Annotated in this window: 52 protein-coding genes (2 of these 52 cut by a window edge); 28 read left to right on the top strand and 24 right to left on the bottom strand. The window is 58.4% G+C overall.

Annotated features, from left to right (window positions below; translation table 11 throughout):
* From lptA to ACX3YD_RS20440, 7 genes are all read left to right on the top strand, one after another.
* Positions 1-71, top strand: partial view of a lipopolysaccharide transport periplasmic protein LptA gene (gene lptA / locus ACX3YD_RS20470; protein ID WP_047537724.1) — the final stretch only. The gene continues 478 nt to the left of window position 1, outside the view; 71 of the gene's 549 nt are visible here — the last part of the coding sequence; the start codon falls outside the window, past its left edge; its stop codon occupies positions 69-71.
* Positions 71-796 (top strand): LPS export ABC transporter ATP-binding protein, encoded by a 726-nt coding sequence (gene lptB / locus ACX3YD_RS20465; protein WP_047537722.1) that lies wholly within the window; start codon positions 71-73, stop codon positions 794-796. Before lptA ends, lptB begins: the two co-directional genes overlap by 1 nt.
* 184 nt (positions 797-980) lie before the next feature.
* Positions 981-2,474, top strand: coding sequence for an RNA polymerase factor sigma-54 (locus tag ACX3YD_RS20460; protein ID WP_458960856.1), 1,494 nt, complete (start codon positions 981-983; stop codon positions 2,472-2,474).
* 74 nt (positions 2,475-2,548) lie between these two features.
* On the top strand, positions 2,549-2,857 hold the full coding sequence (hpf, locus tag ACX3YD_RS20455; RefSeq protein ID WP_047537716.1) for a ribosome hibernation-promoting factor, HPF/YfiA family: 309 nt from the start codon (positions 2,549-2,551) through the stop codon (positions 2,855-2,857).
* A 12-nt stretch (positions 2,858-2,869) separates the two neighbouring features.
* Complete coding sequence (gene ptsN, locus ACX3YD_RS20450) at positions 2,870-3,334, top strand: PTS IIA-like nitrogen regulatory protein PtsN (protein ID WP_047537713.1); 465 nt, start codon at positions 2,870-2,872, stop codon at positions 3,332-3,334.
* Positions 3,335-3,336: 2 nt separating this feature from the next.
* Positions 3,337-4,194, top strand: coding sequence for an RNase adapter RapZ (gene rapZ / locus ACX3YD_RS20445; protein ID WP_047537710.1), 858 nt, complete (start codon positions 3,337-3,339; stop codon positions 4,192-4,194).
* Between the two features lie 15 nt (positions 4,195-4,209).
* Positions 4,210-4,485, top strand: coding sequence for an HPr family phosphocarrier protein (locus ACX3YD_RS20440; protein WP_047537707.1), 276 nt, complete (start codon positions 4,210-4,212; stop codon positions 4,483-4,485).
* Between the two features lie 88 nt (positions 4,486-4,573).
* On the opposite strand, the gene pmbA is transcribed toward ACX3YD_RS20440, so the two are convergent.
* Complete coding sequence (gene pmbA, locus ACX3YD_RS20435) at positions 4,574-5,920, bottom strand: metalloprotease PmbA (protein WP_047537704.1); 1,347 nt, start codon at positions 5,918-5,920, stop codon at positions 4,574-4,576.
* A gap of 108 nt (positions 5,921-6,028) precedes the next feature.
* On the opposite strand from pmbA, the gene yjgA reads away from it, so the two are divergent.
* The gene (yjgA, locus tag ACX3YD_RS20430) at positions 6,029-6,553 is read left to right on the top strand and encodes a ribosome biogenesis factor YjgA (protein WP_047537701.1); all 525 of its coding nucleotides are present in this window, start codon (positions 6,029-6,031) and stop codon (positions 6,551-6,553) included.
* 48 nt (positions 6,554-6,601) lie between these two features.
* Here yjgA and tldD read toward each other — a convergent pair whose 3' ends face one another.
* From tldD to mreB, 8 genes are all read right to left on the bottom strand, one after another.
* Positions 6,602-8,044: a metalloprotease TldD gene (gene tldD / locus ACX3YD_RS20425; protein WP_047537698.1), complete on the bottom strand. Its 1,443-nt coding sequence runs from the start codon at positions 8,042-8,044 to the stop codon at positions 6,602-6,604.
* Positions 8,045-8,056: 12 nt separating this feature from the next.
* A complete protein-coding gene (locus tag ACX3YD_RS20420) occupies positions 8,057-8,911 on the bottom strand; it encodes a carbon-nitrogen hydrolase family protein (protein WP_458960855.1) in 855 nt (284 codons plus the stop codon).
* Positions 8,912-8,981: 70 nt separating this feature from the next.
* A complete protein-coding gene (locus tag ACX3YD_RS20415) occupies positions 8,982-12,785 on the bottom strand; it encodes a YhdP family protein (protein WP_458960854.1) in 3,804 nt (1,267 codons plus the stop codon).
* Between the two features lie 75 nt (positions 12,786-12,860).
* Entirely contained in the window at positions 12,861-14,318 is a 1,458-nt protein-coding gene (gene rng / locus ACX3YD_RS20410) for a ribonuclease G (protein ID WP_047537689.1), read from the bottom strand.
* Positions 14,319-14,375: 57 nt separating this feature from the next.
* Positions 14,376-14,972, bottom strand: coding sequence for a Maf family protein (locus ACX3YD_RS20405; protein WP_103403991.1), 597 nt, complete (start codon positions 14,970-14,972; stop codon positions 14,376-14,378).
* A 44-nt stretch (positions 14,973-15,016) separates the two neighbouring features.
* A complete protein-coding gene (gene mreD / locus ACX3YD_RS20400) occupies positions 15,017-15,508 on the bottom strand; it encodes a rod shape-determining protein MreD (protein WP_458960853.1) in 492 nt (163 codons plus the stop codon).
* Positions 15,508-16,638 (bottom strand): rod shape-determining protein MreC, encoded by a 1,131-nt coding sequence (mreC, locus tag ACX3YD_RS20395; RefSeq protein WP_458962066.1) that lies wholly within the window; start codon positions 16,636-16,638, stop codon positions 15,508-15,510. The genes mreD and mreC overlap by 1 nt, the downstream gene beginning before the upstream one ends.
* 142 nt (positions 16,639-16,780) lie before the next feature.
* Entirely contained in the window at positions 16,781-17,818 is a 1,038-nt protein-coding gene (gene mreB / locus ACX3YD_RS20390) for a rod shape-determining protein MreB (RefSeq protein WP_002555108.1), read from the bottom strand.
* A 211-nt stretch (positions 17,819-18,029) separates the two neighbouring features.
* Here mreB and gatC point away from each other — a divergent pair, with 211 nt between their 5' ends.
* The 6 genes from gatC to ACX3YD_RS20360 all read left to right on the top strand — a co-directional run bounded on the left by gatC (position 18,030) and on the right by ACX3YD_RS20360 (position 23,248).
* Positions 18,030-18,317: an Asp-tRNA(Asn)/Glu-tRNA(Gln) amidotransferase subunit GatC gene (gatC, locus tag ACX3YD_RS20385; protein ID WP_047537661.1), complete on the top strand. Its 288-nt coding sequence runs from the start codon at positions 18,030-18,032 to the stop codon at positions 18,315-18,317.
* A gap of 16 nt (positions 18,318-18,333) precedes the next feature.
* A complete protein-coding gene (gatA, locus tag ACX3YD_RS20380; RefSeq protein ID WP_458960852.1) occupies positions 18,334-19,785 on the top strand; it encodes an Asp-tRNA(Asn)/Glu-tRNA(Gln) amidotransferase subunit GatA in 1,452 nt (483 codons plus the stop codon).
* 10 nt (positions 19,786-19,795) lie between these two features.
* Positions 19,796-21,241: an Asp-tRNA(Asn)/Glu-tRNA(Gln) amidotransferase subunit GatB gene (gene gatB, locus ACX3YD_RS20375; protein WP_090467156.1), complete on the top strand. Its 1,446-nt coding sequence runs from the start codon at positions 19,796-19,798 to the stop codon at positions 21,239-21,241.
* 143 nt (positions 21,242-21,384) lie between these two features.
* Positions 21,385-21,759 (top strand): septal ring lytic transglycosylase RlpA family protein, encoded by a 375-nt coding sequence (locus ACX3YD_RS20370; RefSeq protein WP_090316063.1) that lies wholly within the window; start codon positions 21,385-21,387, stop codon positions 21,757-21,759.
* A gap of 50 nt (positions 21,760-21,809) precedes the next feature.
* Entirely contained in the window at positions 21,810-22,871 is a 1,062-nt protein-coding gene (locus ACX3YD_RS20365; protein ID WP_458960851.1) for a calcium/sodium antiporter, read from the top strand.
* Complete coding sequence (locus tag ACX3YD_RS20360) at positions 22,868-23,248, top strand: carboxymuconolactone decarboxylase family protein (protein ID WP_047537646.1); 381 nt, start codon at positions 22,868-22,870, stop codon at positions 23,246-23,248. Before ACX3YD_RS20365 ends, ACX3YD_RS20360 begins: the two co-directional genes overlap by 4 nt.
* Positions 23,249-23,345: 97 nt before the next feature.
* Here ACX3YD_RS20360 and ACX3YD_RS20355 read toward each other — a convergent pair whose 3' ends face one another.
* From ACX3YD_RS20355 to ACX3YD_RS20315, 9 genes are all read right to left on the bottom strand, one after another.
* Positions 23,346-24,287, bottom strand: a complete 942-nt coding sequence (locus tag ACX3YD_RS20355; protein ID WP_103403996.1) for an AEC family transporter — start codon at positions 24,285-24,287, stop codon at positions 23,346-23,348.
* 184 nt (positions 24,288-24,471) lie between these two features.
* Complete coding sequence (garD, locus tag ACX3YD_RS20350) at positions 24,472-26,025, bottom strand: galactarate dehydratase (protein ID WP_458960850.1); 1,554 nt, start codon at positions 26,023-26,025, stop codon at positions 24,472-24,474.
* 11 nt (positions 26,026-26,036) lie between these two features.
* Positions 26,037-27,404 carry an MFS transporter gene (locus tag ACX3YD_RS20345; protein ID WP_458960849.1) on the bottom strand — a complete coding sequence of 456 codons (1,368 nt, stop codon included), beginning with the start codon at positions 27,402-27,404 and terminating at the stop codon, positions 26,037-26,039.
* Positions 27,405-27,571: 167 nt separating this feature from the next.
* Positions 27,572-29,017 (bottom strand): aldehyde dehydrogenase family protein, encoded by a 1,446-nt coding sequence (locus tag ACX3YD_RS20340; protein WP_458960848.1) that lies wholly within the window; start codon positions 29,015-29,017, stop codon positions 27,572-27,574.
* 76 nt (positions 29,018-29,093) lie between these two features.
* Positions 29,094-30,005, bottom strand: coding sequence for a 5-dehydro-4-deoxyglucarate dehydratase (kdgD, locus tag ACX3YD_RS20335; protein ID WP_103403999.1), 912 nt, complete (start codon positions 30,003-30,005; stop codon positions 29,094-29,096).
* Between the two features lie 399 nt (positions 30,006-30,404).
* Positions 30,405-31,154, bottom strand: coding sequence for a FadR/GntR family transcriptional regulator (locus ACX3YD_RS20330; RefSeq protein WP_177329342.1), 750 nt, complete (start codon positions 31,152-31,154; stop codon positions 30,405-30,407).
* A 190-nt stretch (positions 31,155-31,344) separates the two neighbouring features.
* Entirely contained in the window at positions 31,345-33,072 is a 1,728-nt protein-coding gene (locus ACX3YD_RS20325; RefSeq protein ID WP_458960847.1) for an ABC transporter ATP-binding protein/permease, read from the bottom strand.
* 97 nt (positions 33,073-33,169) lie between these two features.
* A complete protein-coding gene (locus ACX3YD_RS20320) occupies positions 33,170-33,730 on the bottom strand; it encodes a response regulator transcription factor (RefSeq protein ID WP_047537624.1) in 561 nt (186 codons plus the stop codon).
* Positions 33,723-34,985, bottom strand: coding sequence for an ATP-binding protein (locus tag ACX3YD_RS20315; RefSeq protein ID WP_103404001.1), 1,263 nt, complete (start codon positions 34,983-34,985; stop codon positions 33,723-33,725). The genes ACX3YD_RS20320 and ACX3YD_RS20315 overlap by 8 nt, the downstream gene beginning before the upstream one ends.
* 258 nt (positions 34,986-35,243) lie before the next feature.
* Between ACX3YD_RS20315 and ACX3YD_RS20310 the strand changes: the two genes are divergently transcribed.
* From ACX3YD_RS20310 to ACX3YD_RS20270, 9 genes are all read left to right on the top strand, one after another.
* Positions 35,244-35,960, top strand: a complete 717-nt coding sequence (locus ACX3YD_RS20310; RefSeq protein WP_458960846.1) for an SIMPL domain-containing protein — start codon at positions 35,244-35,246, stop codon at positions 35,958-35,960.
* Between the two features lie 465 nt (positions 35,961-36,425).
* A complete protein-coding gene (locus ACX3YD_RS20305) occupies positions 36,426-38,051 on the top strand; it encodes an ABC transporter substrate-binding protein (RefSeq protein ID WP_090467142.1) in 1,626 nt (541 codons plus the stop codon).
* A 305-nt stretch (positions 38,052-38,356) separates the two neighbouring features.
* A complete protein-coding gene (locus ACX3YD_RS20300; RefSeq protein ID WP_103404003.1) occupies positions 38,357-39,958 on the top strand; it encodes an ABC transporter substrate-binding protein in 1,602 nt (533 codons plus the stop codon).
* A gap of 172 nt (positions 39,959-40,130) precedes the next feature.
* A complete protein-coding gene (locus ACX3YD_RS20295; RefSeq protein WP_458960845.1) occupies positions 40,131-41,546 on the top strand; it encodes an OprD family porin in 1,416 nt (471 codons plus the stop codon).
* A gap of 76 nt (positions 41,547-41,622) precedes the next feature.
* Positions 41,623-43,218 (top strand): ABC transporter substrate-binding protein, encoded by a 1,596-nt coding sequence (locus tag ACX3YD_RS20290; protein WP_458960844.1) that lies wholly within the window; start codon positions 41,623-41,625, stop codon positions 43,216-43,218.
* Between the two features lie 73 nt (positions 43,219-43,291).
* Positions 43,292-44,302 carry an ABC transporter permease subunit gene (locus ACX3YD_RS20285; protein ID WP_047537606.1) on the top strand — a complete coding sequence of 337 codons (1,011 nt, stop codon included), beginning with the start codon at positions 43,292-43,294 and terminating at the stop codon, positions 44,300-44,302.
* An 11-nt stretch (positions 44,303-44,313) separates the two neighbouring features.
* On the top strand, positions 44,314-45,240 hold the full coding sequence (locus ACX3YD_RS20280; protein ID WP_103404006.1) for an ABC transporter permease subunit: 927 nt from the start codon (positions 44,314-44,316) through the stop codon (positions 45,238-45,240).
* 10 nt (positions 45,241-45,250) lie between these two features.
* Entirely contained in the window at positions 45,251-46,219 is a 969-nt protein-coding gene (locus ACX3YD_RS20275) for an ABC transporter ATP-binding protein (protein WP_047537600.1), read from the top strand.
* Positions 46,219-47,199, top strand: a complete 981-nt coding sequence (locus ACX3YD_RS20270; RefSeq protein WP_047537597.1) for a peptide ABC transporter ATP-binding protein — start codon at positions 46,219-46,221, stop codon at positions 47,197-47,199. The genes ACX3YD_RS20275 and ACX3YD_RS20270 overlap by 1 nt, the downstream gene beginning before the upstream one ends.
* A 190-nt stretch (positions 47,200-47,389) precedes the next feature.
* Here ACX3YD_RS20270 and ACX3YD_RS20265 read toward each other — a convergent pair whose 3' ends face one another.
* Complete coding sequence (locus ACX3YD_RS20265; protein ID WP_458960843.1) at positions 47,390-47,644, bottom strand: hypothetical protein; 255 nt, start codon at positions 47,642-47,644, stop codon at positions 47,390-47,392.
* A gap of 228 nt (positions 47,645-47,872) precedes the next feature.
* On the opposite strand from ACX3YD_RS20265, the gene ACX3YD_RS20260 reads away from it, so the two are divergent.
* Positions 47,873-48,238 carry a nuclear transport factor 2 family protein gene (locus ACX3YD_RS20260; protein WP_458960842.1) on the top strand — a complete coding sequence of 122 codons (366 nt, stop codon included), beginning with the start codon at positions 47,873-47,875 and terminating at the stop codon, positions 48,236-48,238.
* 181 nt (positions 48,239-48,419) lie between these two features.
* Here the strand turns inward: ACX3YD_RS20260 and ACX3YD_RS20255 are convergent, their stop codons facing one another.
* On the bottom strand, positions 48,420-50,009 hold the full coding sequence (locus ACX3YD_RS20255; RefSeq protein ID WP_458946105.1) for a peptide chain release factor 3: 1,590 nt from the start codon (positions 50,007-50,009) through the stop codon (positions 48,420-48,422).
* Between the two features lie 314 nt (positions 50,010-50,323).
* Between ACX3YD_RS20255 and ACX3YD_RS20250 the strand changes: the two genes are divergently transcribed.
* The 3 genes from ACX3YD_RS20250 to ACX3YD_RS20240 all read left to right on the top strand — a co-directional run bounded on the left by ACX3YD_RS20250 (position 50,324) and on the right by ACX3YD_RS20240 (position 52,280).
* Positions 50,324-51,154, top strand: coding sequence for a TIR domain-containing protein (locus ACX3YD_RS20250; protein WP_057004223.1), 831 nt, complete (start codon positions 50,324-50,326; stop codon positions 51,152-51,154).
* Between the two features lie 27 nt (positions 51,155-51,181).
* Positions 51,182-51,667, top strand: a complete 486-nt coding sequence (locus ACX3YD_RS20245) for a hypothetical protein (RefSeq protein ID WP_057004222.1) — start codon at positions 51,182-51,184, stop codon at positions 51,665-51,667.
* A gap of 61 nt (positions 51,668-51,728) precedes the next feature.
* The gene (locus ACX3YD_RS20240; protein ID WP_057004221.1) at positions 51,729-52,280 is read left to right on the top strand and encodes a hypothetical protein; all 552 of its coding nucleotides are present in this window, start codon (positions 51,729-51,731) and stop codon (positions 52,278-52,280) included.
* A gap of 17 nt (positions 52,281-52,297) precedes the next feature.
* Here ACX3YD_RS20240 and ACX3YD_RS20235 read toward each other — a convergent pair whose 3' ends face one another.
* From ACX3YD_RS20235 to ACX3YD_RS20225, 3 genes are all read right to left on the bottom strand, one after another.
* The gene (locus ACX3YD_RS20235) at positions 52,298-53,890 is read right to left on the bottom strand and encodes a relaxase/mobilization nuclease domain-containing protein (protein WP_057004220.1); all 1,593 of its coding nucleotides are present in this window, start codon (positions 53,888-53,890) and stop codon (positions 52,298-52,300) included.
* Complete coding sequence (locus ACX3YD_RS20230) at positions 53,887-54,231, bottom strand: hypothetical protein (RefSeq protein ID WP_225441876.1); 345 nt, start codon at positions 54,229-54,231, stop codon at positions 53,887-53,889. The genes ACX3YD_RS20235 and ACX3YD_RS20230 overlap by 4 nt, the downstream gene beginning before the upstream one ends.
* Positions 54,232-54,891: 660 nt before the next feature.
* On the bottom strand, positions 54,892-55,101 hold the full coding sequence (locus ACX3YD_RS20225; RefSeq protein WP_057005186.1) for a hypothetical protein: 210 nt from the start codon (positions 55,099-55,101) through the stop codon (positions 54,892-54,894).
* A gap of 726 nt (positions 55,102-55,827) precedes the next feature.
* Here ACX3YD_RS20225 and ACX3YD_RS20220 point away from each other — a divergent pair.
* A complete protein-coding gene (locus ACX3YD_RS20220) occupies positions 55,828-56,838 on the top strand; it encodes a LysR family transcriptional regulator (protein WP_082643874.1) in 1,011 nt (336 codons plus the stop codon).
* A 50-nt stretch (positions 56,839-56,888) separates the two neighbouring features.
* Here the strand turns inward: ACX3YD_RS20220 and ACX3YD_RS20215 are convergent, their stop codons facing one another.
* A protein-coding gene (locus ACX3YD_RS20215) for a cupin domain-containing protein (protein WP_082643873.1) crosses the window boundary here: on the bottom strand, positions 56,889-57,671 show its 3' portion. Its footprint extends 159 nt past the window's final position; only the last 783 of its 942 coding nucleotides appear in the window; the start codon falls outside the window, past its right edge; the stop codon is at positions 56,889-56,891.

The raw sequence follows: 57,671 nt of genomic DNA, 5'->3' as shown, positions 1-57,671 counted from the left end.
CCGAAGCGCGTCCGCGCATCGACATGGTGATCCAGCCGAAGAAGAAAACCGACGAGCAAAAGGCCCAGTAATGGCAACTCTGAAAGCTCAGCATCTGGCCAAGAGCTACAAGAGCCGCCAGGTCGTCCGTGATGTCAGCCTGTCCATCGACAGCGGTCAGATCGTTGGCCTGCTAGGCCCTAACGGCGCCGGCAAGACCACCTGTTTCTACATGATCGTAGGCCTGGTACAGGCCGATCAGGGCCGCGTACTGATCGACGACCTGGACGTCAGCCACCAGCCAATGCACGGCCGCGCAAAGGCCGGTATCGGCTATCTGCCGCAAGAAGCGTCGATCTTCCGCAAACTCTCGGTCGCCGACAACATCATGGCGATCCTGGAGACCCGCAAGGAACTCGACAAGGCCGGTCGCCGCAAGGAGCTGGAAAGCCTGCTGCAGGAATTCCACATCAGCCACATCCGCGACAACCTCGGCATGAGCCTGTCCGGTGGCGAACGCCGCCGTGTGGAAATCGCCCGGGCATTGGCCACCAACCCGAAATTCATCCTCCTCGACGAGCCCTTCGCCGGCGTGGACCCGATTTCGGTAGGCGACATCAAACAGATCATCCATCACCTCAAGGCCAAGGGCATTGGCGTGCTGATCACCGACCACAACGTCCGTGACACCCTCGACATCTGTGAAACCGCCTACATCGTCAACGATGGCCAATTGATCGCCGAAGGCGACGCTGCAACCATCCTGGCCAACGATCTGGTCAAGGAAGTGTATTTGGGCCATGAGTTCCGCCTGTAAGCACCGAGGTGTCTGGCTAGTCGACCGAGCGCTTGTCTCGATAAAAAATCAACACTTTTTTATTGTTACAGCGCTCTAGGCAAACACTTCAGTTTCAGGCATATAATTTGCTTATGTTTGGCGCTCCGGCGCCCTGTAGTGGATGGCGCATGTGCGCCGGCGAATAAGGTGTTTAGCCCCTGCCATGAAACCATCGCTAGTCTTAAGAATGGGCCAGCAGCTGACGATGACACCGCAGCTGCAACAGGCCATCCGCCTGCTCCAATTGTCGACCCTGGACCTGCAACAGGAAATCCAGGAGGCCCTGGAGTCCAATCCGATGCTCGAACGCCAGGAAGAAGGCGACGACTTCGATAACAGCGACCCCTTGGCCGACAACGCCGAACAGAAACCCAACCCCGACATTCAGGAACCCTCCTACCAGGAAAGCGCACCGACGGTTGATAACCTCGAGGAAGGCGACTGGAACGAGCGTATCCCCAACGAACTGCCCGTCGATACCGCCTGGGAAGACGTTTACCAGACCAGCGCCAGCAGTCTGCCGAGCAACGATGACGACGAGTGGGATTTCACCACCCGCACATCGGCCGGTGAAAGCCTGCAAAGCCATTTGCTGTGGCAATTGAACCTGGCGCCCATGTCCGACACCGATCGCCTGATCGCCGTGACCCTGATCGATTGCATCAACAATCAGGGCTACCTGGACGAGACGCTCGAGGAGATACTCGAAGCCTTCGACCCGGAGCTGGACATCGAGCTGGACGAAATCGAAGCCGTCCTGCACCGCATCCAGCAATTCGAACCCGCCGGAATCGGCGCCCGCAACCTGGGCGAATGCCTGCTGCTGCAATTACGCCAGATGCCGGCCAAAACCCCTTGGCTCGCCGAAGCAAAGCGCCTGGTCATCGACTACATCGACTTGCTCGGCAGCCGCGATTACAGCCAGCTGATGCGCCGCATGAAGCTCAAGGAAGATGAGCTGCGCCAGGTGATCGAACTGGTTCAAAGCCTTAATCCGCGCCCGGGCTCTCAAATCGAATCCACTGAAGCCGAATACGTGGTTCCCGACGTGATCGTGCGCAAGGACAACGAACGCTGGCTGGTGGAACTCAACCAGGAATCGGTACCGCGTCTTCGGGTCAACGCCCAGTACGCCGGTTTCGTGCGTCGCGCCGACACCAGCGCCGACAACACGTTCATGCGCAATCAGTTGCAGGAAGCCCGCTGGTTCATCAAGAGCCTGCAAAGCCGCAATGAAACCCTGATGAAAGTTGCCACCCAGATTGTCGAGCATCAGCGCGGCTTCCTGGAGTACGGCGACGAAGCCATGAAACCGTTGGTCCTGCATGACATCGCCGAGGCGGTTGGCATGCACGAGTCGACAATTTCACGGGTGACCACACAGAAATTCATGCATACCCCTCGGGGCATATATGAACTGAAGTACTTTTTCTCCAGCCATGTCAGCACCTCCGAAGGCGGCGAATGCTCGTCCACGGCGATCCGCGCGATCATCAAAAAACTGGTTGCCGCGGAAAATCAGAAAAAGCCGTTGAGTGACAGCAAGATCGCTGGTTTACTGGAGGCACAAGGCATTCAGGTGGCTCGCCGCACCGTCGCCAAGTACCGCGAATCCCTTGGGATCGCGCCTTCGAGCGAACGCAAGCGGTTGATGTAGAGCCACGCCACAGCGTTCCAGTGGTAGGTCATTTGATCTACCGCTTTATGCACTGGCAACGAAGGAGAAGCTGTATGCAAGTCAACATCAGTGGACACCAACTGGAAGTGACCGAACCTCTTCGCACCTACATCGGCGAAAAACTCCAACGGTTAGAGAGGCACTTCGACAAGATCACCAACGTACAGGTCACGATGACCGTCGAAAAGTTGAAGCAGAAAATCGAAGCCACGCTGCATATTCCCGGCAATGAAGTGGTCGCGAACGCGGAACATACCGATATGTACGCGGCGATCGACGCACTGACCGACAAGCTGGATAAACAACTCAAAAAGCATAAGGAAAAGACCCAGAGCCTCCTCCAGGGCGCTACCGGTCGTTAACACCCCCAACCCATGATCCGACTTGAAAGCATCCTGACCCCCGGCCGTTCACTTGTGAACGTGCCGGGCGGCAGTAAAAAGAAAGCCCTCGAACAAATTGCCAACCTGATCGCCCGGGAAGTGCCGGATCTGGAGATGCAAGATGTCTTCGAGGCGTTGATTGCCCGTGAAAAACTCGGCTCGACGGGTTTTGGCAACGGCATCGCCATTCCCCACTGTCGCCTGAAGGGCTGCTCTTCACCCATCAGTGCCCTGATGCACCTCGATGCCCCCATAGATTTCGACGCCATCGACGGCGCACCGGTTGACCTGTTGTTCGTTCTACTGGTCCCGCAAGCCGCTACCGATGCGCACCTGGAACTTTTGCGCCAAATTGCCAGCATGCTCGACCGCAAGGAAGTGCGCGAAAAACTGCGCAGCGCCCCGAGCAATGAAGCCTTGTATCAGGTTGTCCTGGACGAGCAAAACGGTCAGTAATCATGCGCTTGATCATCGTCAGTGGCCGCTCCGGCTCAGGTAAAAGCACCGCCCTTGATGTACTCGAGGACAGTGGCTACTACTGCATCGACAACCTTCCCGCCGGGTTGCTGCCGGAACTCGCCGAACGCGCATTGATCCACACCGAACTGGCACAGCCGCTGGTGGCCGTGTCCATTGATGCACGCAACCTGCCAAGTCACTTGTCGCGATTCCCCGAATTGCTCGAAGAAGTCCGCAGCCGGCATATCCAGTGCGATGTTCTGTACCTGGATGCCGACGAAGAAACCTTGCTCAAGCGTTTTTCGGAAACCCGTCGTCGTCACCCGCTGAGCAGTGCCAATCGTTCGCTGGCTGAAGCGATCAACGATGAAACCAGCCTGCTCGGCCCCATAGCCGACCTTGCCGATCTCAAAGTCAACACCACCAACCTCAACCTGTATCAGCTACGGGATACGATCAAGCTGCGCCTGTTGAACCAGCCGGAACCCGGTACAGCCTTCCTGGTGGAGTCCTTTGGTTTCAAGCGTGGCATGCCCGTGGATGCCGACCTGGTATTCGACGTGCGCTGCCTGCCCAATCCCTACTGGAAACCCGAGCTTCGGGCGCAGTCCGGGCTTGATCAACCGGTTGCCGAGTACCTGGCAGCCCAGCCGGACGTGGAAGAGATGTTCCAGGACATTTCCACATATCTGCTCAAATGGTTGCCCCGCTTTGCCGCCAGCAACCGCGCCTATGTCACCATTGCCATCGGCTGCACGGGCGGACATCACCGCTCCGTCTACCTGACCGAACGCTTGGGCAAGACGCTGCAACAATCCCTGAAGAACGTCCAGGTCCGCCACCGCGACCTCAGCTAAAGGATTCACACCGCGATGCCTGCTCTGGAAATCGAAATCATCAACAAGCTGGGCCTGCACGCCCGTGCTTCTGCAAAATTCGTCGGAGTCGCCGGTGAATTCAAGGACTGCACGATCAGAGTCGGACGCACTCCGGAATCTACGGTCGACGGCAAAAGCATCATGGCAATGATGATGCTCGCGGCTGGCAAGGGCACCAAAATCTACATCAACACCGAAGGCGAAGACGCGCAAAAGGCGCTGGATGCGTTGAAAGACCTGATCAACCGCTATTTCGACGAAGGCGAGTAAACGCGTATCGAGGCCAAACCCGCTCGATAGCCCACAAAAAAAGGCGCACCACCCATCAGGTGGTGCGCCTTTTTTGTGACAGGGGAGTTTAGCTGCCCGCCACCGTCATCCGCTCGATCAGTACCGACCCCGTACGGATATTGCTGCGCAGTTCCAGGTCATTACCCACGGCAACGATCTGCTTGAACATGTCACGCATGTTACCGGCGATGGTCACTTCCTGGACCGCGAACTGGATTTCACCGTTCTCGACCCAATAACCCGCAGCGCCACGGGAGTAGTCGCCCGTGACCATATTCAGGCCCTGCCCCATCAATTCGGTCACCAGCAGGCCACGCCCCATGCGACGCAGCAAGGCCGCCTGATCTTCATCACCATGGGTGACGAACAGGTTATGCACGCCTCCGGCATTCGCGGTGCTCGGCATGCCGAGCTTGCGACCGGAGTAAGTACCGAGGATGTAGGACACCAGCTCGCCCTTTTCAACGAACGGCTTCGCGTAAGTCGCCAGACCATCGCCATCGAAGGCCGCGCTGCCCAAGGCACGCATCAAATGCGGACGCTCATCGATGGTCAGCCATTCAGGAAACAGCTTCTGACCCAGGGTGCCTTCAAGGAACGATGACTTGCGATACAGGCTGCCGCCGGAAATCGCCGACAGGAAGCTGCCGAACAAACCACCGGCCAACTCGGCGGAAAACAGCACCGGCACTTCGCAGGTTGGCACCGGACGCGCGCCGAGACGGCTTGCCGCCCGTTGTGCGGCACGCTGGCCAATGCTCACCGGATCAGCCAGCAAATTGCCCTGGCGATTCACGTCATACCAATAATCGCGCTGCATCTGACCATCGGCCTCGGCGATCATCACGCAGCTCAGGCTGTGCCGGGTCGACGCATAACCGCCGATAAAACCGTGGCTGTTGCCATAGACACGGCAGCCTTGATGAGTGCTCAGCGTAGTGCCATCGGCATTCTTGATCCGGCTGTCGGCAGCAAATGCGGCCGCTTCACAGGTCAGCGCCTGCTCGATTGCCTGCTCCGGCGTGATATCCCATGGGTGGAACAGGTCGAAATCCTGAACGTCACGCGCCATCAGAGCAGCATCCGCCAGACCCGACGCTTCGTCTTCCGAGGTGTGTTTGGCAATGGCCAAGGCGGCGGCTACGGTCTCACGAATCGCCTCTGGACCGCTGGCCGAGGTGCTGGCCGAACCCTTGCGCTGGCCAACGTACAAGGTGATACCGAATCCCTGATCACGATTGAATTCGACGGTTTCGACTTCGCGCTGGCGCACCGTGGTCGACAGGCCCTGCTCCAGGGACACCGCCACTTCACAGGCACTGGCCCCCTGGCGCCTGGCTTCAGCGATGATCTGCTCGACTTGTTCTTGCAGTGCCGGCAACGCTTGTGGGCCGACGCTTTCAACTGCACTCATGCTGTTCTCCACTCAAATTCTGCTTTCGGAATAGGTCATCGAGCGACCGGGCCGGACAAGCGGCCCCCGACTGGTTATCATGGCGGCGTTTCTTTGCGGACGGCCACCATGGTTGATTCTTACGACGACTCCCTCGATACGGGAGAAAAAAGCAAATCCCAGGTCAAACGCGAGCTGCATGCTCTGGTTGACCTTGGCGAACGCCTTACGACACTCAAGCCTGACTTGCTGGCAAAACTGCCCTTGACCGACGCTTTGCGCCGGGCCTTGGCCGATGCGCCCAAGCACACGGCGAACATCGCGCGTAAACGGCACCTCCAGTTCATCGGCAAACTGATGCGCGATCAGGACACTGACGCCATTCTGGTCTTGCTTGATCAACTCGATGCCTCCACTCGCCAATACAACGAACGCTTCCATAACCTGGAGCGCTGGCGTGATCGCCTGATCGCCGGCGACGATGCAGTCCTGGAAAAGTTCGTCATCGACTACCCGGAGGCTGATCGCCAGCAATTGCGCTCCCTGATCCGTCAGGCCCAGCACGAGCTGGCGACCAACAAGCCACCGGCATCGAGCCGTAAAATCTTCAAGTACATCCGTGAGCTGGACGAGACTCAACGCGGTCTGCGCTGAGACTCTGATCGGGTGAGTCGCCTGGCGGCTCACCCGCAGCTCCACGCCTTACGCGCCCGTGCCACCCACGGTGATCGCATCAATCTTCAGCGTTGGCTGGCCGACACCCACCGGCACCGACTGCCCATCCTTGCCACACGTCCCCACACCACTATCGAGCGACAGATCGTTGCCGACCATCGACACCTTGCTCATGGCTTCAGGCCCGTTGCCGATCAGGGTCGCGCCCTTGACCGGAGCGGTGATCTTGCCGTCTTCGATCAGATACGCCTCGCTGGTGGAGAACACGAACTTGCCGCTGGTGATGTCCACCTGGCCGCCGCCGAGGTTGGCGCAATAGATACCGCGCTTCACCGAGGCGATGATTTCGGCCGGATCGCTTTCACCGGCGAGCATGTAGGTGTTGGTCATGCGCGGCATTGGCAGGTGCGCGTAGGATTCGCGACGGCCGTTACCCGTACGGGCCACACCCATCAGGCGCGCGTTGAGTTTGTCCTGCATGTAGCCTTTGAGTACGCCGTTTTCGATCAGCGTCGTGCACTCGGTCGGCGTACCTTCGTCGTCAACGCTCAAGGAGCCACGACGCCCCGCCAGGGTGCCGTCATCGACGATGGTGCAAAGCTTGGACGCAACCATCTCGCCCATGCGTCCGCTGTAGGCAGAACTGCCCTTACGGTTGAAATCGCCCTCCAGACCGTGGCCGACCGCTTCGTGCAGCAACACACCCGACCAACCGGAGCCAAGCACCACCGGCAACGTACCGGCCGGCGCCGGAATGGCCTCCAGGTTGACCAGCGCCTGTCTCAACGCTTCGCGGGCATAGCCCATGGCGCGATCTTCGGCGAGGAAATAACGGTAGTCGGTGCGACCGCCACCGCCATGACCGCCGCGCTCACGACGGCCGTTCTGCTCGACGATCACGCTGACATTGAAACGCACCAGAGGTCGCACATCCGCCGCCAGCCCGCCGTCGGTGGAGGCCACCAGAATCCGTTCCCAGACACCCGCCATGCTGACGGTGACTTGCTGGATGCGCGGATCGAGCGCGCGAGTCGCGGCATCGATGCGTTTGAGCAGATCGACTTTCTCGGCACGGGTCAGCACTTCCAGAGGATTGTCTGCCCCATACAACTGCGCGACATCCTGAGTGGTGAACGCCTGCACGGTGCCGCTTTGCCCGGCCCGAGAGATCGAGCGGGCGGCACGGGCTGCCGCGCCCAAGGCTTCCAGAGTGATGGCGTTGCTGTAGGCAAAACCGGTCTTTTCACCCGACTGCGCCCGCACGCCCACGCCTTGGTCAAGATTGAAACTGCCTTCCTTGACGATGCCGTCTTCCAGCGCCCAGGACTCGGAGATCTGCCCCTGGAAATACAGGTCGGCGGCATCGATACCCGGGCCGGCCAGGTCGCCGAGCACACCCTGCAGGCTCTCGATCGTCACGCCACCGGGTGCCAGGAGATGATCACTGACTGAGGACAACAACTCGCTCATATGCTTTACGCCTTAAATTCGTCGTTCTGATGCAGGTCGCTGAGCGCCCTGCGAGAAAAAGCGCCGGTGACTGGACACCGGCATCCGCGCCCGGATGGACGCCTGTTCGCTGCTGTCTATCTCGGCCAGCAGCACGGCCTCGCCTTGATCCTGTTGTGCCAGCACGCGCCCCCATGGGTCGATGATGGCGGCATGTCCCCAGGTTTCTCGCGGCCCCGGATGCGTCCCACCCTGGGCGGCCGCGAGCACATAACACTGGGTTTCAATGGCCCGCGCGCGAATCAACACGTCCCAATGCGCCGCACCGGTCACGGCAGTAAAGGCCGATGGCGCGGTAATCAGCTCCGCGCCGGCAGCACGCAATTCGCTGTACAGCTCCGGGAATCGCAGGTCATAACAGACCGTCAGGCCGACTCGCCCTACCGGTGTGTCCGCGACCACGACACCACTGCCATAAGCATAGTCATCGGATTCGCGATAACGACCGCGATTGTCTGCCACGTCCACGTCGAACAAATGCAGCTTGTCGTAACGCGCCACCGTCTCACCCCGGTCATCGACCAGCAACGAGCAGGCGTGCACCTTGGCTGCTGGCTGGTCCACCGGCGGCAGCGGCAAGGTGCCGGCCACAATCCATAACTTGAGGTCGCGAGCGGTCTGTTTCAACCAGGGCAGGATCGGACCTTCGCCCAGTGCCTCGGCGCGACCAATGTCGGCAATGTCGCGCCGGCCCATGGCCGCGAAGTTTTCCGGCAGCACGGCAAGCGCCGCACCACCGGCTGCGGCCTGCTCGAGCAATTGACGGGCCCGGGCCAGGTTGGCCAGCACATCACTCTGGCTGACCATTTGAATCACCGCTACAGACATGGCGCGCTCCTGAATGGATAGACGTCCATGCTACTCCATGGGCCTGGCGTGTGCGCTCTGAAAAAGAGCGTCAAAAAGGCTTGTCGTAGGTGATTTTCGGTTCTTTCCATGGCCCCTTGACGGTGTATTTCACACTGGCAAAACGGGCCACGCGGTCACCGATCAGCTTGTCGATCAGGAACAGAGCACCGCCGACGGCAGGCGCGCCCACGATCAGGGCGGCAATTGGCAGGTTGTTGGACACCGGCAACGTCACCATCAGCTTGGCGTCGATCTGATCGCCGACCAGGTTCAGGGTGCCGTTGAGCTCAACATTACTCGACGGGCCGGTCATCTGGATGGGCTCACGGGTCACATAGACGCCATTGGTCGCCACCAGCAGCCCCTTGACCCGGTCATAGCTCAAACCTTTGCCGAACAGGTCGGAGAAGTCCAGGCGCAATCGCCGGCCGATGGAGTTGAAGTTGAGCAGGCCGAATACTCGCAACGCTTGGGCACCGCCTTCGACCTCCACAAACTGCCCCTCCCTCATTGAAGCGTCGAGAGTCCCGGAGAAACGCTTGCTGGCCAGCCAGGCCGGCGAGCCGGGCCAGCGACCGTCGACATCCATATGGAACTCCTGGCTGGTCACGCTCGGTGCGAAGCCCCATCCCTTGAGCACATCCGCCAGATTCTTGCCGCTGATCCGCCCCTTGTACCAACTTGTGCTGGAACCTGGCGCACCTTCCCAGCCACCGCTGCCTTGCAACAGGATGCCTTTGAGGCCCATATCCAGTGAGTTGAGGGCGATCCCCCTGGCCGTAGGACGAACCTTGAGCGACCACGCACCGACCAGATCATTGCCCTGGAAAAGCTGGTTGATCGTGATATCCAGCGCCGGGATTTTCGTCGGATCCACGGAGGCCAGCGGGTCCGGCGAGTTTTCGTCGGCAAGAACCTTCGGATCAGGTGCCGGCAATCGCACGTATTGCAGATTGATGACCACTGGCGAGGCTTTCGCATCGGGAATACTGGCGGCGCCCTTGACTTGCTGACTGTCGAGCTGCAAAGCCCAGGCGGCCGGTTTTCGCGTCAACTGCACCGATGCCTGATCCAGGGTTGTACCCAGTGCGCTGAGCTTGCCGACCTTGAAATCGGCACTGCTGAGCAACTGTTTTGCACTACCGCCCGGGTCTTGCCCGGCGTACTTGTTCACCAGGTCCTGCCAGGGGCCGACATCCAGCTGCGATAGCACGCCGCGCACCCGCAGGCCTTTGGCAGCGGGCAGCATGGCATTGCCATTACCCAGGAACAATTCACCGCGACCCTCGGCAAAATTTCCGGGAGGCGCGGCGAAGGTGAAGTTCGCCAATTCGCCGTAATTCACCCAATAGCGTCGTTCCGCTCCCTGCAACGTCATGCGGAACGTCGTATCACGCCCGGTTTCGGCAGGCATGCCGAAGGGTGCCGGCAAATCGACGGCGACACCTTTTAGATTGGAGTTGACCATCAACTGGCTATCACCGCCATTAAGGGTCAGTTGCAATTGATACGGAATCACGCCGCTCGCCGGCAGCGACTGGGTGACGCTGAGCCAGTTCGCGAGTTTCTTGACTTCGACCTGCCCCGAGGCCGTGACACGGGTATTGAGCTTGCCTTCACGACCATCGGCGAATATCTGCGCACTCACCGGTTTGTCGAAGGCTCGTGCCGTGATGTTCTGGCCGCTCAACCCTTTGCTGCTATCGAAACGAAAATCACCTTTGAGCTGAGTCAACTCAAGGGGGGGCTCGGGCAATTTCAGTCGAGCCTTTGCCGTTTTGAAGTCGACCACGATATTCGGCTGCTCGCCTTTGACCAGCGGGATATCCAGCTTGAGCTTGCCTTGCAGGTCGCCCTCACCTTCCCAACCGGCGAAAGTTTCGGCAGTACCGATCGGCGCTTCCTTGAGAATTTTCAGGCCGTCACCCAAGCCGCCGGCAAACCCGCCGTCAAGGAACAGATGAGTGCTCTGTCCTGCCGGAGCGTGAGGAATGTTGACGTAAATATCGCTGACCTGGGTGTCGAGCAACTGACCCTTGCTGGCCAGAATCCGCACGCCGCTGTCCTCGACGAACACGTCCCCCGTAACCTTGCTGACGTGCGGCCAGCCGGGCTGAAACGCCAACTCGGCATCGTGCACTTTGAAAAACAGGCTGATGCTGCGGGCGGCATCTTCGGCACCGTGGTTCAGCGAGCCCTGGTACTGGAAGAAACCTTGATCGACTGCCCCCTTGAGAATCGCCGTACGCAGCCATTCGTCGAGTGCCGGGCTCAGGACCGCCGGCAAGTACTTGGCGGTATAGCGACCGTCCCCGTCGACCAGGCCGACCCGCAGGTCCATGTAGTCTTCCTGGTTGTGGTCGAAATGCAACCGGATCAGGAAGTCACCGGCAATCTTGCCTTCCTCGCCCAATACCTTCAGGTACGGCGCGATCAGGGTGAAGCCTTCTTTATCGAGCCTCCAGGTCAACCGGGCATTGGCCTGGATGTATTGCCACGGCTTGGCGAAAATCGGGTCCAGGTGCAGCAGGAAATCCTTGCTGTCCATGCGCAGCTCGCCGTGGCCAAGGTCTCCGCTGATACTGCCGCTGACATTCCGTGCCGCCGGAGCGCCGTGGTAGGCGTCGAAGCCGACCCGATCAAGATTGGCGGCAAAGCTGAACTTGCTGTCGTCGGTGGCATTGGGCCGCACGTCGATCAGAACGTTGCGCAGGCCACCGATGACCTTAAGCCGCTCGACCGTCGTGGCAAAACCTTCAGGTAATGGCGCCAGGGCATTGAGCAACGGCGTGAGCGGAGTGAGCTCGAGGCGGTCGGCTTGCAGGTGCCAAGCCTCTTCTGCCTTATCGGTGGCCGCCAGCTGCTTGAGCTGCAAGCGTGATTCCCAGCGAGTCTCGCCGAGGTTCATGGCCAGAGAGTCCAGGGTGACTAACATGCCTTCGGTGCTGCGTTGAAAATAGCCGTTGAGCGCCAGATTATTGATCCGGACCGGCTTGCGCTCGGCATAGGCCCCTTTGATTTGAGGCGCGTTCAACCGGACGGCGGCACTTTGCAAGGCGCCTTGGCCCCAGGTCGCCCACAGCTCGCCACCGCCTTTGATCTCCGAGAAATGCCATTGCTGGGAAACACTTTCGGGCAGCCATCTAGACCAGTCGCTTTGCGGCAGACTCAAGTAGACGTCCGCTTCACCCTCCTTCCATCGGCTGGCCTGAATGCGAGTACGCAGGCTCATTGCCATCGGCTGACCATCGGGCAGGGTCAAGCGGACATCGAGCCGCTGGCGGTAAGCACCGGTTTTCAGATTCAAACCGACGTAAGTCAGGCTAAGGGGAGATTCCCCCCACGGCTGCAACGTGATCTGACTGTCGAGCACCGACAACTGCTGGACCATTTGCAGGCTATTGAGCAACTGCTCCGGGTCGAGAGGCTGATCGTTCCTGACCGGCAGACCTTCCAGCGCCCACTCACCCTCATTGCCTTGCTTGAGGCTGATCTTCAGGCCATTGAGTTCCAGGTGGGCAATACGTATTTCACGCGCCAGCAGACTGGCCCAGAGGTCCGGCACCGCCCGCACCTTTTCCAGGTGCAGGGCGTTGGCACCCTCGCCAACCGTCACATCGTGAGCCGAAAGAATAGGCGCGAAGCCGCTCCAATTGCCTTTCAGCTCGCCAATCTGCAGCGGCATGCCCAAAGCGTCGCTGGCCCTGGTCTCGACTTCGCCGCGATACTCCGCCACCAGTGGCGTCAGCTCACGGCCAAGGCTGACGTACAACGCCATCAGTACCAAAGCCAACGCGCACAGGCCCAGACCCCAGCGGGTCAGTGCGGCCAAAATGCGTGTCAGACGGTCCATGTCAGTTGGCTCCCATGGCAAACGTTTTGCAAAAAGCTGAGGCCAGCCGTTCAGGAAAAGTTAAAACGTAGCGATTCAGAGCAACACCACGTCGTATTGTTCCTGGGAATACATGGTTTCCACCTGAAAACGAATCGTGCGGCCGATAAACCCTTCGAGCTCGGCAACATTGCCCGACTCCTCATCGAGCAGACGATCGACAACTTTCTGGTTCGCCAATACACGATAGCCTTCCGCCTGATAGGCGCGAGCTTCGCGGAGGATTTCTCGGAAGATTTCGTAGCAGACGGTTTCCGGGGTCTTCAATTTGCCGCGGCCCTGGCAACTGCTGCACGGCTCGCACAGCACCTGCTCGAGGCTTTCGCGAGTGCGTTTACGGGTCATCTGCACCAGGCCCAACTCGGTGATACCGATGATGTTGGTCTTGGCGTGGTCGCGCTCCAATTGCTTCTCGAGCGTGCGCAGCACTTGACGCTGGTGCTCTTCATCTTCCATGTCGATGAAGTCGATGATGATGATCCCGCCCAGATTACGCAGGCGCAGCTGTCGAGCAATCGCGGTCGCGGCTTCCAGGTTGGTCTTGAAGATGGTTTCTTCCAGGTTGCGATGACCGACGAACGCCCCGGTGTTGACGTCGATGGTGCTCATGGCTTCCGCCGGGTCGACCACCAGATAACCGCCAGACTTGAGCGGGACTTTACGCTCCAGGGCTTTCTGGATTTCGTCTTCAACGCCGTACAGGTCGAAAATCGGTCGCTCGCCGGGGTAATGTTCCAGACGATCGGCGATCTCCGGCATCAGTTCGGCGACGAACTGCGTGGTTTTCTGGAAAGTTTCCCGGGAGTCGATGCGAATTTTTTCGATCTTCGGGCTCACCAGGTCGCGCAAAGTGCGCAGCGCCAAGCCAAGGTCTTCGTAGATCACACTCGGTGCGCTGATGGTTTTGATCTGCGCATTGATCTGATCCCACAGCCGGCGCAGGTAGCGGATGTCCATGAGGATTTCATCGGCACCCGCGCCTTCCGCCGCGGTACGCAGGATAAAACCGCCGGCCTCCTTGATGCCTTCTTTGGCGACGCAATCGGAGACCACCTGCTTGAGACGCTCACGCTCGGCTTCATCTTCGATTTTCAGCGAAATGCCAACATGAGCCGTACGCGGCATATAGACCAGATAACGCGAAGGGATCGACAGCTGGGTGGTCAATCGTGCGCCTTTGGAGCCGATCGGGTCCTTGGTGACTTGAACCACCAGGCTCTGGCCTTCATGAACCAGGGCACTGATGCTCTCGACCGCCGGGCCTTCGCGCAGGGAAATTTCCGAAGCATGAATGAACGCGGCGCGATCCAGACCGATATCGACGAAAGCGGCCTGCATGCCAGGCAACACCCGTACGACCTTGCCTTTATAGATGTTGCCAACGATGCCGCGCTTTTGCGTACGTTCGACATGGACCTCTTGCAGGACACCGTTTTCAACCACCGCCACGCGCGATTCCATCGGCGTGATGTTGATCAGGATCTCTTCACTCATGGCAGGGTCTCGTTCAGGCATGTTCACGGTAATGGCCACATCTGGTCAGTACAACGCTTAACGCGCATTATGGTTTTGCCAACAGGGTATGCCGAAATGGCCGAGCAGTTCTGCGGTTTCGCACAGCGGCAAGCCAACCACCGCCGAGTAACTTCCATTGAGCCCGGCGACAAACACCGCACCCAGTCCTTGAATTCCATAACCACCCGCCTTGTCCCCCGGCTCGCCGCTGGCCCAGTAGGCCGTTGCCTCATCGCTGCTTATCGGGCGAAAACGCACCACGCTACGCACCACCCGCGACTCGCAACGCTCACCTTCGAGTACAGCGATCGCCGTCAGGACTTCATGCTCACACCCGGACAACATCTTCAGCATGGCGCAAGCGTCAGCTTCATCAACCGGCTTGCCGAGAATTTTCCCGTCGAGCACCACGGCGGTATCGGCTCCCAGCACGCAAAACGGAGCGCCGGACACCACGACATCGCGCCCGGCCGCAGCCTTGCCGCGCGCCAGACGCTCGACATAGGCCGCCGGGGATTCCTGGGGCAATGGGGTTTCATCGATGTCCGCACTGATGGCGGAAAACGGAACGCCAATCTGCGTGAGCAGTTCACGCCGACGCGGCGAGCCAGAGGCGAGGTACAGCGGCTTCATCAAGACATCTCCCTTGTCATGGTGTGGGCAAATGCCTGACCGAATCAGTTGATTTTGTAACGTCGGCGCAATCCGCGCAAACCGAAGCTGATCCATGGCCAGAGCAAGGCACTGACCAGTGCCGGCAACACCAGCGCCAGCGTCGGCTGGCGATTGCCGGTCAGGGCGCTGAGCCACAACTGAACCAACTGCGCGAGGCCGAAGATCACCAGGATCACCAGGCTTTGTTGCCACATCGGGAACATCCGCAAGCGTTGTTGCAGCGCCAGCACCAGGTAGGTGATCAACGTCAGGATCAAGGCATTCTGCCCCAGCAACGTGCCATACAGCACATCCTCGGTCAGGCCCAGGCACCACGCGGTGACCATCCCGACCTTTTGCGGCAGGGTCAATGCCCAGAACGCCAGCAGCAAGGCCAGCCACAGAGGACGGAGGATTTCCATGAATTGCGGCAGCGGCGAAACGCTGAGCAGCATGCCGACGGCGAAGGTCAGCCAGACGATCCAGCCGTTTCGGGAGGCTTTGACACCAGCCATTATTCTCGTCCCCCAGTGGTAGCCGGCGCGGAGACAGGCGGTTTGGCAGCAGGTTTGACTACGGCGGGTTGTGCCGCCGGCGGTTTGGCTGGAGCAGCTGTGGTCGTGGACGGCTTGGGATGTTTAACGCCTGGTTTGGCCGGGGTTGTGGCCGCCGGTACGGTAGCAGGCACTGCCGGGGCCACCGGGGCAGCCGGAGTCGGAACGATGGCCGGCTTGGGCACGGTCGCTGGAATGATCGGCCCACCACCCTGCGCATCCAGTGATTCCTGCGCCTGGGCAGCGTCGTTGGCACGCTCTTCCGGAGTTCGGGTATCGCTGAACACCAGCAGCAGGTATCGGCTGCGGTTCAGCGCAGCCGTCGGCACGGCGCGAACAATGGCGAATGGCTGACCGGAGTCGTGAATCACTTCCTTGACCGTCGCCACCGGGTAACCCGCCGGGAAGCGTTGGCCAAGGCCGGAGCTGACCAGCAGATCACCTTCCTTGATGTCAGCGGTATCGGCCACATGACGCAGTTCCAGGCGCTCCGGATTGCCGGTGCCACTGGCGATCGCCCGCAGACCGTTGCGGTTTACCTGCACCGGAATGCTGTGGGTGGAATCGGTCAGCAACAGGACGCGGGAGGTGTACGGCATCAACTCGACCACTTGCCCCATCAGGCCGCGGGCATCGAGCACCGGCTGACCGAGGACCACGCCGTCGCGCTCACCTTTGTTGATGATGATGCGATGGGTAAAGGGATTGGGGTCCATGCCGATCAGCTCGGCCACTTCGACCTTCTCGTTCACCAGCGCCGATGAGTTAAGCAACTCGCGCAGCCGAACGTTCTGCTCGGTCAGGGCGGCAAGCTTTTGCATGCGCCCCTGCAACAACAGGTTCTCGGTCTTGAGCTTTTCGTTTTCGGCGACGAGTTCGGTCCGGCTGCCGAACTGGCTGGCCACACCTTGCCATAGCCGCTGCGGCAGGTCGGTGATCCAGTAGGACTGCATCAGCACCAGCGACATTTGGCTACGCACTGGCTTGAGCAGTGTGAAGCGGGCATCGACCACCATCAGCGCGATCGAAAGCACGACCAGCACCAACACGCGCACGCCCAGTGAGGGACCTTTGGAGAAAAGCGGTTTAATAAGCCGCTCCTCCCAGGCAATTGTTCTCTTTACTCATACGGCATCAAACCGGCCTGGATGCAGACGACAGAAGATAAACGCGAACAGGCAGCACTGCAAAGTGCCGCCTGCGCGCTCAACAGCATAGAGGCAATCCGGCGACTTATTCGCTGGAGAGCAGGTCCATGGTGTGTTTATCCATCATTTCCAGGGCACGGCCACCGCCGCGAGCAACGCAGGTCAGCGGGTCTTCGGCGACGATCACCGGCAGACCGGTTTCCTGGGCCAGCAACTTGTCGAGGTCGCGCAGCAAGGCGCCACCACCGGTCAGGACCAGGCCACGCTCGGCGATGTCGGAAGCCAGTTCCGGAGGCGATTGCTCCAGCGCGCTCTTCACGGCCTGAACGATGGTGGCCAGGGACTCTTGCAGAGCTTCCAGCACTTCATTGGAGTTCAGGGTGAATGCACGCGGAACGCCTTCGGCCAGGTTACGGCCGCGAACGTCGACTTCGCGAACTTCGCCGCCCGGGTAGGCGGTGCCGATTTCCTGCTTGATGCGCTCGGCCGTCGACTCGCCGATCAGGCTGCCGTAGTTGCGACGCACGTAAGTGATGATCGCTTCGTCGAAGCGGTCGCCGCCCACACGCACGGATTCTGCATAAACCACACCGTTCAGGGAGATCAGGGCGATTTCAGTGGTACCACCACCGATATCCACGACCATCGAGCCGCGAGCTTCTTCAACCGGCAGGCCGGCACCGATCGCAGCGGCCATTGGCTCTTCGATCAGGAACACTTCACGGGCACCGGCACCAAGGGCCGATTCACGGATGGCACGACGCTCAACCTGGGTGGATTTGCACGGAACGCAGATCAAAACACGAGGGCTGGGCTGCAGGAAGCTGTTTTCGTGAACCTTGTTGATGAAGTACTGCAGCATCTTTTCGCAGACGCTGAAGTCGGCGATCACGCCGTCTTTCATCGGACGAATGGCAGCAATGTTGCCCGGCGTACGGCCCAACATGCGCTTCGCTTCGGTGCCGACAGCAACGACACTTTTCTGGTTACCGTGTGTCCGAATAGCCACAACGGAGGGCTCATTCAGGACGATACCGCGCTCGCGCACGTAAATAAGGGTGTTGGCAGTGCCCAGGTCAATGGAAAGATCGCTGGAAAACATGCCACGCAGTTTCTTGAACATGGGAAAGGGACCCTAGGCAACGCGTGGGTAAAAAAGTGCGGCAAACTCTAACAACGACAGGGATTTTGGGCAAGGCGCCAATATGTTAAATTGGCCGCTTTTCTGTGCACCAAGCCCCACAATCGCGGCCTTATGACCGTAGAAGTGCGGTAGTGTTCCGACAATCTAACACACGGACGCCGTCCGTTCTGTTTTCCACTGGAGAATCCCAATGGCGCTTGAACGCTCCGACGTGGAAAAAATCGCTCATCTGGCCTGTCTGGGCCTCAATGAAGCCGATCTTCCACATATCACTTCAGCCCTCAACAGCATTCTCGGGCTGGTCGACGAAATGCAGGCGGTCAATACCGACGGTATCGAACCGCTCGCCCACCCACTGGAAGCCAGCCAGCGCCTGCGTGCAGACGTCGTGACCGAGACCAATCATCGCGAGGCTTACCAGTCCATCGCACCAGCGGTCGAAAACGGCCTGTACCTGGTTCCGAAAGTCATCGACTAAAGGGAAAGAGCCTGCAATGCATCAATTGACTCTGGCCGAGATCGCCCGCGGACTCGCCGATAAAAAGTTTTCCTCCGAAGAGCTGACCAAAGTCCTGCTGGCGCGTATCGCCCAGCTCGATCCACAGCTCAACAGTTTCATCAGCCTCACCGAGGACCTGGCGCTCACGCAGGCGAAAGCCGCTGACGCCCGCCGGGCCAACGGTGAGAGCGGCGCCCTGCTCGGCGCGCCGATCGCCCACAAAGACCTGTTCTGCACCCAGGGTATCCGCACCAGCTGCGGCTCGAAGATGCTCGACAACTTTAAAGCACCGTACGACGCCACCGTCGTCGCCAAGCTGGCCGCCGCCGGGGCCGTGACCCTGGGCAAGACCAACATGGACGAATTCGCCATGGGTTCGGCCAACGAATCGAGTTACTACGGCGCCGTGAAAAACCCGTGGAACCTGGAATACGTGCCTGGCGGTTCGTCCGGCGGTTCGGCCGCGGCCGTTGCCGCTCGTCTGTTGCCGGCAGCCACCGGCACCGACACGGGCGGATCCATTCGTCAGCCCGCCGCATTGACCAACCTTACCGGTCTGAAACCGACGTACGGTCGCGTTTCGCGCTGGGGCATGATCGCCTACGCCTCGAGCCTCGATCAGGGTGGCCCGTTGGCGCGTACGGCCGAAGACTGCGCCATTTTGTTGCAGGGTATGGCCGGCTTCGATCCGAACGACTCCACCAGCATCGACGAGCCCGTGCCGGACTACAGCGCCAGCCTCAACGGCTCGCTGCAAGGCCTGCGCATTGGCGTGCCTAAAGAGTATTTCAGCGCCGGTCTCGACCCGCGCATCGCCGATCTGATCCACAACAGCGTCAAGGAGCTGGAAAAGCTCGGCGCCGTGATCAAGGAAATCAGCCTGCCGAACATGCAGCACGCGATCCCTGCGTACTACGTGATCGCCCCGGCGGAAGCCTCTTCCAACCTGTCGCGTTTCGACGGCGTGCGCTTCGGCTACCGCTGCGAAAACCCGGTCAACCTGATAGACCTGTACAAACGCTCCCGCGGCGAAGGCTTCGGTCCGGAAGTGCAGCGCCGGATCATGGTTGGCGCCTACGCACTGTCGGCCGGTTACTACGATGCCTACTACCTGAAGGCGCAGAAGATCCGTCGCTTGATCAAGAACGACTTCATGGCGGCCTTCAACGAGGTCGACATCATCCTCGGCCCCACCACGCCGAACCCGGCCTGGAAGCTCGGCGCCAAGAACAGCGACCCGGTCGCTGCGTACCTGGAAGACGTCTACACCATCACCGCCAACCTCGCTGGCCTGCCGGGCTTGTCCATGCCTGCCGGTTTTGTCGATGGCCTGCCAGTCGGCGTGCAATTGCTCGCTCCGTACTTCCAGGAAGGTCGCCTGTTGAACGTTGCCCACCAGTATCAGCTCAACACTGACTGGCACACCCGCACCCCAACCGGCTTCTGAGGAGACACACATGCAATGGGAAGTCGTGATCGGGCTGGAGATTCATACCCAGCTCACCACCCGGTCGAAAATCTTTTCCGGTAGTTCCACCACGTTCGGCTCCGAGCCAAACACCCAGGCCAGCCTGATCGACCTGGGCATGCCCGGCGTACTGCCGGTGCTGAACCAGGAAGCGGTGCGCATGGCGGTGATGTTCGGTCTGGCGATTGATGCCGAGATCGGCCAGCACAACGTGTTTGCCCGTAAAAACTACTTCTACCCGGACCTGCCCAAGGGCTACCAGATCAGCCAGATGGAATTGCCGATCGTCGGCAAGGGCCACCTGGACATCGCCCTGGAGGACGGCACAGTCAAACGTGTCGGCATCACCCGCGCGCACCTGGAAGAAGACGCCGGCAAAAGCCTGCACGAGGAGTTCAACGGTGCCACCGGCATCGACCTGAACCGTGCTGGCACACCGTTGCTGGAGATCGTTTCCGAGCCGGACATGCGCAGCGCCAAGGAAGCCGTGGCTTACGTCAAGGCGATCCACGCTCTGGTGCGTTACCTGGGCATCTGCGACGGCAACATGGCCGAGGGCTCGCTGCGTTGCGACTGCAACGTGTCGATCCGTCCAAAAGGCCAGGCCGAGTTCGGCACCCGCTGCGAGATCAAGAACGTCAACTCGTTCCGCTTCATCGAGAAGGCGATCAACAGCGAAATCCAGCGTCAGATCGAACTGATCGAAGACGGCGGCAAGGTGATCCAGCAAACTCGCCTGTACGATCCGAACAAGGACGAAACCCGTCCAATGCGCAGCAAAGAGGAAGCCAACGACTACCGTTACTTCCCCGATCCGGACCTGCTGCCCGTCGTGATTGAAAACGCGTTCCTCGACGACGTGCGCGCCACCCTGCCGGAATTGCCACCCCAGAAACGCGAGCGCTTCCAGGAGCAGTTCGGTCTGTCGGTCTACGACGCCAACGTGCTGGCCACCAGCCGCGAGCAGGCGGACTACTTCGAGCAAGTCGCCAGCATCAGCGGCGACGCCAAACTGGCAGCGAACTGGGTGATGGTCGAGTTGGGCAGCCTGCTCAACAAACAAGGCCTGGACATCGAAGCGTCGCCGGTTTCCGCCGAGCAACTGGGCGGCATGCTGCTGCGGATCAAGGACAACACCATCTCGGGCAAAATCGCCAAGGTTGTGTTTGAAGCCATGGCCAACGGCGAAGGCAGCGCGGACGAGATCATCGACAAGCGCGGCCTGAAGCAAGTGACCGACACCGGCGCCATCTCGGCCGTTCTGGACGAAATGCTCGCGGCCAACGCCGAGCAGGTCGAGCAGTACCGTGCGGCAGACGAAGCCAAGCGCGGCAAGATGTTCGGCTTCTTCGTCGGCCAGGCCATGAAAGCCTCCAAAGGCAAGGCCAACCCGCAACAAGTGAACGAATTGCTGAAAAGCAAGCTCGAAGGCTGATAGAAATGGAGCCAGTTTTTAAACCTGGCTCAAAACCTTGTAGGAGCGAGTCTGCTCGCGATGGAAAGTCAGTTGGCCCCGATGTGGCTGACCCTCTATCGCGAGCTGGCTCGCTCCTACAGTTTGTTTCGGGAAACCTTCGAATGAAACGTCTGCTCGGCGCCTGCGCCCTCCTTTCCCTCCTCGCCGGCTGCGCGAGTAACGATATCGTCGACCCGCACGGCTACGACAAAACCGGCATGGCCTCGTACTACGGCGCCAAGCACCAGGGTAAACGCACCGCCAGCGGCGAGCGTTTCGACAAGAATTCCCTGACCGCCGCCCATCGCCAACTGCCGTTCGGCACACGGGTGAAGGTCACCAACCTGAACAACGACAAATCCTGCGTGGTCCGCATCAACGATCGCGGGCCGCATACCCGTGGGCGCCTGATCGACCTGTCCCACGAGGCCGCCGAACGCCTGGGCATGCTCAAGAGCGGCACTGCGCGGGTTCGCGTGCAAGCCCTCGACGACTGACAAACGGAGCATCGACCATCTTCGGATTAGCCGATTTACCCCTGATCAGCGTGATCGAATTGCTCAGCGGCCTGGTACTGCTGATTATCGGCGCCGAACTGATGGTACGTGCCGCCGTGCGCCTGGCCGCGCGCCTGCATGTACGACCACTGATCATCGGCCTGACCATCGTCGCCCTCGGCAGCAGCGCACCGCAGATGGCCATCAGCCTGCAAGCCACACTGGCGCATAACGCCGACATTGCCGTCGGCAGTGTGATCGGCAGCAGCATTTTCAATATCCTCGTGACCCTCGGACTGTCGGCGCTGATCATCCCCCTGCGCGTTTCACGGCAACTGGTGCGCCTGGATATTCCGCTGATGATCGGCGCCAGCCTGCTGGTGTTCGTGCTGGCCTGGAATGAAGAGCTGACCCGTGCCGATGGCGTCATTCTCCTGACTGCACTGCTGCTGTACCTGGGCCTGTTGCTGCGTCAGTCGAAGCACTCGGCGCGTCCGCAGTCGACTCATGAGCACCCGGTGCAAGCGCCATGGTTAAAAAGCCTGATGATGATCGTTGCCGGCCTGGCAATGCTGGTGTACGCCGGCCACTTATTGTTGGGCGCGGCGGTTGCGGTCGCCACTGATTTGGGGCTGTCGGAACGGATCATCGGCCTGACCATCGTCGCCATCGGCACTTCCCTGCCAGAGCTCGCGACCTCGCTGATCGCCGCGCTACGGGGTGAACGGGAAATTGCCGTGGGCAACGTCATTGGCAGCAACCTGTTCAACCTGTTGGGCGTTTTGGGCTTTACCGCACTGGTCGCGCCGACACCCCTGTCGGTATCGCCCAATGCCCTGGATTTCGACCTGCCAGTGATGCTCGGCGTCGCCGCGCTGTGCCTGCCGGTGTTCTATTCCGGCTACCGGGTGACCCGCGCCGAGGGCTTGCTGTTTCTGGGTTTGTACCTGGCTTACGGCCTGCACGTGGTGTCGTTCACCACCGGCATGCCATTGGCGGGCAAGCTTGAACACCTGATGCTGTTTTTCGTCCTGCCGGCGCTGGTGGCGTTTTTGCTGTTCACGTCGCTGCGTGCCTGGCATCGCCAACACCACAAGAGAGAATTGCCATGACCGAGAACAAGAAGACCGGCGTTGAAGTACGCCGCCAAGTGATGGGCGACGCCTTCGTCGACCGCGCGCTGGGCAACGCCACCGAGTTCACCCAGCCGCTGCAGGATTTCGTCAACGAACACGCCTGGGGCAGCGTCTGGAGCCGCGAAGGCTTGCCGCTTAAAACCCGCAGCCTGATCACCCTCGCCGCCCTGACAGCGCTGAAGTGCCCGCAGGAATTGAAAGGGCACGTGCGCGGCGCGCTGAACAATGGCTGCACCGTGGAAGAAATTCGTGAAGCGCTGCTGCATTGCGCGGTGTATGCCGGCGTGCCGGCGGCGATCGACGCGTTCCGGGCGGCGCAGGAAGTGATTGATACCTACCAGAAGCCGGAGTGACATCGCGAGCAGGCTCGCTCCCACAGGGGAATGCATTCCAAATGTCGGAGCGAGCCTGCTCGCAATGAACCCCTGAAGAGCACGACCTCTTCAGCGACTAGATCCACCCGCCCCACTGCAACAAAAAGATCCCGACGTTGGTGGTGACCGCCGCCATCAACGTGGTAATGACGATGATCGCCGCCGCCAGTTCATGATTGCCATTGGCTGCCCGGGCCATGACAAAACTGGCCGCCGCCGTCGGGCTGCCGAAGTACAGGAACAGAATCCCCAGCTCCGCGCCACGAAAGCCCCAGAGCCACGCGCCAAGCGTCGCCAATATCGGCAGGCCGAGCATCTTCACCAGACTTGAACTCAGCGCCATCGGGCCGCTCTTGCGCATCGCCACCAGCGACAGCGTGCCGCCAATGCAGATCAATGCCAACGGCAGGGTGGTCTGCGCCAGGTACTGGCCGGAGGTTTCCAGCCATCCCGGCAAACCGATCTTGAAGTAGGCAAACGGTGCCGCCGCGATCACGCTGATGATCAGCGGATTGCTGAACACGCTTTTGCATATGCTCCACGGATCGGACTTGATCACCGGGCTGTACACCGCCAGCACGATGGTTGACAGCGTGTTGTAGAACAGGATCACCAGCGCCGCGAGAATCGCCCCCAGGGAAATCCCGTAATCGCCGTACATGCTCGCCGCCAGCGCCAGGCCGATGACCCCGTTGTTACCGCGAAATGCGCCTTGGGTGTAGATCCCGCGGTCTTCTCGCGGGCACTTGAAAATCGCCCAGCCCCAGGCGATGGCAAAGCACACCAGGGTGGCGAGGGAGAAATAAATCAGCAGCGCTGGCTGCAGCGCGGCGTGCAGGTCGGCATGCAGGATGCCGAGAAACAGCAACGCCGGCATGCTGACGTTGAACACCAACGCCGACGCAGTATGGATGAAGTTATCGTTGATCCAATTGATGCGCTTGAGCAGCACCCCCAGAAACAGCATGGCGAACACCGGGGCGGTGATGTTCAGGGTTTCGAGGAAAATGGCCAGCATGCCGTGGATAACCTTGGGTGAGCGTCGTTAGGGGGCTAATGATAAGCCAGCAAGTCCCTCGCCGTCTGGTAGAACGCTATCGCTGGCAAGCCAGCTCCCACAGGTTCCTCGGTGTTCATACGTCTTATGCAACGCAGAAGATTCCTGTGGGAGCTGGCTTGCCAGCGATGCAGCCGACGCGGTCTTACGTGATTGGCGCCGGATTGAACAAGGTGATGTCGTTATGCAGCTTGTGCTTTTCGGCCCACGTCTGTTTCTTGCCGCTGGCCACGTCCAGGTAGTAGTGGAACAACTCCCAGCCGAGGTCCTCGATGGAGGCGCGTCCGGTGGCGATTCGCCCCGCGTCGATGTCGATCAGGTCTGGCCAGCGTTGTGCCAGCTCAGTGCGGGTCGATACCTTCACCACAGGCGCCATGGCCAAGCCATAAGGCGTGCCACGACCGGTGGTGAACACGTGCAGGTTCATCCCTGCCGCCAGTTGCAAGGTCCCGCAGACAAAGTCGCTGGCCGGCGTTGCGCAGAAGATCAGGCCTTTTTCCTTGAAGCGCTCGCCAGGGCCGAGCACGCCAGTGATAGCGCTGCTGCCGGACTTGACGATCGACCCCAGGGATTTCTCGACAATGTTCGACAGCCCGCCCTTCTTGTTGCCCGGCGTGGTGTTGGCGCTGCGATCGGCTTCCCCCTTGGCCAGGTAACGGTCATACCAGTCCATTTCCCGCACCAGCTCCTGAGCGACTTCCCTGGTTTGCGCGCGCGAAGTCAGCAGGTAAATCGCGTCGCGCACTTCGGTCACTTCGGAGAACATCACCGTCGCACCCGCACGCAACAGCAAGTCCGAGGCGTAGCCCAGGGCCGGGTTAGCGGTGATCCCGGAGAACGCATCACTGCCACCGCATTGCATGCCCAGGATCAGCTCGGACGCCGGCACGGTTTCCCGACGGCGCTGGTCGAGCTTCTTTAAACGGGTTTCGGCCAGCGCCATGATCTGTTCGATCATCTCGGTAAAACCGTGACTGGAGTCCTGCAGGCGATACAACCAGGGCTCGCTCAAATCCACCGAGCTGTCGTTCTCGTGCATCACTTGTCCGGCCTGCAATTTCTCGCAGCCCAGACTGATCACCAGCGCCTCGCCACCCAGGTTCGGGTTGCGCGCCAGATTGCGCACGGTGCGAATCGGGATGTAGGCATCGGTGGCGGTGATCGCCACGCCGCAGCCGTAACTGTGGGTCAGCGCCACCACGTCATCGACGTTCGGGTACTTGGGCAGCAACTCGTCCTTGATGCGCTTGACCGCATGGTCCAGCACGCCGGTAACGCACTGCACCGTGGTCGTGATTCCGAGAATGTTACGCGTGCCAACCGTACCGTCGGCGTTGCGATAACCCTCGAAGGTATAGCCTTCCAGCGGGGCTTGCGCGGCCGGCACTTCGGTGGACAGCGGCAGGCTGTCCAGCGGTGGCGCGGTGGGCATGCGCAATTGGTCCTCCTTGACCCAACTGCCACGCGGGATCGGCTGCAAGGCGTAGCCAATGGTCTGGCCGTAACGAATCACCTGTCCGCCCTCGGGGATGTCCTCCAGGGTGACCTTGTGACTTTGTGGCACGAAATCCACGGTGACCAGGCCATCGGCAAACTCGGTGCCGGCCGGTACGCCCTGATCGTTGACCACGATCACCACATTGTCCCGCTCGTGCAGGCGGATGTAGCGCGGCGAGTCGGAATGTTCAATCAACTGCATGACGCCGCTCCTCAGGAATGCGCTTGAGACAATTTGTTATTCATTTCAGGACCGCCCATTGGTGGTTCTTTAAGCACAACGCGTTTGATCGGACCGACGATGACCAGATAGCTGAACACCGCGACCAGTGCGTTGCAACCGACAAACACCAGCGCCCACTTGAACGATCCGGTGGAGCTGATGATGTAACCGATCACGATCGGGGTGGTGATCGAGGCGAGGTTGCCAAACATGTTGAACAGGCCACCGCTCAAACCGGCGATCTGTTTCGGCGAAGTATCGGAGACCACCGCCCAGCCAAGCGCGCCCACGCCCTTACCGAAGAACGCCAGCGCCATGAAGCCCACGACCATCCATTCGATATCGACGTAGTTACACGCCACGATGCTGCTGGAAACCAGCAGGCCGGCAATGATTGGCGCCTTGCGGGCGAACGTCAGGGAATGCCCCTTGCGCAGCAGGTAGTCGGAAATCACCCCGCCGAGCACACCCCCGATGAAGCCGCAGATCGCTGGCAACGAGGCAATGAAACCGGCCTTGAGGATGGTCATGCCGCGCTCTTGCACCAGGTACACCGGGAACCAGGTCAGGAAGAAGTAAGTGATGCCGTTGATGCAGTATTGGCCGAGGTAGACGCCGAGCATCATGCGGTTGGTCAACAGCTGGCGAATGTAGTCCCACTTTGGCCCGTCGACCTTTTTGCCCTTGCCTTTGTCCTGGTCCATGTCGACCATGCCGCCGTTCTCGGCGATGTGCTTGAACTCATCGTCATTGATCATCGGGTGCTGACGCGGGCTGTGGATAACTTTCAGCCAGATCAGCGAGAACACGATGCCGATGCTACCCATCACGACAAACACGTGCTGCCAGCCAAAGGTGTAGACGATCCAGCCCATGAGCGGCGCGAACAGCACCGTGGCGAAGTATTGCGCGGAGTTGAAGATCGCCGATGCAGTACCGCGTTCAGCGGTCGGGAACCAGGCCGCCACGATGCGCGCGTTGCCGGGGAAGGACGGCGCTTCGGCCAGGCCCACCAGGAAGCGCAGCATGAACAGCGCGACAATCGCCGTGGACATGCCGAACTCACCGACATAACCCTGCAGGACGGTGAACAGCGACCAGGTGAAGATGCTCAAGGCATAGATTTTTTTCGAGCCGAAACGGTCCAGCAGCCAGCCCCCGGGAATTTGCCCGGCCACGTAGGCCCAACCGAATGCAGAGAAGATATAGCCAAGGGTGACCGCGTCGATGCCGAGGTCTTTTTGCAGGCTGGAGCCGGCAATGGCGATGGTAGCCCGGTCGGCGTAGTTGATCGTGGTCACCAGGAACAGCATGAGCAGGATCAAATAGCGGACGTGAGTCGGCTTGGTCGATTGCATGTAGATGTACTCCCACTGATTATTTTTATGCGCGGGTGAAACGGGTGCGGCCCCTGTAGGAGCGAGCCTGCTCGCGATGGTGGTCAACGATGACGCGGGGCATCAGGTTGACTGTGGCGACTTCAAGACCATCGCGAGCAGGGCTCGCTCCTACAGGGGGTATTGCCTTACGAGCCGATGTAACTGGTCTTCACGACCGTGTAGAACTCTTGCGCATAGCGGCCTTGCTCGCGGGAGCCATAGGATGAACCTTTACGCCCGCCGAACGGAACGTGGTAATCCACGCCAGCGGTCGGCAGGTTGACCATCACCATCCCTGCCTGGGAGTGGCGCTTGAAGTGGTTGGCGTACTTCAACGACGTCGTGGCGATGCCCGCCGACAGACCGAACTCGGTGTCGTTGGCCATGGCCAATGCCGCTTCATAATCCGCGACGCGAACCACGTTGGCCACCGGGCCGAAGATCTCTTCACGGCTGATGCGCATCGCCGCTTCGCTGTCGGCAAACAGCGTCGGAGCGAGGTAGTAACCCTCAGTGTCACAGGTCACCAAACCACCGCCGCTGACCAGACGCGCACCTTCGGACTGGCCGATGTCGATGTACTTCATGTCCTGTTCAAGCTGGGCTTGCGAAACCACCGGACCGATATCAGTGCCCGCTTTCAACGCATGGCCGACCTTGATCGACTTCATGCGCTCGGCCATGGCTTCGACAAACTTGTCGTGGATGCCGGCGGTGACGATGAAGCGGCTCGACGCGGTGCAACGCTGACCGGTGGAGTAGAACGCGCTCTGCACCGACAGCTCGACCGCTTGCTTGAGGTCAGCGTCGTCGAGAATGATCTGCGGGTTCTTGCCGCCCATTTCCAGCTGGACCTTGGCCTGGCGCGACACGCAGCTGACGGCGATCTGACGACCGACACCCACGGAACCGGTGAAGCTGATGCCATCGACTTTCGGGCTGTGGACCAGTGCATCACCCACCACGCGACCGCTGCCCATCACCAGGTTGAACACGCCAGCCGGGAAGCCTGCGCGGGAGATGATTTCCGCCAGGGCCCAGGCGCAACCTGGCACCAGGTCCGCCGGCTTGAGCACGACGCAGTTGCCGTAGGCCAGGGCCGGGGCGATTTTCCACGACGGGATGGCAATCGGGAAGTTCCACGGGGTGATCAGACCGACCACACCCAGTGCTTCACGAGTGACTTCAACGTTGACGCCCGGACGCACCGACGGCAGGTAGTCGCCGGACAGGCGCAGGCATTCACCGGCGAAGAACTTGAAAATGTTGCCGGCGCGGGTCACTTCGCCAATGGCTTCGGGCAGGGTCTTGCCCTCTTCCCGAGCCAACAACGTGCCGAGCTCTTCGCGACGGGCGAGAATTTCAGTGCCGACTTTATCCAGGGAATCGTGACGCGCCTGAATGCCGGACGTGGACCACGCCGGAAACGCGGCACGGGCAGCATCGATGGCGGCGTTGACCTGGGCCAGATCTGCCTTGGCGTAGTCGCCGATGGCATCGCTCAGCTCGGACGGGTTGATGTTGGTCGCGTAATCGCTGGCCGCGACCCATTCGCCGTTGATGTAGTTGTCGAAACGCTTTGCATTTGTCACGGGACTGCCCTCGAAACAAAAAGATCTCACGCAAAAAGGCCGCTGAATACTCAGCGGCCCCGTTAAACCGGAGGTGTTACTGCGCGCCCTGCTTGTCGATCAGCGCGGCGAGCATTTCATACTCTTCGCCCGTCAGATCGGTCAGCGGTGCACGCACGGGGCCAGCGTCGTAGCCGGCAATTTTTGCCCCGGCCTTGACGATGCTCACGGCGTAACCGGCTTTGCGGTTACGGATGTCCAGGTACGGCAGGAAGAAGTCGTCGATGATCTTGCCAACGGTGGCGTGATCTTCACGCGCGATCGCGTGGTAGAAGTCCATCGCGGTTTTCGGGATGAAGTTGAACACCGCCGAGGAGTAGACGGGCACGCCCAGCGCTTTATAGGCAGCGGCATAGACTTCAGCGGTCGGCAAGCCGCCCAGGTAGCTGAATCGGTCACCGAGGCGGCGACGGATCGACACCATCAACTCGATATCACCCAGGCCGTCTTTGTAGCCGATCAGGTTCGGGCAGCGCTCTGCCAGACGCTCCAGCAGCGGCGCGTTCAGACGGCAAACATTGCGGTTGTAGACCACGACACCGATGTTGACCGATTTGCACACGGCTTCAACGTGGGCGGCAACGCCGTCCTGGCTGGCTTCGGTCAGGTAGTGCGGCAACAGCAACAGGCCCTTGGCGCCCAGGCGCTCGGCTTCCTGCGCATATTCGATGGCTTGACGGGTCGAACCGCCAACACCGGCCAGAATCGGCACGCTGGTGGCGCAAGTGTCGACCGCCGTCTTGATGATTTCCGAATATTCGCTGGCCGCCAGAGAGAAGAACTCACCGGTGCCGCCGGCGGCGAACAGAGCCGAGGCGCCGTATGGGGCCAGCCATTCGAGACGCTTGATGTAGCCAGCGCGGTGGAAATCGCCCTGGGCATTGAAATCGGTGACCGGGAAAGACAACAGGCCGGAAGAGAGGATGGACTTCAGTTCTTGTGGATTCATTATTCGAACACCCTGGGTAGCGACGTTTGTGTGTGTGTGTGAGAAAACCGTTCAGCCTTTGCTGAAGTTGTAGGTCATCGTACAACTTAAAATATAACCGTCAACTGCATTTCATCGCCGTGGGTGAAAATTGTTCGACAAGAGTCAGGCGAGATAGGGGGTTCAGCGGCTATTGGGGCAGGAAAAGCGGGGCAGACGCCGGCTCAATAGAGATACGTTGTCAGAAGATTGATGGACTGAGCAAACAAGCTAGGGGATGTGGGAAATGGCTGATAGCAGGCTCGCTCCCACACAGGGATTTGGGCGCGCACAAATCGTGTTCACCGCAAGTCAAATGGGGGAGCGAGCCTGCTCGCGATAGCGGTAACTGAGACGATGGATGACACAGGGGTAGATTGCTTACCCCCGCTGCGCCTCTGCCTCTTCATGGGCATGACGCAACCGTTCGCGGCTGTTCGTCAGGTGCAAACGCATGGCCGCGCGGGCCGCATCGGAATCCTGGCGAGCAATCGCATCGTAGATTTCTTCGTGCTCGCGGCTCAGGCGATTCATGTAGTGCTGCTGGTCATCGTGGGCCAGCCGCGCGGAATTGAGGCGAGTGCGCGGAATGATGCTGGTGCCCAGATGGGTCATGATGTCGGTGAAGTAGCGGTTGCCGGTCGACAGGGCGATTTGCAGGTGGAACTGGAAGTCCGAGGCCACGGCATCGCCGGCGTGGGAGACGCTTTCATTCAAGGCATCCAGTGCCGCGCGCATCAACGCCAACTGCTCTGGGGTTCGGCGTTGCGCGGCCAGACCGGCGGACTCCACCTCCAGGCTGATGCGCAGCTCCAGGATGGCCAGCACATCACGCAAGGTCACCACTGTCGCCGGATCGATACGGAAACCGCTCGGGCTCGGGGTGTCGAGGACGAAGGTGCCGATACCGTGGCGGGTTTCCACCTGCCCCGCCGCCTGCAGACGGGAAATCGCCTCGCGCACCACCGTACGGCTGACGCCATGGGCATCCATGATCGCCGACTCGGTGGGCAACTTGTCACCACGCTTGAGGTGGCCGTCGCGGATCTGCTCGGACAGCACCGTCACCAGTTCCTGCGCGAGGCTGCGGCGCTTGCGAGGGAGGCGTGGTGTGTCGTTCAGGTTTTCCATGGTGAACATCTGTCTCGAAAAATTCGGTTGAAACCGCATCATAGCTCAACACGGTTGTACGATCACCCATCACCCTGTGTAGGAGCGAGCCTGCTCGCGATGGACTGGCGAGCGCCGGGTGTATTCAGGTGGCACGCGTTATCGTTAGCCACCCTCGCGATCAGGCTCGCTCCTACAGGGAATGTGGTGTTCAGGCGGTCACGGCCTGGTCCACCAGGCGGCCATTCTCGATACGAATGTGCCGCGGATGGAAACGCTTGAGACTGCTGCGATGGCCGACGCTGATGATGCTCAGTCCCGGCAACTCATCGATCAGCGCCTGATACAGCGAAGCCTCATCCTCTTCATCCATCGCCGACGTCGCTTCGTCCATGTACAACCATTGCGGCGCATAAATCAGGGCACGGGCGAAGGCCAGGCGCTGCTGCTCACCTGGCGACAGCAGACGCTGCCAGTGATTGGCTTCATCGAGGCGCGCCACCAGGTGCGGCAGTCGGCAGGTTTCCAGTACGTGCACGTAGCGTTCGTTCGGGTAGGTATCGCCGGCCTGTGGATAACTCAACGCCTCGCGCAACGTACCAATCGGCAGATAGGGTTTCTGCGGCAGGAACAGGTAACGCGCCGCCGGCAGGCGGATACTGCCGTGGCCCGCCAGCCACAGATGCCCCATCGCCCGCAGCAAGGTCGACTTGCCGCTGCCGGAGCGACCGCTGAGCATCACGCGCTCGCCCTCCTCCACGGTCATCTCGGCATTGGTCAGCAGATGGCGACCGTCAGCCAGATCGAGGCCGAGGTTGTGCACCTGCAATGCATCCCCTTGATTCTGCACGTCGATGGCCGGGACACGCTCTTCGTTATCGACCATGGCCTGACGGAAGCTCAACAAACGATCACAGGTGGCGCGCCAGGAAGCGAGGTCCTGGTACGCACTGATAAACCAGCTGAAACTCTCCTGGACGTTGCCGAAAGCCGAGCTGATTTGCATCAGTTCACCGAGTTCGATCTTGCCGGAGAAGTAACGCGGCGCAGCGACCATGAACGGAAAAATGATCGCAATCTGGCTGTAACCGGACGTGAAGAACGTCAGACGCTTGGACACCTTCATGATGTCCCAGAAATTATGCCAAACCATCCCGAAACGACTGCTCAGGCGGCGGTTTTCGTTGGGCTCGCCGTTGTACAACGCAATGCTTTCAGCATTTTCACGGACCCGGACCATGGAGAAACGCAGGTCGGCTTCGAAGCGTTGTTGTTGGTTGTTCAGGCCGATCAAACGACGACCGATCAAATGCGTCAGCCAACTGCCGACCGCGGCATACACCAGCACGCACCAGAACATGTAGCCGGGAATGGTGAAGCCGAGCACTTCAATACTGCCTGATACACCCCACAGGATGATCGAGAACGACACCAGGCTGACGATATTGCGAATCAGCCCAAGGCCCAGGCTCAGCGTGTTCAAGGTGAAGTTGTTGAGGTCTTCCGATATCCGCTGGTCCGGGTTATCGGTGTAACCGCCCTGCTCCAGCCGATAGTAATTTTTGTCGCTGAGCCAGCGGGCGAAATACTTTTCGGTGAGCCAGGCCCGCCACCGTATGGTCAGCATCTGGGTCAGGTAAAGGCGGTACACCGCACCGATAATCGCCACCGCGGCAATGGCGCAGAAATACAGGATCAACGTCCAGAACGACGCCTCATCCTTCTTCTGCAGAGCGTTATAGAAGTCTTTGTACCAGGTGTTGAACCACACCGAGATCCCGACGCTGATCAACGAGAGGGCAATCACGGCGATCAGCAACGTCCAGGCCTTGCCCTTCTCTTCGCTACGCCAGTAAGGCGTGGTCATCGCCCACACTTTGCGAAAAAACTGCCCGCGCACCGCATCGTTGACCGCAGAATATTCAGCGTTCTGATTCATGGAAAAGGCTCGATAAAGAAAAAAACACGCACGAACCGATCATAGATGATCGGTTCGGTTTGTCGCGAGGAGCTACCCGCATTCGTTCAGCGCCGGTTCAGCGGCGAACGGGGCGCTTCTGCAGTTTGCGCTGCAGCGTGCGGCGATGCATGCCCAGGGCGCGGGCCGTGGCGGAGATGTTGCCTTCGTGCTCGGTCAAGACGCGCTGGATATGCTCCCACTGCAGACGGTCGACCGACATCGGGTTCTCCGGCACCAGGCTGTCGAGGTCGGCATGCTCGGAAAGCAGCGCAGCCAGAACGTCGTCGGCATCCGCCGGTTTGCACAGGTAGTTGCAGGCACCGCGCTTGATCGCCTCGACGGCGGTGGCAATGCTCGAGTAACCCGTGAGGATCACCACGCGCATTTCCGGGTCCATTTCCAGCAATTTGGGCAACAACACCAGACCCGAGTCGCCGTCCATTTTCAGGTCCAGGGCGGCGTAGTCCGGCAGATCGGCCTGGGCCATCGCCAGGCCTTCTTCGGCGGAACCGGCGGTACTGACGCGAAAACCACGGCGAGCCATCGCACGAGCCATGACGCGGGTAAATGTTGCGTCGTCATCGACCAGCAGCAAATGCGGCAGTTCTTCGCCTTCGACTTGGATTTCGTCACTCATGTTGGTCTCCTCGGGCGACACGGGGCAGGCGCAGCTCGGTGAGCGTGCCGCCTTCCTCATGACTGTAGAGTTTCACTGAGCCGCCGGCGCGTGTCACGCTGGCCTTGCTCAAAAACAGGCCCAGGCCGAAACCTTTGCCCTTGGTGGTAAAAAATGGCTTGCCAATCTGCTCGGCGATGGCCAGCGGTACACCGGCTCCGTGGTCGCGAATACTGATCGTCAGGTTATCCGCATCCCAGTCCAGCGTCACTTGCAGGCCCTCGGGACAGGCATCGGCGGCGTTGTTCAGCAAATTCAACAGGGCCTGGGTCAGGTCCGGCGGTGGAGCCATGCGCGGCACCTTGCCTTGACCCAGGCGCTGGAAGCGATAGCTGGCTTCCGGGCGCATCAGGTGCCAGCGGTTCAGTGCCTCATCGAGCCAGTCGGTGACGTCCTGCATCTCCACGGCCAGGCGGCGATTGGCTTCGGCGGCGCGAACCAGTTGTTGCAAGGTCTCTTTGCACAGCTTGACCTGATCCTGCAGCACGCTCAGGTCGTCCTGCAGCATCGGGTCGTGGTGATCCTGGCGCATTTCCTTGAGCAACACGCTCATGGTCGCCAGTGGCGTACCCAGTTCATGGGCGGCGCCGGCCGCCTGGGTGGCCACGGCCAGCAATTGCTGGTCGCGCAGTCCTTCTTCGCGGCGAATGGCGCGCAGTTCTTCCTGACGGCGCAACTCTTCGGCCATGCGCGCGGCGAAGAAGGTGATGACCGCCGCGGCGAGGGCAAAACTCAGCCACATCCCGTAAACCTGCAGGTTTTCCCGAGCGATCGGGAAGGTCTGCAACGGATAAAAGCGCGCCAGCAACAGGGTGTACATCGTCAATGCGATACCGGACAGGATCACCGAATAACGCCACGGCAATGTCACGGCCGCGATGGTCAGTGGCACCAGGTAATAAGACACGAACGGGTTGGTCGAGCCGCCCGAAAAGTACAGCAAGGCACTGTGGATAAACAGGTCGCAGGCCAGTTGCAAGGCGTATTCGAGTTCTGTCACCGGCCATGACGTGCGCAGGCGAATCGCCGTGAACGCACACAACAGCATCGAGCAACCGAGGGTCGCCGCCAGCTGGAACCAGGGCAACGGCAGCAATTGAAACCAGTAGGCCAGGCCCACGGAGCCGGCCTGGGCGGCCAACACCAAAGTGCGGATGAACGTCAGCCGCCAGAGATTCTGGCGAGTTGCGGAGGTAATTTGAACGGGGGCGAGCATGAGCTCTCCTGATGAGCGCTCCAGGCGGATCGCCGGGAGTATAACCAAGCGCGGGGGCTGACAGGAAAAAGTGCGGCAAACGGCCACATGCAGGAGCGAGCCTGCTCGCGATGGTCGTCAACGGTGACGCTCGCTCCTACAGGGGGCATGTGTATCTGTATAGAAGTTGTAACTGTGCGAACCGGATCATAGCGGCTAGAGTCTGATGGTTTCACGCAGGCCCGGAACAGACCCCTGCGCACCCTCCAAGGAGCTTTCATGCACACATTCCGCCGCAGCGCCGCCCTCCTCGCCCTGAGCATTGGCGCGATCGCCAGCCTCCCGGCCCTGGCTGCCGACGAGCTTCATTACAACCAGATTTCACTGCGCGCCGAAGTCAGTCAGGAAGTGGCTCGCGACCTGATGATCGTGACCCTCTACACCGAAGAACAAAACAGTGACCCGGCCAAACTTGCCGCCGACGTCAGCACCACCATGAACAAGGCGCTGGCCCAGGCCAAACAGGTCAAGGAGATCACTTTGCGCCAGGGCAGCCGCAACAGCTACCCGATCTATGACACCAAGGGTCAAAAAATCACTGGCTGGCGTGAACGCGCCGAGCTGCACCTGGAAAGCCCGGACTTCGCCGCACTGTCGAAACTCACCGGCGAACTGCTCACCGACCTGAAGATGGGCGGCATGGACTTCGCCATTGCCACGCCGACCCGCAAAGCCAGTGAAGACGCCCTGCTCAAGGACGCCGTGACCGCGTTCAAGGCCCGCGCCCAACTGGCCACTGATGCACTGGGGGGCAAGGGTTACAAGATCGTCAACCTGAACCTCAACAGCAACGGCTATCCACAACCGTACATGCGCGCACCGATGATGATGAAAGCTGCCAGCATGGAAGCCGCTCCGGTCACGCCGGAAGTGGAAGCGGGCACCAGCCAGGTCAGCATGACAGCCGACGGTTCGATTGAAGTGCTGATGCCTTGATTCATAACCGGTAGGCAAAAAAGGCGATCACTCAAGTGATCGCCTTTTTTTTGCAAACCGACGTCTATGCTGATTCTGGAAATAAACAGGAATACCCGGACAACTATCGCAGTTGCACTTCGCACATCTTGCTCATGAGACTGGCAACAATAATGGCTCCCATTTACCCCCTCCCCCACTGAGGGACAGGGGTATAAATAGGTAACACCTCGCCCCACCCACGGGCGCCCCCAAGGCCTAAGCGCACCAAAAAGGGGCGCAGTTAGCACGATAAAAACACCGCGCAAACGGTCAAATGCGTCAAATTTTATACATATGCGACATTAAGGTACGTTCGTGCCACTGTTTAAGGCTTGTAGTCACTCTGGATCTTGCATTGGGTATGGCCCCTGCATAAGTATCCGCAGGCACGACTCACGAGGTCGTCCTCAAAATCAAAAAATGACAACAAATCATGAGGCCACCATGCTTAAACACGCGGTCATTCCGTTTCTATTAGGTGCCGGCTTATTAGCGGCCGCGCCTTTCGCCCAAGCTGCGACTAACCTGGTGTTCTGCTCCGAAGGGAGCCCGGCCGGTTTCGATCCGGGTCAATACACCACCGGAACCGACTTCGACGCCTCAGCCGAGACCATGTTCAACCGTTTGACCCAGTTCGAGCGCGGCGGCACCGCCGTAGTTCCTGGGCTGGCGACCAAGTGGGACGTCTCCGATGACGGCCTGACCTACACCTTCCACTTGCGTGAAGGCGTCAAGTTCCACACCACCCCGTACTTCAAGCCGACTCGTGAGTTCAACGCCGACGACGTGCTGTTCACCTTTAATCGCATGATTAACAAGGATGACCCGTTCCGCAAAGCGTACCCGACCGAATTCCCGTACTTCACCGACATGGGGATGGACACCAACATCACCAAGATCGATAAAGTCGACGATCACACTGTCAAGTTCACCCTCAAAGACGTCGATGCCGCGTTCATCCAGAACATGGCCATGAGCTTCGCCTCGATCCAGTCCGCCGAGTACGCTGCCCAGCTGCTCAAGGAAGGCAAGGCCGCCGACATCAACCAGAAGCCGGTTGGCACGGGTCCGTTCGTGTTCAAGAGCTACCAGAAAGACTCCAACATCCGCTACACCGGGAACAAGGACTACTGGAAGCCTGAAGACGTCAAGATCGACAACCTGATCTTCGCCATCACCACCGACCCGTCGGTACGCATCCAGAAGCTGAAGAAGAACGAGTGCCAGGTCACTCTGTTCCCGCGTCCGGCCGACCTGAAGGCGCTGCGCGAAGACAAGACCCTGAAGCTGCCTGACCAGGCTGGTTTCAACCTGGGCTACATCGCGTACAACGTGATGCCCAAGGTCAAGGGTCAGACCGAGGCAAACCCGCTGGCCGACCTGAAGGTTCGCCAGGCACTGGACATGGCCGTCAACAAGCAACAGATCATCGACTCCGTGTACCAGGGCGCCGGCCAATTGGCCGTCAACGCCATGCCGCCGACCCAGTGGTCCTACGACACCACCATCAAGGATGCACCGTACAACCCCGAGAAAGCCAAAGAGCTGCTCAAGGAAGCGGGCGTTAAAGAGGGCACCGAAATCGTGCTCTGGGCGATGCCGGTACAGCGTCCATACAACCCGAACGCCAAGCTGATGGCAGAAATGCTGCAGTCCGACTGGTCCAAGATCGGCCTCAAGGTCAAGATCCAGAGCTACGAATGGGGCGAGTACATCAAGCGTTCCAAAGGTGGCGAAAACCAGGCAATGCTGATTGGCTGGAGCGGTGACAATGGTGATCCGGACAACTGGCTGAACGTGCTGTTCGGCTGCGACTCGCTGGAAGGCAACAACTTCTCCAAGTGGTGCTACAAGCCGTTTGACGACATCGTCAAGCAAGCCAAGCGCACCTCGGATCAGGCCAAGCGCACCGAGCTGTACAAACAGGCTCAACACATCCTGAAAGACCAGACTCCAATGACACCTATCGCTCACTCGACGGTGTTCCAACCCATGCGCGCCGAAGTGCAGGATTTCAAGATCAGCCCGTTTGGCTTGAACTCCTTCTACGGTGTCAGCGTCAGCAAATAAGGTCCGTCAATGGCGACGTTTTTGACGTCGCCATTGCCGTATCACCCGAGAAAGCAGGAATCCGCCTACATCCAAATCGTCTGCTGACTACAGCAGTCCTTTAGGACGCGTCGTCATTTCCTACGAGTCTTTCGGACTCTACGCATTTACTGCCGGGCCCACGATTCATACCGTCGGGATCCGACCAGCTTATGCGTGGGTCATCGGTTTTTCTGATGCACGCCATGGCTTGAAACCAGTGAGGCCTCCACGTCCGCGGACGGGACGACGGCTCATTGTCAAAACACTGAACGAGAGGGAGCGTTATGCGCCATACCTTGGTTTTATCCGCACTGCTGGGCTCCGGCCTGTTGGCCGCCACTTCCATGAGCCAGGCCGCCAACAACAGCCTGGTGTTCTGCTCCGAAGGCAGTCCTGCTGGCTTCGACACCGCGCAGTACACGACCGCGACGGATAATGACGCCGCCGAGCCGCTGTACAACCGCCTGGCAGAGTTCGAAAAAGGCGCGACCAATGTCGTCCCAGGCCTGGCCACGAGTTGGGATATTTCCGAGGACGGCCTCAAGTACACCTTTCACCTTCGTCCCGGGGTGAAGTTTCACACGACCAAGTACTTCACACCGACTCGTGACTTCAACGCCGATGATGTGCTGTTCACATTCAACCGCATGCTCGATCCGCAACAACCTTTCCGTAAGGCTTACCCGACCGAGTTTCCGTATTTCAACGGCATGAGCCTGAACAAGAACATCGCCAAGGTCGAAAAGACCGGGCCGCTGACCGTGGTCATGACGCTTAACAGCGTCGACGCCGCGTTCATCCAGAACATCGCCATGAGCTTCGCCGCCATCCTTTCCGCCGAGTACGCCGACAAGCTGCTGGCCGAAGGCAAGCCGAGCGACATCAACCAGAAACCGATCGGCACCGGGCCGTTCGTGTTCAAGAGCTACCAGAAAGACTCGAACATCCGTTACACCGGCAACAAGCAGTACTGGGACCCGAGCCGGGTCAAGCTCGACAACCTGATCTTCGCCATCAACACCGATGCGTCGGTACGCGTGCAGAAACTCAAGGCCAATGAGTGCCAGATCACCCTGCACCCGCGCCCTGCCGATGTGACCGCACTGAAAAGCGACCCGAAGCTGCAGCTGATCGAGAAACCTGGCTTCAACCTCGGTTACATCGCCTACAACGTGCGCCACAAACCGTTCGACCAGCTTGAAGTGCGCCAGGCACTGGACATGGCGGTGAACAAGCAAGGCATTCTCAACGCCGTTTACCAGGGCGCAGGGCAACTGGCCGTCAACGCCATGCCACCCACCCAATGGTCCTACGACGACACCATTAAGGACGCCGCCTACAACCCGGAAAAAGCCAAAGAATTGCTCAAGGCTGCCGGCGTGAAAGAAGGTACCGAGATCACCCTGTGGGCCATGCCGGTTCAGCGACCGTACAACCCCAACGCCAAGTTGATGGCCGAAATGCTCCAGGCTGACTGGGCGAAGATCGGTCTCAAGGTCAAGATCGTCAGCTACGAATGGGGCGAATACATCAAGCGCACCAAGAATGGCGAGCACGACATCAGCCTGATCGGCTGGACCGGTGACAACGGTGACCCGGACAACTGGCTCGGCACGCTCTACAGCTGCGATGCCATTGGTGGCAACAACTACTCCATGTGGTGCGATCCGGCTTACGACAAGCTGATCAAGCAGGCCAAGGTCGTGACCGACCATGACCAGCGCACCGAGCTTTACAAACAGGCGCAGCAGTTGCTCAAGCAGCAAGTGCCGATCACGCCAGTCGCCCACTCGACGGTCAACCAACCGTTGAGCGCCAAAATCGAAGGGTTCAAGGTGAGCCCGTTCGGTCGCAACGTCTTCTCGGGTGTCAGCATCGAAAAGTAAAACCGTGTAGCTACATCGCCGGGGGCGTCTTGCGCCCTCACGCAAGCGTGTTGCCGTAATTCGCCCATAAGGCGTACAGCAAACGTTTGCGATGCGTGCATTGAGTTCCAAAGCAAATAGCCGGCTCATCAAAAAAGAACGGCATAAAAAAAGAAAGTAAGGAGCTTTACCCATGAAACTGAGCAGCACCGCGATTCTGGCCTTGGCCATCAGCAGCGTCACCGCCACGGCGTACGCAGAAACCCAGAGCCAGGCGTACACCCCGGTTACTGTGAAAGAGAAAAGCGCTCAAAGCGAAGCCACTGGCTTTGTTGAAGGCCAGTCGATCACCGGTACCACACGTAACTGGTACGCCAACGAGCAACTGCAACGCGGTGGCAAGTTTTCCTACAAAAAAAACGGCGCGCTGGCAGATACCGATCGTCGTATCAACTGGGTGCAGGGCACCATCGTCAAGTACAACTCGGGTTTCACCGAGGGGACCGTCGGTTTCAGCACAGAAGTGGCGGCTTACAACGCCATCGCGCTGGATCGTGATCGCAAAGATTTGGCATCCGGCAACGGCGGCGCACCAGGCGATCGCAAAAAAGCGGGCAACAACCGTACCCTGACCCGCGAAGGCGGCGATGCCCAAGGCCAGTGGAGCAAAATGGGCCTGGCCAACGTCAAGGCCCGTGTCTCCAACACCACCCTGACCGCTGGCCGCATGAACTTCAGCAGCCCGATGGTCGACGTGATCGGCAACCGTGCGCTGCCTTCGAGCTTCGAAGGTATTGCGCTCCACAGCGAAGAACTGGAAAACCTGTCCTTCGACCTGGCCACCTTCGACCGCAACTCACCGCGTACCGAAGAAAGCCAGCGTAAATTCCGCTCTGAATATGCTGACGAGATCATTGAAATCGATCACGTGAACACCGCTGGCATCACCTACCAGCCATTCGCGAGCCTGACCACCAGCCTGTGGGGCACCCAGGCCGAAGACATGTGGAACCAGTACTACTTCGGCGCCACCCACGTCCTGGGTGACAGCTCGGTACTGAGCCTGACCACCGGCCTGAACTACTACAAAACCGTAGACGAAGGTAAAGCCAAGCTCGGCCAGATCGACAACGACACCTACTCCCTGTCGTTCGGCCTGACCCACCAGGCCCACAGCCTGACCTTCTCGTATCAGGAAGTGAACGGTAACGAGTACTTCGACTACCTGCACGAAACCAACGGCATCTACCTGGCCAACTCCCTGCTGTCGGACTTCAACGGCCCGAACGAAAAATCGTTCCAGATTGCCTACGGTCTGAACATGGCCGAATACGGCGTGCCAGGCCTGAAATTCAACATCTATCAGGCGCGTGGCTGGGGCATCGACGGCACTCACTACAAAGGCGGCGCGTACGACAGCGTGCTGACAATGGACGGCGAACACCACTACGAATACGGCATCGGTGCGTCCTACGCGGTACAAAGCGGTCCATTCAAGGCCACGAGTGTTCGCGCGACCTACACCGCACACCGCGCCAGCGAAAACCAGCTTGACGGCAGCATCAACGAGTTCCGTCTCGTGACCACTATTCCGTTCAACATTCTGTAAACACGCGCGCCCGACGGCTGGCTCCTGAGAAGCCAGCCGTCGGGTTTCCTGATCAACCGATTGCAGAGGGTTCTTGATGAAAATGCTTCCCCTACGTGCGGCCATCGCCGCCGCGTTGCTGAGTGTCGCGGTTGGCGTGTCGGCCAAACCCCTGGTGGTCTGTACCGAAGCCAGCCCCGAAGGCTTCGACATGGTCCAGTACACAACTGCAGTCACCGCCGATGCAGTGGCCGAAACCATTTTCAATCGCCTGGCTGACTTCAAGCCCGGCACCACCGAAGTGATTCCGGCGCTGGCGGAGTCCTGGGACATCAGCGATGACGGCCTGAGCTACACGTTCCACCTGCGCAAGGGCGTCAAGTTTCACACCACCGAATACTTCAAGCCGACCCGCGACATGAATGCCGACGACGTGGTCTGGAGCTTCCAGCGTCAACTGGACCCGAACCACCCATGGCACAAACTGTCGAGCGTGGGCTTCCCGTACTTTGAAAGCATGGGCTTCAAGGAACTGCTCAAAAGCGTCGAGAAAGTCGACGACAACACGGTCAAGTTCACCCTGACCCGCCGTGAAGCGCCGTTCCTGGCCGACATCGCCATGGCCTTCTCCTCGATCTACTCGGCCGAGTACGCCGACCAGTTGCTCAAGGCCAACAAGACCGCCGACCTGAACAACAAGCCAATCGGCACCGGTCCGTTCATCTTCCAGCGCTACAACAAGGACGCCCAGGTTCGCTTCAAGGCCAACCCGGACTACTTCCGTGGCAAGCCACCGGCCGAGGCTTTGATCCTGGCCATCGCCACTGACAACAACGTGCGCCTGCAGAAACTCAAGGCCAACGAGTGTCAGGTGGCGCTGTATCCGAAGCCGGATGACATCCCGAGCATCAAGAAAGACCCGAACCTGAAGGTCGACGAACTGAACGCCATGACCGTTTCGTACGTCGCCATGAACACCACGCACAAATACATGAGTGACGTGCGTGTGCGTAAAGCGATCGACATCGCCTTCGACAAGGAAGCCTATGTCAACGCCCTGTTTGGCAAAGGCAATGCGACAGCGGCGGTCAACCCGTACCCTGACACCCTGCTGGGTTACAACCACAGCCTGAAGAACCCGGCCCACGATCTGGACAAGGCCCGCGCCCTGCTCAAGGAAGCCGGCGTACCTGAAGGGACGACGTTCACCCTGTTCACCCGCAACGGTGGCGGCCCGACCAACCCGAACCCGATGCTTGGCGCGCAGATGATGCAGGCGGACCTGGCCAAGGTCGGGATCAAGATCGACATCCGCGTGATGGAATGGGGCGAAATGCTCAAGCGCGCGAAAAACGGCGAGCACGATATGGTTTCCGCCGGATGGGCGGGCGATAACGGCGACCCGGATAACTTCCTGACACCTATGCTCAGCTGCGAAGCTGCAAAGAACGGCGAAAACTACGCCCGCTGGTGCAATGACCAATTCCAGGCACTGATAGACCAGGCCCGCGAAAAAACCGACCCGGCCGAGCGCGCTGCCTTGTACGAACAGGCTCAGGTCATTTTTAATCAAGACCAGCCGTGGATCAGCATGGCGCACACTAGAATGTTTACAGCAATGCGCAACAACGTAGAGGGTTATCACATTAGCCCGCTCACCACGAATAACTTCGCCACCACCCAGGTGAAGTAGATAAGAAACTCCCGGCATTCCTGAACCCAGGCGTGCCGGGCACGCCTAACCGGCTGATGAGGTACACCACACGATGTTTAGTTTTATTGCCCGCCGACTGGGGTTATTGATCCCCACATTCTTCGGCATCACCTTGCTGACTTTCGCGTTGATTCGCATGATCCCTGGCGACCCTGTGGAAGTCATGATGGGCGAACGCAGAGTCGACCCGGAAATGCACGCTCAGGCAATGGAACGCCTAGGTCTGAACAAACCCCTGTATGCCCAGTACCTGGATTACATCGGCAAACTGGCCCACGGCGATCTCGGGGAATCCCTGCGTACCCGTGAGAGCGTCTGGACCGAGTTCACCTCTCTCTTCCCCGCGACCCTGGAGCTGTCCATGGCCGCCCTGTTGTTCGCCGGCATCCTGGGCCTTCTGGCCGGGGTGATCGCGGCACTCAAGCGAGGGTCCCTGTTCGATCATGGGGTCATGGGTATCTCCCTGGCGGGATACTCGATGCCGATCTTCTGGTGGGGCCTGATCCTGATCATGTTCTTCTCGGTATCCCTGGGCTGGACCCCGGTTTCCGGGCGAATCGACCTGCTGTACGACATCGAGCCGCGCACCGGCTTCATGCTCATCGATACATTGCTGGCCGATGACGTCAGCGCCTTCTTCGACGCCCTGCACCACCTGATCCTGCCGGCCATCGTGCTCGGCACAATCCCGCTGGCGGTGATCGCGCGGATGACCCGTTCGTCGATGCTCGAAGTGCTGCGTGAGGACTACATCCGCACCGCCCGCGCCAAAGGCCTGTCGCCGTCACGCGTGGTGTTCGTGCACGGTCTGCGTAACGCGCTGATTCCGGTGCTGACGGTGGTCGGCCTGCAAGTCGGCACCCTGTTGGCCGGTGCGGTCCTGACCGAAACCATCTTCTCCTGGCCGGGGATCGGTAAATGGCTGATCGAAGCCATTGGCGCCCGGGATTACCCGGTTGTGCAAAACGGCATCCTGTTAATCGCCTGCCTGGTGATTCTGGTCAACTTCGTAGTGGACATCCTCTACGGCTTTGCCAATCCACGCATCCGTCATCAGCGCTGAGGTCCATACCCATGAGCACTCCAACTTCCTCAGTAGCCGCCACCGCCTCCGCCGCGGATCAAAGCCTGCTGTACCCGTCGCCGTACAAAGAATTCTGGCAAGCGTTTTCCAAGAACAAAGGCGCCGTCGCCGGCCTGCTGTTCATGCTGCTGGTGATTTTCTGCGCCATCTTCGCCCCGTGGGTCGCGCCGCATAACCCGAGCGAGCAATACCGCGACTTCCTGCTGACCCCTCCGGCCTGGCTGGAAGGTGGGCAGATGCAGTTCCTGCTCGGGACCGATGAGCTGGGTCGTGACTTGCTGTCGCGCCTGATCCAGGGTTCGCGCCTGTCCTTGCTGATCGGCCTGTCGTCGGTAGTCATGTCGCTGATCCCGGGAATCCTGCTGGGTCTGTTTGCCGGGTTCTTCCCGCGCATGGTCGGCCCGACCATCATGCGTCTGATGGACATCATGCTGGCCCTGCCATCCCTGCTGCTGGCCGTGGCGATCGTCGCCATCCTCGGCCCTGGCCTGATCAACACCGTGATCGCCATCGCCGTGGTGTCCCTGCCGTCCTACGTTCGTCTGACCCGTGCTGCGGTGATGGGCGAACTGAACCGCGACTACGTGACCGCCGCGCGCCTGGCCGGTGCCGGCCTGCCGCGCCTGATGTTCGTGACCGTGCTGCCCAACTGCATGGCGCCACTGATCGTTCAGGCCACCCTGAGCTTCTCTTCGGCGATTCTCGATGCCGCCGCACTGGGCTTCCTCGGCCTTGGCGTACAACCGCCAACCCCTGAGTGGGGCACCATGCTGGCCTCGGCCCGCGACTACATCGAACGCGCCTGGTGGGTCGTGAGCCTGCCTGGCTTGACCATTTTGCTCAGCGTGCTGGCAATCAACTTGATGGGTGACGGCCTGCGCGATGCGCTGGACCCGAAACTCAAGAACGCCGCCTGAGGAGATTCCAATGTCACTGTTAGAAATCAAGAATCTCAACGTTCGCTTCGGCGACAAGAACGCCGTTCCCGTGGTCGATGGCCTCGATCTGAAAGTGGACAAGGGCGAAGTCCTGGCCATCGTTGGCGAATCGGGTTCCGGCAAGTCCGTGACCATGATGGCGCTGATGGGCCTGATCGAGCATCCGGGGATCGTCACCGCCGACGCCCTGAATTTCGATGGCAAGAACATGCTCAAGCTCAGCAACCGTCAGCGTCGGCAAATCGTCGGCAAAGACCTGGCCATGGTCTTCCAGGACCCGATGACCGCGCTGAACCCGAGCTATACCGTCGGCTTCCAGATCGAAGAAGTGCTGCGCCTGCACCTGAAAATGTCCGGCAAGGCCGCGCGCAAGCGTGCCATCGAACTGCTGGAAAAAGTTGAAATCCCGGGTGCCGCCAGCCGTATGGATGCCTACCCGCACCAACTGTCCGGCGGTATGAGCCAGCGGGTCGCCATCGCCATGGCCATTGCCGGCGAACCGAAACTGCTGATCGCCGACGAACCGACCACTGCCTTGGACGTCACGATTCAGGCGCAGATCATGGACCTGCTGCTGGCGTTGCAGAAAGAGCAGAACATGGGCCTGGTACTGATCACCCACGACCTCGCGGTCGTGGCCGAAACCGCCCAGCGCGTGTGCGTGATGTACGCCGGTCAAGCGGTCGAAGTCGGCCAGGTGCCCCAGTTGTTCGACATCCCGGCGCACCCGTACAGCGAAGCGCTGCTCAAGGCGATTCCGGAACACAGCCTGGGGGCCTCGCGCCTGTCGACCCTGCCGGGCATCGTGCCCGGTCGTTACGACCGCCCGCAGGGCTGCCTGCTGTCGCCGCGCTGCCCGTATGTGCAGGACAACTGCCGTGCGCAGCGTCCGACCCTTGACCCGAAAAGCAACAGCCTCGCCCGCTGCTTCTACCCGCTGAACCAGGAGGTGGCGTAATGGCCGTCGTTCTTACCGCCCGCGACCTGACCCGTCACTACGAAGTGTCCCGTGGCCTGTTCAAGGGTCACGCCACCGTTCGCGCCCTCAATGGTGTGTCGTTCGAGCTGGAAGCCGGCAAGACCCTCGCCGTCGTAGGCGAGTCCGGCTGCGGCAAATCCACCCTGGCCCGCGCCCTGACACTGATCGAAGAGCCATCCTCGGGTTCCTTGAAAATCGCCGGCCAGGAAGTGGCCGGTGCCGACAAGGCCCAGCGCAAGCAACTGCGCAAAGACGTGCAGATGGTGTTCCAGAGCCCGTACGCGTCGTTGAACCCACGGCAGAAAATCGGTGATCAACTGGCCGAACCGCTGCTGATCAACACCAACCTGTCGGCCACCGAACGTCGCGAGAAAGTTCAGGCGATGATGAAACAAGTGGGTTTGCGTCCCGAGCACTACCAGCGCTATCCGCACATGTTCTCCGGCGGTCAGCGCCAGCGGATTGCCCTCGCCCGCGCCATGATGCTGCAACCGAAAGTGCTGGTGGCGGACGAACCGACCTCGGCGCTGGACGTATCGATTCAGGCCCAGGTACTGAACCTGTTCATGGACCTGCAGCAAGAGTTCAACACCGCCTACGTGTTCATCTCACACAACCTGGCGGTGGTGCGGCACGTCGCCGATCACGTGATGGTGATGTACCTCGGTCGTCCGGTGGAAATGGGCCCGAAAGAAGACATCTACACCCGTCCTCTGCACCCCTACACCCAGGCGCTGTTGTCGGCGACGCCGACCATTCACCCGGATCCGGACAAGCCGAAGATCAAGATCGTCGGCGAACTGCCCAACCCGCTGAACCCGCCGCCCGGCTGCGCGTTCCACAAGCGTTGCCCGTACGCCACCGACCGTTGCAAAACCGAAGAGCCGGCCCTGCGTCTGCTCGACAGTCGTCAGGTGGCTTGCCACTACGCCGAGCAATTCCTCGACGGCGCGGCATAAAAACCGTGGGAGCCAACCTGCTGGCGATTGCGGTACACCAGTCAACAATTTCTGTTCACTGGCACCGCTATCGCCAGCAGGCTAGCTCCCACAGGGATTGTGTAGTTCCAGGTAGTCAAGCGTTAACCTGACCCCTGCTTCTTCGACTGCGCGTCAATCGAAGAAGCAGGGGTTTTCTTTTGTCTGCAATTTAAGACTGGCTATCGCCTTCTTCGTCGCCGGAATCCGGTTCGTCGGTGGTCGAGTCATCACCGTTATCCGCGCCGCCCTGGCCCTGATCACCCGGTTCGGATTCGGACTTGGCGAGCATCAATCCACTGTCTCCGCTCTGCCCGCTCATCGCCTGGGTAGCGTGGTTCTCACACTCGGCCCAGACCGCCACACTGCCGAGGGACAGCATCACGAAAACCTTCAACAGCAATACAACGCGTAGCAACCTGTTCATAACCGATTCCATCCTTTCGCAGGTGAAACTCAAGTGCCTGGCTGGCGCTGAGTAAAATCTAGTTCCGATCAGCCGGGTTCTCCAGACAGGACGCTATCGACTCGACGGAAATGCCATGGGCGTGGAGATTGGTTTGCGATAAGGGTTATGCCGAAAAAATCGAAACATTGCAGCACTCGGCACATTATTAAGGTCGTGATCTTCAATGCTCAGAAAAGGACCAAGGCCATGGATCTGTTTCAGATACTTCTGCAACGCGAACAACGTCTCCTGTCACAAGCAACGCGACGTAATTGCGAAGAGCTCTCCCACCTGCTCGCCGACGACTTCATCGAGTTCGGCGTCAGCGGTAACATCTGGAACAAGGCCGAAGTGGTCGAGCAGTTGCCCCAAGAGCACTTCACACAACGAACCATAAGCCAGTTTGCAGTCAAACCACTGTCAGAGCACACCGCGCTGGTGACTTACAATTGTCACGTCGAAACCCTTGACCAGCACCGCACCATCGACAGTTTGCGCAGTTCAATCTGGCGAAAGCAGGACGAGCAATGGCAGATGGTTTTCCATCAGGGAACACCGTTGTCACAGCGGTGACACCCGTTCCTTGTGGGAGCGAGCTTGCTCGCGATGGATGTTAACGATGATGCGCGCCTCCTGAAAAAACGCGGTGCAGCCGACACCATCGCGAGCAGGCTCGCTCCTACTGGAAATTGCAACAGGCAACAAAAAACCCCGAAGCTTTCGCAACGGGGTTTCGGGTGTTTCAACTCAGCGCTTAGTGATGCTCGCGCGTCGCGCGGAATTTCACGTCCGGCCAGCGCTCTTCCATCAGTGCCAGGTTGACCCGTGTAGGCGCCAGGTAGGTCAGGTGACCGCCGCCGTCCAGTGCCAGGTTTTCCACCGCCTTGTTGGAGAACTCCTCGAGCTTCTTCTTGTCACTGCACTCGACCCAACGCGCCGAGTAGACGGTGATCGGCTCGTAGGAACACTCGACCTTGTATTCCTCTTTCAGGCGGCTGGCGACCACGTCGAACTGCAGCACACCGACGGCGCCGAGAATGATGTCGTTGCTGCGCTCCGGGAAGAACACCTGGGTCGCGCCTTCTTCGGCCAGTTGCTGCAGGCCCTGGCGCAGTTGCTTGGATTTCAGCGGATCCTTGAGGCGTACGCGGCGGAACAGTTCCGGGGCGAAGTGCGGGATACCGGTGAAGCCCAGGGTTTCGCCTTCGCTGAAGGTGTCGCCGATCTGGATGGTGCCGTGGTTGTGCAAACCGATGATGTCGCCGGCGTAGGCTTCTTCCAGTTGCTCACGTTCGGAGGAGAAGAAGGTCAGCGCGTCGCCGATCCGCACGTCTTTGCCGGTACGCACGTGGCGCATCTTCATGCCTTTTTCGTACTTGCCGGAGCAGATACGCATGAAGGCGATGCGGTCACGGTGTTTCGGGTCCATGTTCGCCTGGATCTTGAAGATGAAGCCCGAGAACTTCTCTTCGATCGGTTCCACGGTGCGCTCGTTGGCCACACGTGCCAGCGGACGCGGCGCCCAGTCGACCACGGCGTCGAGTACATGGTCGACACCGAAGTTGCCCAGCGCCGTACCGAAGAACACCGGGGTCAGCTGACCGTCGAGGAATTCCTGCTGGTTGAACTCGTGGCAGGCGCCCTGCACCAGTTCCAGCTGCTCGATGAAGCGCTCGTACTCGTCACCCAGGTGGGCGCGGGCTTCGTCGGAATCGAGTTTCTCGATGATCTTGGTTTCGGTGCGTTCGTGGCCATGACCGGCGGTGTAGACGATGATGTAGTCATCGGCGAGGTGATACACGCCTTTGAAGTCGCGGTAGCAACCGATCGGCCAGGTGATAGGCGCAGCCTTGATCTTCAGGACCGCTTCGATTTCGTCGAGCAGTTCGATGGGGTCGCGGATGTCGCGGTCGAGTTTGTTGATGAAGCTGACAATCGGCGTGTCACGCAGACGGCAGACGTCCATCAGGGCGATGGTCCGTGGCTCTACACCCTTACCGCCATCGAGGACCATCAACGCCGAGTCGACCGCGGTCAGGGTGCGGTAGGTATCTTCGGAGAAGTCTTCGTGACCCGGGGTGTCGAGCAGGTTGATCATGTGCTCGCGATACGGGAACTGCATGACCGACGTGGTAATCGAGATACCCCGCTGCTTTTCCATTTCCATCCAGTCGGAGGTGGCATGGCGGTCGGATTTGCGAGATTTCACCGTGCCGGCTACCGCAATCGCCTTGCCCATCAGCAAGAGCTTCTCGGTGATGGTGGTTTTACCGGCATCGGGGTGGGAAATGATGGCAAACGTGCGTCTGGCGTTGACTTCATTGACAATTTTACTATCGGACATCGCTTAAAATCTCGATTGTGTACGCTGATATGTACACAGTTAAAAAAGTACCTTTGGCCGATTGCAAAGGCCAACACAGAGAACCGCGCATTGTACCAAATGGTGATGGGGAATGCCCGAGACAGCAGTCAATCGGGCGCGACGCCCCCCTCACGCCTGCCAGTAGCAAGCGCTGAGCCGCTCGGAATGCTGCCGGTAATGAGAGTGGACAGCATGATGGCAAATAGGTAGCGTCCAAGAAACGTCTGTAGCGGCACCGTACAAAGAAACTACAGACACTCTAATGCTGATTGCCCAAAAGGATAATTGTAGCGATGTACTATCATGTGATTGTGAAACCAAAGTCGGACCAATATTATGGCGAATACAAAACCGACCTTACTAAGGAACAGTTAATATCACGATTTGTTGAGCCTTATGAGCAAGGCTCGCCAATCATCATTAATGGAAAAACTGTACAACCAGACGATCTAGAAAGAATAAAAATCTCCGAAAGCGAGAAAACAATTGAGTCCTTTATCGCCCAGGTTAAATTTGATGACCAACAATCTTCTGTAGCATTCATTGGTGGCCCGTCCTATACGTACCAGGCAATCGGTCGCGCCAAAGATGTAACGGATGATTTCATTGAAGGTGCAGTTGGTTACAAAAAGACATTGAAGAAAGAAGCCACGTCAAAATCATCTAAAAACACCGGCAATCAGAAGAAGATTTTTATTGTGCATGGCCACGATGAAAGTGCTCAAAACAAAGCCGCCAGATTTATTGAAAAACTCGGGTTCGAAGCAGTCATTCTACATGAGAAGGCTAGCTCTGGACGGACTATTATTGAAAAAATAGAACACTACTCTGACGTAGGTTTTGCCGTAGTTCTTTACACCCCCGACGATGTGGGAAACGTAAAATCAGCAGCTGACAATCTAAATCTACGCGCCCGCCAGAACGTAGTGTTTGAGCACGGATATCTGATCGGAAAACTGGGACGGCAAAACGTGGCCGCACTTGTCGATGGTAAGCTGGAGCTTCCCAACGACATAAGCGGTGTCGTCTATATAAGCCTGGATGAGGCTTCAGCATGGCATTTGCAGCTTGCCAAGGAAATGAAACAGTCTGGGTATGACATCGACATGAATAAACTTATTTGACGTTTCTCTCTCTTGAAGGAATATTTTATGAGCCCTGAAATTTTAGAGTGGATCTCAAAGCAAGCTCCCGGCTTTGGCCAATTATCGTTAGAGGAACGCGACGCTATAGCCGACTTCTCTCTAATCTGGAGTTTTTTTGAGGGCACCAGATTGAATGGCTTCGGAAACATGACCACAATAAGGGCGCTTGCCGAAAGCCTTGAGATGCAGGGCGCTATCGAAAAATGCAATACAAATGCATATCTTCATTATTTAAAGCAGCGCTACATCGAAAACGGACAACTTAACTATAGATTTAATAATCTGCATATTGAACTCAGCAACAACCCGCCGGAAATCATTGCAGCACTACAAGATGATAGCGCCGATGAAAAAACAATATTGATAGGCTGCTTAGGTGTAGTATTCAGACTGAGGAATAATTTATTCCATGGCGCGAAATGGCATTACGAATTGCGCGAGCAAGAACAAAATTTCAGGAACGCAACATCATTCTTACTGAGATGCATGTAGAAAAATAAAACCGGCCACTCAAGATCTTTACCATCACACCTATTAAGCGGAGACACTAGATATGTCTGTCGATTACTTTGGAAAATACTTCAACGACGAGGGATTCGACTTCACGCGTCTTTTGAATGATGATTTCTTCCAGCCTGTACGAATTCTTTTCAACGCAAAGCATTACGTCTCTGCTTCGAAATTGCTGGTGGTGGCTATAGACTCAATAAGCTACATAGAATACGGCAACATTAAAGAGAACACTTTCATAAAATGGCTAAAAGAGTTTTCAGAAATAAAAACTCTTGGCATTACTGCGGAGGAGTTATGGGAGCACAGAAACTCGCTCCTTCACATGAGCAGTTTGAGTTCCAGAAAAGTAGTTGACGGTAAAGAAAGGGCCTTAGTTGCCTACATCGGCGAAATGCATCCAGATGTAAAATTGGATCAAGAGAAAACAGGCTACTACAATCTTTATTCATTAATTCAAGTGGTAGGTAGTGCCTGTGGGAAGTGGTGCTTAACATACGACGAGCAGCGCGAAAAAATAGATTCCTTCGTCGAGCGCTATGATCTGATTGCCTCAGACGCCCGGATGCAATGGATACATTACGACGCCAAATAAAATAACACGTTAACAAGTCACCGCTCTCGATCAGGCTCATGACCCTCGCGGTGAGGTGGTGGCGTTAGCGGTCGAGATCTCTCCGGCCCATCTCCTTCGCGCTGCTCCCGTCTATCCTTGCGGAATACAGCGGTAGCCCGCTCAAACGCCGCCATAAGATCGGGAACTTCTCTTTTTGGTTCTCGCTTTGCCTTCTCAAAAGCCGCGAGCACATCAGGGGCGGCTTTTTCGTTTTGCGCAAGATCAACATCAACGATTTCAACCAATGACGGCATAACACCATCCTCGCCACGAGCTCTGACACGCTGATCGCGCTTGTTATCCCGCATGAATGCGGCCAGCTCTCGTCTATCCACTTTTTCAAGGGATGCTGCCTTGCGTTCAATGCCGAATGCCTGAAGCTTGAGGCGGAAATCCAGAATCTTGGCATCCTGTGTTTGGCGAGCTTTCAGCTGAGCCTGCTGTTCGAGATGAGCGCGAACGCGTTTGGCATCTTGATAGTGGTGCAATTTCTGGCGCAAGAAATTGACACCGCTGACCCGGCCCAAGAACTCAGACAAGCCCGTGGGGCGGTTTTGATACCGCTCCCGGCGAACGGCTTTCATCATGGCAAGGTGGCCTGTACGCAGATTGTCCCGCTCTGCCCGGTGCTTTTCCTGCTGCGCAAGACGCAGGCAATGCTGGCGGTGCTTGAGTGCTTCTCGCTCGTGCTCTATCGCGCGCCGCCGCTCCATCTGGCCGTGCTTCAGTTCGGCGAGCCGGTCGGCGTAGTTATCTTCCTTAACGGCTCGCTCGATCAGCTTGCGGTGCGCCGCAACAAGCTTCTCAGCCTCCTGAACGGTCGGCAGTGATTCACACGGGAACTCCTTCTCAAGAAACTCACGGATGTCCTTTGTACGGATGGACTTATCATCAATGAGCTTTGGCAGCGCGTTCACGTTGCCGTAAAGATCGACGAGAACATAGGGACGGTTTCCGGTAGCCAGCATGTAGCCCCGTTCGGCGAGCGCATGCACGAACGAGCGGGCGTCGTCACTCTGTTGCCAGGCCTCCGTAACCTGCTGCTTATGGTCTTCTTTGGAGAGCCCGGTCTGCCGTAATTGCGCCTGCTCGTAAAGGGAGATCTGCCCGACCTTCCTGGATTTTTCATACCCTTCGGGAAGCGTCAGACCGTGATCACGGGCGAAACCCCGCGTCACCCGCATCAGCTTGTCCCGGTCAAAAGCCAGATGGACAGCTTTCTGATTATCAGCATCAATCCGTGACCAGACCACATGGCAGTGCTCACGACCATCCTTGATATGGAACACCACCGCGCGGGGTTGATCGCCTAACCCCAGGACATCCTCGGTACGCCGGATATAGTCCAGGTACTGATCGCGCGTCAACGGCCCCTGCGCGGGATCAGGATTGATCGACAGGCTGTAGAGATACTTCTCGCACCGGGTCAACGTATCGGCCTGCACCTGCCACTCTTTGAAAGCACCGTGCAGATCCCCGGCAATGGCTCCTCGCAGATCAGCCACCTCTGCCAGCTCGTTGTCGTAGGCATTTAGAAGGTGAGTGGCGAGGTCTTGGCCACTTCCCCGCTGCGACGCGAAAGGGATCATGGGTCCCTCCCCAAGGCCAGCATCAGATAGCTCCTGATTTCAGCGAGCTCATCCCGGCACTCCTGGAAAATCAGGCTGGGATCGCTATCAGTGGACGAGCGGCCAGCTTGCTCCAGCCGGTCGTTAATGCGGGCTGCTTGCGACAGCAGCATGGCAATCATCTTTTGATCCAGCGGCGAAACGCGTTTAGACCGGGGAGCGGCCCTGCCGAAAATAGCCTCGGTGATATAGCCGTTAATGGACTGACCTGAGTTCTGCACCCGCGCGTGAAACTCATCGCGCAACCTTTCGGGTGGGCGGTAAGAGATCGGCGCATCGCGTTTTTTCTTTGATCTGGTCATGCCGCCAACATAGCTGCTCCTAAAAAGCCGTCGCCTCCTGGTTTCCTCTCGTCTTCAGCACCGCGCAGTGGTCGATGGAATTCCAAAGGGAGAGCTGACATCTCTCTTTGGTCGGCACCGGGCCGAAACCCGGTCGTGGTTCAGGGCGCGAAAGTCCTGATCAAGGGTCGCAAGGGGCTACGAAGTGCCCCTTACTCGATGGGTTCAGGGAGAGCCGAAGTCTCCCTGATCGTGTGCAACGGCGAAACGTTGCGTCTAATCCCTTAGCAAAAATGTTCCCTAGAACATTTGCGCTTAGGGATTCCGAGGGGGGATCGCGGGGGACTGGAAGTCCCCACGCAAGGTGGGCGTGGTACTACCACGCACACCTTGTGCTCACTTCGTTCGCAACTGGCCCTTGAGTCCAGTTTAAGGCTGGGGGTATGAAGATTTTCTAAAAGAAACGACGACTGCTGATGCAGTTTCCAAATTTCTTTTGCGCTCTTCATTGCCTGATAGCATTTGTTTTTGTGGATGTGAATATAAAAATCAGAGGAGCCCGCATGACTGCATTGCGGCAATCGAAAATGCATGCAGGAGATTTATGCAGATCATGACGGATTCATATGGATTGAAAAAAAGGCGGACCTTGCGGCCCGCCTTTTCTTCAATCAGCGATGGCTATTCGCCTGACTGGTCGGTGCTTTCGATTTCGTAAAGCATGAAGTCGGAGACGACCTGCGTACCGGCTAACTTTATGTAGAACGATCCATCAGCATTTTTCCAGGCGACGCCGATGCGTTCGTACACGGCATTTTCGCCTGAGCCTTTGCGCACCTTCGCGACGAAGCCGGGTTTCTTGGATTCAGTTGCGGTTGTTTTGGTATTCATGTTGAGTCTCCTTTTTCGCTTGAGGCTGGGTTATTCCAGCGACGGAGCCCCCAGCAGCCAGCGAGCGACGACGTGTCATGGGCAACACGGGCCTGCACAGGGCGATAGCCCGAACAGGTGCAGGCTTGGTGCGGGCCGCCCATTGATACGCCGCCAGGGCATCGGCGAACGATGGCTAGAGGGTAAAGGCTAATAGCTGGGATAAAGACAGCCCCAGAAAAGGGAGTATCTGGATACCGCACTCGCATGCCGAATGAGCCAGAAGACGCAAATGAAGGAGCTTTCAGGCGATCGAATCCAACTCGACGAATAACCGAAGAAAACGGGTTCCACTGATCGGTCCGGACGCCCGCTCTATGATTACGCGCGGCACTTGAATCGTCGGCTAACAATGCGATCAACTACGCTCGATGGAATTTTGTATTTAGGCACGGACCAATATGAGTTAAAAACAGAGACAAAAAGCCGAAAGCACAAATGAACTGAATTTCAATCATCACCTTTGAATATTAGTTTTTATGGGTCAAATGCTAAACTTAACTACGCTACGGCATCTGAAGCAGACCAATACAGCAGCGGTAAACTTCACTGTATTTGCGCTGCAGATACGACTTCTAAAATACGGCATATTTAGACACTTTCCAGGCAAACTTATCTAACGCATCTCGACAATCGCACAAATCGAGTTATAGTTGAGATCTTTCTCAGCTAAGGGCCATTTTAAAAATGGATTATTTCGCTGCTTTGAAGAGCTTTGTCCGTGCAGCAGAGCTAAAAAGTTTCACTCGTGTCGCTCTGGACTTATCCATTCAGACGTCTACGGCATCCCGGCACATTTCAGATCTTGAGACTGATCTGCGGATCGCCCTCTTCAATCGCACGACACGCGGCTTGTCATTGACTGAAGGTGGGACCGTATTTTACGAAAAAGCATCTCAGCTACTACTCCAGTTAGACGAGGCGCGGGAGGCTGCGTCCTCCCTGAATCGAAATCCTGCGGGAGTATTGAGAGTGACGTTACCAGGCGCATTTGGTCGCCGACATATTATGCCATGGATTAATGAATTTTTAGCAAAGTATCCCGATATTGAGATAGAGGCTATTTTTACAGATGAAACTCTAAACCTAATCGAGTCCCGTATTGATCTAGGAATACGTATAGGCTCTTTAAAAGACTCGTCCTTGATTGCGCGACGCTTGGCACCCCAACAGAGAATTGCATGTGCAAGCCGAGACTATATTAAGTCTCATGGAGCCCCTTCAAAACCATCAGAACTTAACACTCACTCGTGCCTTGCATTTTCGCGAACGCCAGATAAATGCTGGTACGCTGAAAGAAAAACTTTGAAAAATCTCCACCCCGTCGGTAAAGACGTTGCAGATTGTTTGGTTGAAGAGACTACAGATTCGTCCAATGCACAAATCGAAGCATTAGAGCAGATTACTATCAGCGGTGCTTTCGCCGCTAATGATAGCGAAGCGTTATTAGAGGCAACACTAGGAGGACTAGGAATTGCTCTACTTCCCTCTTGGCTCATCCAGGCTCAATTGTCCGCAGGCAGGCTTATTGACGTGCTCCCCGATTGGGACATGCGGATTACAGCTGAAGCCCCTTCTATATGGGCGGTATATCCGTATAAAAAAACCGTCTCGAGCAAAGTCCGAACCTTCGTTGATTTTCTTATAGAAAAAATTGGCAATCCTCCATATTGGGATACAAATACTCCAAGACAGTGAAAAAAGTGGAAAAAAGTACGCCGCTAATACGGCGCACTATTAACAATTGCTTATTCAGCGAAGCGGATATCTAAAGCGCGAAGATAAGTCTGGAGTCCAGCATCCTGAATTGGGATAAGCCGTGCACTTTCCTTCGACTCATTGAAATGAGCATGCCAGTAACCCGGCGGCGTAATAAATGCCATACCGGCTTCCCAATCCACCCTAGTGGGATTAGCAATATTTCCTTCTTTGTCCAGAGTAGTACCCACAAGCGAATAACATCCTTTAGGGCAATCCACGATAAAGTCCAACGCTATTGATTGATGACGATGGGGCTTTTGAATAGAATTTCCGGGGAGCAAGCCAAACATAGCCCACAAGACATGAGTGACAGTCCTAGTCTGGTCAAAGTGCTCATTACCTAAGAGCACAGATACACGACTACGTTTATGCGCGCTTGGATCTTTTGAAACTTTTAACAATTCTTCTGCCGCGCGGTCTGCCGGATAAAATGTTGGAGAAAATCGCGGTTCTACAGCACTAACCCCAAGGTAGGTCATCAGTGGGGCATCGGTAACGTAGTACAGAGTAACTGTACTTTCCGCTGTCAAAATCGCTGACAACCCGCCAGGCAGCGTAAAAAACGCTCCCTCTGAAAAAGGAATATGATGCGCCCCTTGGATCGCAACACCTGCCCCGCTAATCACATAGAACACCTGTGAGGTGACAACTGGATCGATCACCAACTCCTCACCACTTACGATACGAACAAAACTGGCGAGCAAGCCGGGCCCTGTTGCCGGCGCAGCACAGTTTAGCTCCGCTGAAACATCCAATGGTATGACACGAGT

The sequence above is a fragment of the Pseudomonas fluorescens group sp. PF-1 genome, from assembly GCF_054481335.1.
Note: the sequence above shows the minus strand (reverse complement) of the source record. Positions and strands in the feature narration are given on the sequence as shown.

Coding starts and splice junctions, on each gene's coding strand:
- lptB (WP_047537722.1), top strand. CDS start 71: ATGGCAACTCTGAAAGCTCAGCATCTGGCCAAGAGCTACAAGAGCCGC.
- ACX3YD_RS20460 (WP_458960856.1), top strand. CDS start 981: ATGAAACCATCGCTAGTCTTAAGAATGGGCCAGCAGCTGACGATGACA.
- hpf (WP_047537716.1), top strand. CDS start 2,549: ATGCAAGTCAACATCAGTGGACACCAACTGGAAGTGACCGAACCTCTT.
- ptsN (WP_047537713.1), top strand. CDS start 2,870: ATGATCCGACTTGAAAGCATCCTGACCCCCGGCCGTTCACTTGTGAAC.
- rapZ (WP_047537710.1), top strand. CDS start 3,337: ATGCGCTTGATCATCGTCAGTGGCCGCTCCGGCTCAGGTAAAAGCACC.
- ACX3YD_RS20440 (WP_047537707.1), top strand. CDS start 4,210: ATGCCTGCTCTGGAAATCGAAATCATCAACAAGCTGGGCCTGCACGCC.
- pmbA (WP_047537704.1), bottom strand. CDS start 5,920: ATGAGTGCAGTTGAAAGCGTCGGCCCACAAGCGTTGCCGGCACTGCAA.
- yjgA (WP_047537701.1), top strand. CDS start 6,029: ATGGTTGATTCTTACGACGACTCCCTCGATACGGGAGAAAAAAGCAAA.
- tldD (WP_047537698.1), bottom strand. CDS start 8,044: ATGAGCGAGTTGTTGTCCTCAGTCAGTGATCATCTCCTGGCACCCGGT.
- ACX3YD_RS20420 (WP_458960855.1), bottom strand. CDS start 8,911: ATGTCTGTAGCGGTGATTCAAATGGTCAGCCAGAGTGATGTGCTGGCC.
- ACX3YD_RS20415 (WP_458960854.1), bottom strand. CDS start 12,785: ATGGACCGTCTGACACGCATTTTGGCCGCACTGACCCGCTGGGGTCTG.
- rng (WP_047537689.1), bottom strand. CDS start 14,318: ATGAGTGAAGAGATCCTGATCAACATCACGCCGATGGAATCGCGCGTG.
- ACX3YD_RS20405 (WP_103403991.1), bottom strand. CDS start 14,972: ATGAAGCCGCTGTACCTCGCCTCTGGCTCGCCGCGTCGGCGTGAACTG.
- mreD (WP_458960853.1), bottom strand. CDS start 15,508: ATGGCTGGTGTCAAAGCCTCCCGAAACGGCTGGATCGTCTGGCTGACC.
- mreB (WP_002555108.1), bottom strand. CDS start 17,818: ATGTTCAAGAAACTGCGTGGCATGTTTTCCAGCGATCTTTCCATTGAC.
- gatC (WP_047537661.1), top strand. CDS start 18,030: ATGGCGCTTGAACGCTCCGACGTGGAAAAAATCGCTCATCTGGCCTGT.
- gatA (WP_458960852.1), top strand. CDS start 18,334: ATGCATCAATTGACTCTGGCCGAGATCGCCCGCGGACTCGCCGATAAA.
- gatB (WP_090467156.1), top strand. CDS start 19,796: ATGCAATGGGAAGTCGTGATCGGGCTGGAGATTCATACCCAGCTCACC.
- ACX3YD_RS20370 (WP_090316063.1), top strand. CDS start 21,385: ATGAAACGTCTGCTCGGCGCCTGCGCCCTCCTTTCCCTCCTCGCCGGC.
- ACX3YD_RS20360 (WP_047537646.1), top strand. CDS start 22,868: ATGACCGAGAACAAGAAGACCGGCGTTGAAGTACGCCGCCAAGTGATG.
- ACX3YD_RS20355 (WP_103403996.1), bottom strand. CDS start 24,287: ATGCTGGCCATTTTCCTCGAAACCCTGAACATCACCGCCCCGGTGTTC.
- garD (WP_458960850.1), bottom strand. CDS start 26,025: ATGCAGTTGATTGAACATTCCGACTCGCCGCGCTACATCCGCCTGCAC.
- ACX3YD_RS20345 (WP_458960849.1), bottom strand. CDS start 27,404: ATGCAATCGACCAAGCCGACTCACGTCCGCTATTTGATCCTGCTCATG.
- kdgD (WP_103403999.1), bottom strand. CDS start 30,005: ATGAATCCACAAGAACTGAAGTCCATCCTCTCTTCCGGCCTGTTGTCT.
- ACX3YD_RS20330 (WP_177329342.1), bottom strand. CDS start 31,154: ATGGAAAACCTGAACGACACACCACGCCTCCCTCGCAAGCGCCGCAGC.
- ACX3YD_RS20325 (WP_458960847.1), bottom strand. CDS start 33,072: ATGAATCAGAACGCTGAATATTCTGCGGTCAACGATGCGGTGCGCGGG.
- ACX3YD_RS20320 (WP_047537624.1), bottom strand. CDS start 33,730: ATGAGTGACGAAATCCAAGTCGAAGGCGAAGAACTGCCGCATTTGCTG.
- ACX3YD_RS20315 (WP_103404001.1), bottom strand. CDS start 34,985: ATGCTCGCCCCCGTTCAAATTACCTCCGCAACTCGCCAGAATCTCTGG.
- ACX3YD_RS20310 (WP_458960846.1), top strand. CDS start 35,244: ATGCACACATTCCGCCGCAGCGCCGCCCTCCTCGCCCTGAGCATTGGC.
- ACX3YD_RS20305 (WP_090467142.1), top strand. CDS start 36,426: ATGCTTAAACACGCGGTCATTCCGTTTCTATTAGGTGCCGGCTTATTA.
- ACX3YD_RS20300 (WP_103404003.1), top strand. CDS start 38,357: ATGCGCCATACCTTGGTTTTATCCGCACTGCTGGGCTCCGGCCTGTTG.
- ACX3YD_RS20295 (WP_458960845.1), top strand. CDS start 40,131: ATGAAACTGAGCAGCACCGCGATTCTGGCCTTGGCCATCAGCAGCGTC.
- ACX3YD_RS20290 (WP_458960844.1), top strand. CDS start 41,623: ATGAAAATGCTTCCCCTACGTGCGGCCATCGCCGCCGCGTTGCTGAGT.
- ACX3YD_RS20285 (WP_047537606.1), top strand. CDS start 43,292: ATGTTTAGTTTTATTGCCCGCCGACTGGGGTTATTGATCCCCACATTC.
- ACX3YD_RS20280 (WP_103404006.1), top strand. CDS start 44,314: ATGAGCACTCCAACTTCCTCAGTAGCCGCCACCGCCTCCGCCGCGGAT.
- ACX3YD_RS20275 (WP_047537600.1), top strand. CDS start 45,251: ATGTCACTGTTAGAAATCAAGAATCTCAACGTTCGCTTCGGCGACAAG.
- ACX3YD_RS20270 (WP_047537597.1), top strand. CDS start 46,219: ATGGCCGTCGTTCTTACCGCCCGCGACCTGACCCGTCACTACGAAGTG.
- ACX3YD_RS20265 (WP_458960843.1), bottom strand. CDS start 47,644: ATGAACAGGTTGCTACGCGTTGTATTGCTGTTGAAGGTTTTCGTGATG.
- ACX3YD_RS20260 (WP_458960842.1), top strand. CDS start 47,873: ATGGATCTGTTTCAGATACTTCTGCAACGCGAACAACGTCTCCTGTCA.
- ACX3YD_RS20255 (WP_458946105.1), bottom strand. CDS start 50,009: ATGTCCGATAGTAAAATTGTCAATGAAGTCAACGCCAGACGCACGTTT.
- ACX3YD_RS20250 (WP_057004223.1), top strand. CDS start 50,324: ATGTACTATCATGTGATTGTGAAACCAAAGTCGGACCAATATTATGGC.
- ACX3YD_RS20245 (WP_057004222.1), top strand. CDS start 51,182: ATGAGCCCTGAAATTTTAGAGTGGATCTCAAAGCAAGCTCCCGGCTTT.
- ACX3YD_RS20240 (WP_057004221.1), top strand. CDS start 51,729: ATGTCTGTCGATTACTTTGGAAAATACTTCAACGACGAGGGATTCGAC.
- ACX3YD_RS20235 (WP_057004220.1), bottom strand. CDS start 53,890: ATGATCCCTTTCGCGTCGCAGCGGGGAAGTGGCCAAGACCTCGCCACT.
- ACX3YD_RS20230 (WP_225441876.1), bottom strand. CDS start 54,231: ATGACCAGATCAAAGAAAAAACGCGATGCGCCGATCTCTTACCGCCCA.
- ACX3YD_RS20225 (WP_057005186.1), bottom strand. CDS start 55,101: ATGAATACCAAAACAACCGCAACTGAATCCAAGAAACCCGGCTTCGTC.
- ACX3YD_RS20220 (WP_082643874.1), top strand. CDS start 55,828: ATGGATTATTTCGCTGCTTTGAAGAGCTTTGTCCGTGCAGCAGAGCTA.